We start from the raw sequence: 56,506 nt of genomic DNA, 5'->3' as shown, positions 1-56,506 counted from the left end.
CCTCTGGACGAACATGTTCACTGCACAGGGAAGCGAATATGCACGAAAACACCGAAACACGTCGAGTGGGCAATACACTAGAAGTATCAAAAAATATCGGGAGCGCATCCGGCAAAACCCGGCCGCGCTACATTGTAGTGCCGGCTGGCGTAGGTTTTTTCCATATCACGGAGTCTGCCACGGGCCGGGTGAAAGGCTTTCGCCGACATCACGGGGAGGCCTGCGCCCTGGCAAGGACCCTCGAGGCCAGGCCCCGCGCCTACCCGGCCTGACAGGCGTCCAGCCCCTGCCCATCGAACTGTGCCAGCCAGGCGGCGCGACAGGCGTGTGCCTCGTCACGGCTGGCGAACGCGGTGCCTCTGCGCTCACCGTTGACCAGCACCACCCAGCACACGCGCATGCCCACCGAACGCAGCGAAATGGGAACGCCACTGCCGATCATCACCGCCACATCGACCTTGCACTGCATGATTCCCTCCGGAATTTAATTAGCAGCCTAACGATGAGGCGATGATAAACCCCTGCCCCTTGCGGGAAAAAGCTATCCCCGGCATAGCTGTTTTGCATCAAGCGCAACAAATCCGGCTCAGGAAATCACGCTGTGCTGGGGTCGATAGCCCAGGCGCAAGCCACCCCAGTGGCGCCCCTGTACCTGGATCGGCACCGACAGGTCATGCATCAGCTCGCCCGTGTCACGGGTATAGGTCTGCAGCAGCACCGGTTGCTGATGGCTGCCGCAACGGATACCGGTGCGGTCGTCGAACTTGCGCTTGCTGCGGTTGTGCGCGGTATCGGTCGCCTCGTCGCCGGTCAATGGCTGGCTGAAGGCGCTGTTGTGGGTCGGCACATAGCCCTGCTGAGTACAGGCAATGGCGAACACCAGGCCTTCATGCTGGGCCAGCAGCGGCTCCTGGATCGCGGGCAGTACCTGGTCGGTGTAGTCGTCAAAACGCGTGCGGTAACGGGCGGGGCGGGTACCGGGCAGCAACTGATACTGGCGATCGAACAGAGCATCGACGCTGATGCGCCCCTGGGCGATGTCGGCCTCGAAGCGTTCGGCGATTTTCTGGGCCCCCTGGCGGGCAAGGTCGTATACGCGCTGGTGGTAGTCATCCAGCCCCACCTCGGCCAGTCGCTCGCTGATACGCTCGGCCTGACCTTCCATCTGCACGGCTGCCTGGGCCAGGCGCTGGGTCTGCTGGTCGCTCACCACCAGGTCGCTGCGCATCTGCGCCACGGCCTGGAACAGGCTGTCGAGCTGAGTACGGTTGGTCTCGGTACCGGCAGCGATCGCATCGATCTGCTGCTCGACGCCAGCGGCGAGCCCGGCGATGGCGTCCAGTTGCTCGCCGGTGTGCTCGACCTGGTCCACCCCCTGGTGCAGGTCATCGGACAACTCACGGATCTGCTCCACCACCTGGGCGGTACGCTGCTGGATATCGGCCACCATCAGGCCGACCTCCTCGGTGGCACTGGCGGTACGTCCGGCCAGGCCACGCACCTCATCGGCCACCACGGCAAAGCCACGACCATGTTCGCCGGCGCGCGCGGCCTCGATGGCCGCGTTCAATGCAAGCAGGTTGGTCTGGCTGGCGATGGTCTGGATCACCAGGGTAACCCGGGCAATGTCTTCGCTGCGCTGGTGCAGCGCCTCGATCAGTTCGCGGCTGTCGTTGGCACGGGCGCTGAGCTGGTGCATGCGCTGGATCGACTCGGCCAGCACCGTTCTGCCGGCAGCACTGCTGTGGTGGGCCTCGCGGGCCGCGCCCAGGGCCTGCTGGCTGAGCTGCGAAGTGGCTTTCTCGGTACCGATCATGACTTCGGCACTGCTGACGATCTGCGCCGCCGAAACCAGTTGCGATTGCAGCTTGTCGGCCAGTTGCTGCACCGCATGGGCAACGCCAGCGGCAGACAGCGCGTTGTGGCTGGTGGCCTGGGCCAGGTCTCGGGTCAGGTCGCCCAGCGGGTCCTGCTCGCTCACCACCTCGGCCGGCCGCTTGCGCATCAACGGCAGCCACAGGGCCAGCAAGGCCAATGGCAGACACAGGTAGAAGGACACATCGGCAAACGCCATGGCACTGAGCAACACCACCAGCACCAGGCTTTGCAGCGCCGTGCCCGACCAGCGCCGGGCGCCAGTGGACGTACCTTGCAGCGGCACCAGCGTGCCAGGCAGAGATCCTTCTCGCATCATAACAATGGTTCCCGCAGTGTCGTTATTGTGCCCCCATTAAACGCCACTACAAGGCCATTATCCATGCTTCGTTGGATGTAAGACCCTCCTGCTTGATGCAAGGCAAAGAAACGCAAAAGCCCCGGGCTGTGAACCCGGGGCTTGCTGGTACGACAGCGGGCGTCAGGCCTGACGCTGGTGCTTGTCGAGCTGCTCGTGGCGCTCTTGCGCCTCGATGCAGTACTTGGTGGTGGGGCTGATCAGCAGGCGCTTGAGGCCGATCGGCTCGCCGCTGTCTTCACACCAGCCGAAGCTGTCGTCCTTGATGCGGCCCAGGGCAATTTCCAGCTGGGGCAGCAGGCGCTGGTCGCGGTCGATGGTGTTGACCAGCCAGTGACGCTCTTCTTCGACCGAGGCGGCGTCGGCAGGATCAGCAGGGGTGTCCAGGCTTTCGATGGCTACACGACTTTTCTCGATGCGCTCATGGATCTCCACTTTCATCGACTGCAACAGCTCGGTGAAAAAGGCATGCTGCTCAGCGTTCATGTAGTCATCGGCCGGCATGGCCAGCAACTTTTCCTTTGTCATTGATTTCTCTATAAAAAATACGTGCATTTAGGCGATCGGGTGCTACCGGCGAACAGCTCGCCGGCGGCGCAATTCTTCAAGCACCATCCGGCACTCAATTTACAGGGGGCGGCAGTCTAAGGCCGAGTTTCGCAAGGGGCAATACAAATGAAGGTGGTTTTGTCCGAAATGCCCCTCGAACGAGCGTCAACGCTCCCCTGAGGGCGGCCTTTATAGCAAAAAAACTCGTCCGCGGGGGTAGTCTCGCTGTTTATCGCACGCCCGCCTCGCCCAGCAGCTGGCTCAGCACCGCACGCAGCTTGCCCGGCTTGACCGGCTTGTTGAGCAATGGCGCGCCCAGGCGCTGCATCGCACGGCGGCTCTGGTCGCTGCGATCGGCGGTGATCATCACGGCGGGTATAGTCACCGCGAAATGCTCACGCAGGTCGCGCACCACTTCGCAGCCGGTCACCCCGTGGTCCAGGTGAAAGTCCGCCAGCACCAGTTCCGGCGCGCGCCCCTGCAACACCTGAAATGCCGTCTCGCGGTCGGTCGCGGTCAGCACCTCGCACCCCCACTGGGCCAGCAGGGCGGCCATGCTCTGCAGGATGCTCAGTTCGTTGTCCAGCACCAGCAGGCGGCGCCCCGGCAGCGGGTCGCCGACGCTCGGCAGCGGTGCTGGCGCCAGCACCGGCGGGCAACGACGTTCGGTGGAGAGCGGCACATCGATGCTGAACACCGAACCGCGCCCCGGCCAGGAGCGCACCCGTACCGGGTAATCGAGGATCCGCGCAATGCGCTCGACGATCGCCAGGCCCAGGCCCACCCCCTTGCGATCGGCGGCGCGGCCCACATCGAGCTGGTTGAATTCGAGAAAGATCGATTGCAGGCGCTGCGCAGCAATGCCGCGCCCGGTATCCCAGACCTCCAGGCGCAGGCAGTCGCCACGCCGCCGCGCCCCCAGCAGGATGCGCCCCTGTTCGGTGTAGCGGCAGGCGTTGCTGAGGAAGTTGCGCAGGATCCGCGTCAGCAGCCGCACATCGGTGCGGATCACCTGGTGCCCGCTGCGCAAACGCAGGCCCAGGCCCTCGGCAGCCGCCACCGGCTGGAACTCCGAGGCCAGCGGCGCCAGCACATCGTCCAGCAGGTACAGGTCAAGGTCAGGCTTGATTGCCGCCTGGTCGAGCCGGGAAATATCCAGCAGATCGCTCAACAGGTCTTCGGCGCCTTCCAGCGCCTGGTGCGCGCGCTCCACCAGCAATTGCTCGGCCTGCGGCAACTGGCGCTCGCGCAGGGTCGAAATCAACAGGCGTGCAGCGTTGAGCGGTTGCAGCAGGTCGTGGCTGGCGGCGGCCAGGTACTTGTCCTTGCTGCGGTTGGCCGCCTGGGCCGCATCGCGTGCCTCCATCAGCTGGCGGGTACGCTCGGCCACGCGCTGCTCCAGCTCGTCGTTGAGTTGCTGCAGACGCTCCTGCGCCAGCTTGCGCTCGGTGATGTCGGCGACGAACCCCTCGACCACGCCCTCCTCGTCCGGGCGCAGCAACAGGTTCATCAGCACATCGATGCTGCTGCCGTCCTTGCGTCGCAGCTGGGTTTCGTAACCCAGCAGGGCCTGCTCGCGCTGCAGCACCTGGGCAATGTCCTGCAACTCGGCCTGGCCGCCCACGAACAGGTGGCTGGCCAGGTCACGCCGGGAAAACAGCACCGCCTGGGGGTCGGCATACCCCAGCATGCGCGCCAGCGCCGGGTTGGCGGCGCGCAGGCCATCGTCGAGGCTGGCCTGGAAGATGCCGTGCACCGCATGCTCGAACAGCCACGAATAGCGCTTGCGCTCGGTTTCCAGCTCGTCCAGGCGCGCCGCCAGTTCCGGGTAGTGGCTTTTGCGAACAGTGTGGTTGCTCAGCCCCAGCAGCCCGGCCAGCGCATTCGCGCCAGGCTCAGAGGGCCTCGCCATACACCACCTCGACATCACGCTGGCTCGAGGTCCGCGGGTTGGTGAGGATGCACGGGTCGTCCATCGCATGCTGCGACAGGAACGGAATGTCGCTGCTGCCCACCCCGTGCAAGGCCAGGGTTTCGTGAAAGCCCACGGCGTGCTTGAGCGCGATCAGGTGCTCGACCAGGCGCTGGCGGACCTGATTGTGGTTCAGCCCGCGGCAATCGATACCCAGGGTCTGCGCGATCAACTTGAAGCGATCGGGGGCGGCGCTGTAGTTGAAGGCCACCACATGCTCGACCAGCACCGCATTGCACAGACCGTGGGGCAGGTCGAGAAACCCGCCCAGGCTGTGGGACATGGCGTGCACCGCCCCGAGGATGGCATTGGAGAAGGCCAGCCCGGCCTGCATGCTGCCGAGCATGATCTTCTCGCGCAGGGCGATGTCCTGCGGGTTGGCGATCATCTGCACCAGGTTGCCGTTGATCAGGCGCATTGCCTCCAGGGCATGGGGGTCGGTCAGCGGTCCATGACCGGTGGACACGAACGCCTCGATGGCATGCACCAGCGCGTCGATGCCGGTACAGGCCGAGAGGAACGGGTCCATGCTCAGGGTGGTTTCAGGGTCGATCAGCGACACATCGGGTACCACCGCCTTGCTGACGATGGAGAACTTCATGCGTTCCTGCTGGTTGGAGATGATCACGAACTGCGACACGTCGGCCGAGGTGCCGGCGGTGGTCGGGATCAGGATCAGCGGCGGGCTCGGCACTCGGATGGTGTCGACCCCTTCGAACTCCAGGATGTGCCGGCCGTGGGCCGCCACGATGCCGATGCCCTTGGCGCAGTCCATCGGGCTGCCGCCGCCAACGGCCACGATCACGTCGCACTGTTCGCTGCGATAGCGCTCGGCGCCGGCCATGACCTCTTCGACCCGCGGGTTGGGCGACACGTCGCTGTACAGGCAGTAATCGATGCCCTGCGCCTGCAGGCTGGCCTCGATGTCGCCGACCCAGCCGGCGGCGATCACGCCAGGGTCACTGACCAGCAGTACCTTGCGCGCGCCGAAGGTCCTGGCGTAATTGGCCACATGGTGCCGACAGCCGGCACCGAAGATGATTTCCGGAGAGACGAATTTACGCAACTGGCTCAGGTTCGGGCTCATGCGACGCCTTCTTGTTCTTTTAAGGTAGCGCCAGCCTAAAGCATCAGGAGGGTTTTGCAATCAGACGATAGGGGGGATGCACAAGGCAGCGCCGGTGCCTTGGGGCACCGGCGCAAGAGGGATCAACGGCTGGCGAAGTACATGGTCACTTCAAAGCCGATACGCAGATCAGTGAACGCGGGTTTTTTCCACATAGGTCCATCCTCTTCTGGCACCACAGGATTGCGGTGCGTCTATTAATACACCGTTGCCGGCGCAGGTCGAATGCTACTTTGGAACAGATTTTCCCACAGCCATCGGGCGTCAGAAGAAGCCCAGCGGATTGATGTCGTAGCTCACCAGCAAGTTCTTGGTCTGCTGGTAGTGGTCGAGCATCATCTTGTGGGTTTCACGACCCACGCCGGACTTCTTGTACCCGCCGAACGCGGCGTGCGCCGGGTACAGGTGGTAGCAGTTGGTCCACACGCGCCCGGCCTTGATGCCACGGCCCATGCGGTAGGCACGGTTGATGTCGCGGGTCCACAGCCCGGCGCCCAGGCCGAACTCGGTGTCGTTGGCGATTGCCAGGGCCTCGGCCTCGTCCTTGAAGGTGGTCACGCCCACCACCGGGCCGAAGATCTCTTCCTGGAACACGCGCATCTTGTTGTGGCCCTTGAGCAGGGTCGGCTGGATGTAGTAACCGGTCGACAGGTCGCCGGCCAGGCGCTCGCTGGCGCCACCGGTCAGTACCTGCGCGCCCTCTTCGCGGGCGATGTCCAGGTACGAGAGGATCTTGTCGTACTGCTGCTCGGACGCCTGGGCGCCAACCATGGTTTCGGTGTCCAGCGGGTTGCCACGCTTGATCTGGGCGATCTTCTTCATCACCACGGCCATGAACGGCTCGTAGATCGATTCCTGTATCACCGCACGCGATGGGCAGGTGCACACTTCGCCCTGGTTGAAGAACGCCAGCACCAGACCTTCGGCGGCTTTCTCGATGAAACTCGGCTCGGCCTGCATGATGTCTTCGAAGAAGATGTTCGGCGACTTGCCGCCCAGTTCCACGGTGCTGGGGATGATGTTCTCGGCAGCGCACTTCATGATGTGCGAGCCCACCGGGGTGGACCCGGTGAAGGCGATCTTGGCGATGCGCTTGCTGGTGGCCAGCGCTTCACCGGCCTCGCGCCCGAAGCCCTGCACGATGTTGAGCACGCCCGGCGGCAGCAGGTCGCCCACCAGCTCGGCGAACACGGTGATCGACAGTGGGGTCTGTTCAGCCGGCTTGAGCACCACGCAGTTGCCGGCGGCCAGGGCCGGGGCGAGCTTCCAGGCGGCCATCAGCAGCGGGAAGTTCCATGGAATGATCTGCCCGACCACACCCAGCGGTTCATGGAAGTGGTAGGCGGCGGTGTTTTCGTTGATCTCGGCGGCGCTGCCTTCCTGGGCACGGATGCAGCCGGCGAAGTAACGGAAATGGTCGGCGGCCAGCGGCACGTCGGCATTCAGGGTTTCGCGAATGGCCTTGCCGTTGTCCCAGGTTTCGGCAATGGCCAGCACTTCGAGGTTCTGCTCGATACGGTCGGCAATCTTGAGCAGGATGCGCGAGCGGTCCTGCACGCTGGTACGGCCCCAGGCATCGGCAGCGGCATGGGCGGCGTCCAGGGCGCGCTCGACGTCTTCGGCGCTGGAACGTGGAAATTCGGCGATGACCTGGGCGTTCACCGGCGAGCTGTTGGTGAAGTACTGGCCGTTCAGCGGGGCAACGAACTCGCCGCCGATGTAGTTGCCGTAACGCGGTTTGAAGTTGACAAGGGCGCCTTCGGTGCCGGGAGCTGCATAGATCATGTTCGGGCCTCTGTTGATCCGGGCCTGTCATGACGACAGGCGGTGTACGGATCTTAGGCAGCCCGGGGCGGCTGACGAATCGCCCTTTGGCAGAGGACAACTCGTCATTTGGTAGTAGGCGCGGGCGCCGCTACAGGTCCAGGAACAGCGCCCGGGCCGAGCGGCTGTCGATCTGGCTGCGGTAGATCTGGATCACGCGCTCATTGTCGGCGTCTGCCGGCAACTGGTACTGCCCCCCCTCGAACCGCTGTGCGGCGGTTTTCAGATGCGCCGCGGTGTACAGCCCAGGCTCTGCGTCCAGGGTCGCGTAATGAAAGTGCGCCACCCACAGCAACTGCCCCGCCTTGTCGTGGATTTCGTACTCCTGAAGGAAATCCTGGGCATGGCCCTTGCGTTTTCGCGTGGGCTTGCGCGGCTGGAGCCTGTGCAGGCTGACCTCGCCCTGGGCCTTGAGGTAGGCCACCCGACTGACCGTCGGCAACTGTGCCAGGGTCATCTGCACACGCAGACGCCGCCCTTCATCACGCAGATGCTTGGCCTGCTCGAGCAGGGCCTTGGCTTGCAGCGCCGCATCCTGGCCGGCAGCCGACCGGTCGGTGTCGTTGCCGGCAGTCAATGCCTGTTCGATCTGCCGGGCCAGCTCGTCAAGCGGGCGCGCCTGCTGCGTCAGGATTTCTTCCATCTCCACCGGAAGCATGGCGGTCCTGGCCTGGGCGACGGCGCGCCTGAGCTGCTGCGCCGAGTCGTTCAGCAACCGCGTGGAGCGCTCCAGCAAGCCCGGCAACTGCGCCTGGGTGGCGCGCGCAGGTGCTGGGCGGGGGCGCTCCACCGGCTGCCAGATACCGGCCTCGGCGGTTTCCTCGTAGCGGGCCAGCTCGCGCTGTTCCACCGGGTCGATCACCACCACCACGTCGCTGTCGGCCCCTGCCAGCCGACGCTGCTGGCCCACCACCACGCCGCGGTTGCGGGTGCGTATCAACGTGCGCGAGCGGCTGCCTGAGGCCGGTGGCGCCGAAGGTTGGCGTGGCAGGTCGCGAATCAGCCCGGCCAGTCTCTTCTGGGCAGCATCATGCAGGGCCAGCAGCACCTGCTGGTACTCTTCCACCTGTGCCGCCCCCTGCAAAACCGCGCTGGAGGCCTTGTACAGCTGGGTGCCCTGCAGTGCACTGGCATAGTGGCGCACACTGCTGTCGAGCATCTGCACCCGTTCCTGATCGGTGAACGCCCCGCCCATCTCGAGCTCCAGTTGCAAGCCCAATCGGGCAGACAACACCGTCTCGTAGATACCCTCGCCTCCGGCGTGCCCGCGGTCTGCCTGCAGCACCAACACCCCCAGCATGTTGATCTGGGACGAACGCCAGGCCTGGACTGACAGCTCTTCACCGCGCATCGCCTCGATCCTGCTTGCCTGGGCCGGGCCGCCGGGCAGGATCTGGCGCAGTTGCCCGGTCAGGCGATCGAGGGCCTGATAGCAGTCGATGATCTGCTCGGTCAGGGTCTTGGCCCCTTCGAGCAGCACCACCAGTTGCCGATAGGTGGGCGAAGTGCCTTCCAGCACCAGTTCGCGCAGACGGTCCTGACCCTGGCCGCCGCGAAGGTTGTTTATGCCGTCCTTGTTATGCATGAACAGGCTTCGCAAGGCGTACAGCAACTGCACGGTAATGCTGGACTCCTCGAACAGGTAGTTGCCCTGCTGGGCGCGAAAGTTTGCCAGGGTTTTAAGCTGGTTCAGTTGCGCATGGCTTTCCCGCGCCTTGGCCAGCCCCTGCCCGTGCCGTCGCAGGTCATCCACATAGCGCTGCAATCGCTCGGCCGAGGGCTGCGGCTCCTGTTTCACCACCTCGTCCAGATCGCGCTTGAGCTGCAAGGCGCTGGCCTGGCGCACCGGCTGGTAGTCGTCCAGTTCCTTCTGCAGAACCTCCACGCGAGCCTGGTTGGCCAGGCGCAACTGCTGGATGCGCCGATTCAGCGGCATGCCGCCACGCAAGCGCAAGCCCAGGTCGAACTGCCAGCTGCCATCGGCGGCGTGCCGCAGCCAGGGCCCGGGACGCTGTTGCGCGTCGCGGATTCGCAGCCCGGCATCCTCCTCCACCACGGGGTAGACCTGCCCGCTGACACCCACCCACAGACGGTCCTCATGCAGGTACAACCCCTGCCAGGGCCCGTGGCTGATCGGTGCTCCCAGCCCCTCGCGGCCCTGCACGCGCTGCAGGGGCACCAGCCGCGCGCGCTGTTCGCCGCTCAGTCGGTCCGCCGCCGCTGCCCAGCTGAAATCCAGGCTGTCCAGCGCCTGGCCCGAGGGCGAAGCAAGGGCATGGCCGAACTCGGGCTCCAGCACCTGGGCCAGCGGCGACTCGCCCCTCTGCGCAGGGGTTGAGAGCTTGAGCCGGGTGGTGTCGGTCCTGCTCGCCAGCAACGTCAGCGCCAGGTTGAACAACCATCCCGCCAGCTGCCCGTCACCCTCGCTCTGGTGTTGCTGCAAGGTATCGCGCAGGCCTGCCGTCAGTTGCACCAGCCAGCCGGCCACCGCAACCGGGCCATTGCACAGTGGCAACAGCGTGTTGAACATCAGCCAGCCCAGTTCGGCATAGGCCGCCCAGCGCTGTTCGCTGGATGACTGCGAGCCGGCCCGGGCACGGGCCACCAGTTCCTGGGCGCAGCTACGGTACAGATGCACCAGCGGGTCGCCGTCGATCAGCGCGTCGCTGAACGACGCCGGGGCCGGCACCTGAAGGGGAGCGAAGTCCGAGCCGGGCAGAAAGCGCACCGTATGCGGCTGCTCCAGCCCGCCACGCGCGTACACCGGCTGTGCCTTGGCAGGCAGCCGCGCCAGCAGATCGTCGTGCAGCGCGCCGGGCTCGCACAACCGCTCGAACAGGGCCTGGCGCGAGCTGAACTCCTGCAGCGGCTCGCGGTGCAGTGGGCGATACAGCAGGCACGGCCCCTGGCGCGGGTCGCGACCCTCGACCAGGTACGCATTGAGCGCGACATCAGGGTGTGCACCCGCCTCGCGCAACAGGCCCAACGGACGCAGCACCGCGTCGGTTTCCTCGCCACGGCACAGTGCCGTGACCCGCCGGGCACTCAGTGCACTGACCCCTTCGCGTTGACGCAGGCAGTACTCCAGCACCAGCATCGGCAGTTGTTCGCGCAACTGATCGACGAACAGCTGCTGGCGACTGGCCGACTGCACAGGGTCATCCAGCAGGCTGTGCTGCAACAGGTCCGGGTAGGTCTGGCCCACGTCCAGGTGGGTGACCTGGGCCTTGATGAATGCAAGATCCAGCCATGTCGGCAGCACTGCGCCGCTGCGGCTGCGCAAGGTGACGCTGCCTGCCCTGAGCCGCCCCAGGTTGCCCACCGCCAGTTGGGCCAGGTTCAGCGTCACCTCGCGAATGCTGCCCGCCGGGGCAAAATCCCCCCCACTGCCGCCGGCGCCGGCAATCACCTGGCGGTTGACCAGCTCGACATCCTCCAGCTCGGCACGGGTAAAGCCCGGGTGCCCGGCACGCACCGCCGCCTGCCACTGGGCCCAGGCGTACTCCGGCATGCCGGGCAGGTCATGCAGGAACGACTGCCCGCCACTGCGCTGCTGCGCCCGCGCCAGGCGCACCAGCATCTCGGTGTACTGCAGGCGCGGCGCCTCGTCAGCGTCGCGCAACCACGTCGGCAACAGCCCGCGCAGGCTGGCCAGGGTCTGGCGCTCGCTCACATCGCACACCTGCACCAGCGAGGTGGCTTCGTCCAGGCGCGCGACCAGCGTCTGCACCGGGTCGACCTGCGAATCGAGAGGTGCTGCGGCGATGGCATCGATCAGGCGCAATTGCTGTTCGAACAACAACCGCGCCTGGGCCTGGAAAATCGACAGTTCGGTCTGGTACAGGTTGAGCTTGAAGGTGCCCGAAGCCTGCGCGCCCCAGCCCCTGGCCAATGCCTCCAGCAGTGCCTGGCGCGAATCGAAGCGATACAGCCCACCCGCCAGGGTGTAGAGCACCACGACAGTGCGCAACTGGCCGAGCACCTGGCGCTCGATCAGCACCGCGCTGGCCAGTTCAGGGTCCAGCCCGCCACCGGGTTCGGCATCCAGGCACAGCAGCGACACGCGTACATCCGCGCCGTTGCCGAACTGCGCGCGCTGCGTCGCCCGTGGATAGATGCCGACCATCGTCGCCGTGGCCAGCTCCAGCCCGTCCAGCACGCCAGCCCCTCGGGCCAGTTCGCAGGCACTGGAAAAACGGCTTTTGAGGTAATCGGCCAGCCAGTCCCAGCGCGCGGTCTGGCCCGGCTCGGCCTGGCCCCAGTAACGGCTGAGCACACGCTTGTATTCATCGAGCAGCAACGGCCCGCATTCATTGAGCAGGGTTTCGACCGCGTGCAGGTCGACATCAGCGGCCTGCGGATACTCGGCGCCGCGCTGCAGGGTGAGGTAGTCCAGCCCGCTGGCCAGGTTGAGGCAGGTGCGTTCGCAATAGCGCCGTATCAGGGCATCGGCCAGCGAATCGAGCCGCGCGCCCTGCCCCGGCCGCCCCCTGACCAGGGTCAAGGCCGATGGCGCCGGGCCCTTGATCCCGCGCACCTGCCATTGCTGCGCGCACACCTGCGCAGCCACGGCGTGCAACGAGGGCCGGGTGACCATCTGGCGGCCGATGGGGCCGCACAGCGAAGCGTGTGTGGCCAACTGCCCGAAAAGCGTATCTGCTGCATCCATGATGCGACTTCCTTGTGAGTAAAGAAGCCGCAGTACAGCGTCACGCCCTGCCGGGCAGGTGGTAGATGTTGCTCAGCGGTCCTTGAACTGGGCCTCGCGCTTGGCGATGAACGCCGCCATGCCTTCCTTCTGGTCTTCGGTGGCAAACGCGGCATGGAACACCCGGCGCTCGAAGCGCACACCTTCGGACAGGCTCACCTCGAAAGCACGGTTGATGCTCTCCTTGACCATCATCGCCACCGGCACCGACTTGCTGGCGATCTGTGCCGCCACCTTGAGGGCCTCCTCGAGCAGCTGCTCCTTGGGCACGATACGCGCCACCACGCCGGCACGCTCGGCCTCCTCGGCCCCCATCATGCGCCCGCTCAGGCACAGCTCCATGGCCTTGGCCTTGCCCACCGCGCGGGTCAGGCGCTGGGTGCCGCCCATGCCCGGCAACACGCCCAGGTTGATTTCAGGCTGACCGAACTTGGCATTGTCGGCGGCCAGGATGAAGTCGCACATCAGTGCCAGCTCGCAGCCACCGCCCAGGGCGAAGCCGGACACCGCGGCGATGATCGGCTTGCGGCGGTTGGCGATGCGGTCGCTGTCGCTGAACAGGTCGTCGATGTAGATCTGCGGGTAGCTCAGCTCGGCCATTTCCTTGATATCGGCACCGGCGGCGAAGGCTTTCTCCGAACCGGTCAGCACCACGCAGCCGATGTTCGGGTCGGCTTCGAGCTGGTCCAGCGCCTGGTTCAGCTCGCGCACGATCTGCGCGTTGAGGGCGTTGAGCGCCTGGGGCCGGTTGAGGGTGATCAGGCCGACCTTGCCACGGATGTCCAACAGAATGGTTTCGAAACTCATGCAAGCTGCTCCCTTCAAAGATTGCGCGCAATGACCATGCGCTGAATGTCGCTGGTGCCTTCGTAGATCTGGCAAACCCGCACGTCACGGTAGATCCGCTCCAGCGGGAAGTCGCTCAGATAGCCATAACCGCCCAGGGTCTGCAAGGCATCGGAACAGACCTTTTCGGCCATTTCCGAAGCAAACAGCTTGGCCATCGAGGCCTCCACCAGCGCCGGGCGCCCGGCATCACGCAAGGCGGCGGCATGATGCACCATCTGCCGGGCCACGGCGATGCGCGTGGCCATGTCGGCCAGGCGAAACGCCACCGCCTGGTGTTCGATCAGGGGCTTGCCGAAGCTCTCGCGTTCGCGCGCATAGTCACGTGCCACCTCGAACGCGGCCCGCGCCATGCCCACCGATTGCGCGGCAATACCGATGCGCCCGCCTTCCAGGTTGGCCAGGGCGATCCGGTACCCCTCGCCCTCCTCGCCCAGGCGATTGGCCAGCGGCACACGCACGTTCTCGAAGACGATCTGGCAGGTATCGGAGGCATGCTGGCCGAGCTTGTCCTCCACCCGCGCCACCTGGTAGCCAGGCGAGTCGGTGGGCACGATAAAGGCACTGATGCCGCGCTTGCCGGCTGCCGGGTCGGTCACCGCGAACACGATCACCACGCCGGCATTCTGCCCCGAGGTGATGAACTGCTTGCAGCCGTTGAGCACATAGTGATCGCCCTCGAGGCGCGCACGGGTTTTCAGGCTGCTGGCATCGGAGCCCGCCTGGGGCTCGGTCAGGGCAAAGGCACCGAGCATCGCGCCCGTGGCCAGCGGCGTCAGAAACTGCTGCTTCTGCTGCTCGCTGCCGAACTTGAGGATCGGCACGCAGCCCACCGAGTTGTGCACGCTCATGATGGTCGAGCAGGCACCATCGCCGGCGGCGATTTCCTCCAGGGCCATGGCGTAGGCGACATAGCCGGTGTCGCTGCCGCCCCACTGCTCCGGCACCAGCATGCCGAACAGGCCCAGCTCGGCCATCTGCTCGATAGCCTCCCGTGGGAAACGGTGCTCGCGGTCCCACTGCTCGGCAAACGGCCGCAGGCGCTCCTGGGCAAACTGGCGAACGGCGTCGCTGATCTGCTGTTGTTCATCGTTGACTAGCATGGCGCACCTCAGTCCAGACACTCGACAGCCATGGCCGTGGCTTCGCCACCGCCGATGCAGATGGCCGCGATGCCGCGGCGCAGGCCCTTCTGGCGCAGCGCGGCAAGCAGGGTCACCAGAATACGTGCGCCCGATGCACCGATGGGGTGGCCCAGGGCGCAGGCGCCGCCGTGGATGTTGACCTTGTCGTGGGGCAGGTCCAGCTGCTTCATCGCCGCCAGGGTGACCACCGCGAACGCCTCGTTGATTTCGAACAGGTCGACCTCGGCCAGGCTCCAGCCGGTGCGCTTGAGCAGCGCATCGATGGCGCCGATCGGCGCGGTGGGGAACAGTGCAGGCTCGTCGGCGAACGCCGCATGCCCGTGGATCACCGCCAGTGGCTTGAGGCCGCGCTGCTCGGCCTGGGACCTGCGCATCAGCACCAGCGCCGCCGCACCGTCGGAAATCGAGCTGGAGTTGGCTGCCGTGACCGTACCGCCTTCGCGAAACGCCGGCCTGAGCTGCGCGATCTTGTCCAGGCGGGCCTTGGGCGGCTGTTCGTCGAGGCTGACCAGGCGGGTCTGCCTGCCCTCGGTCACCTCCACCGGCACGATCTCGGCGGCAAAGCTGCCGTTCTCGATCGCCTGTTGCGCACGGGTCAGCGAGGCAATCGCAAAGTCGTCCTGAGCCTGGCGGCTGAAGCCCTGGGCCTGGGCGCAGTCCTCGGCAAAGGTGCCCATCAGGCGACCCTTGTCGTAGGCATCTTCCAGACCGTCGAAAAACATGTGGTCGATGACCTTGCCGTGCCCCATGCGGTAGCCGCTGCGCGCCTTGTCCAGCAGGTACGGGGCGTTGGACATGCTCTCCATGCCGCCGGCCACCACCACCTCGGCAGTACCGGCCAGCAGCAGGTCATGGGCCATGATCGCGGCTTGCATGCCCGAGCCGCACATCTTGTTCAGGGTGGTGCAGGTGGTGCCCTTGTCCAGGCCGGCCCCCAGGGCCGCCTGGCGTGCCGGGGCCTGGCCGAGACCGGCCGGCAGCACGCAGCCGAACAGCACCTGGTCGACGCTGTCGGCAGCCACGCCCGCACGCTCGACGGCTGCGCGAATGGCGGCAGCGCCCAGTTGCGGTGCAGTCAGGCTTTTGAGATCGCCCTGCAGGCCGCCCATGGGCGTGCGCACGGCGCTGACGATTACGATGGGATCATGGGACATGCTCATGCGGTTCTCCTGAATTACTTGGCAGCCATGCGCAAGGCACCGTCGAGGCGGATCACCTCGCCGTTGAGCATGCTGTTTTCAATGATGTGACGCGCCAGCGCCGCGTACTCCTGCGGGCGGCCCAGACGCGGCGGGAACGGCACGCCGGCCGCCAGCGAGTCGCGTACTTCCTGGGTCATGCCGGCCATCATCGGGGTTTCGAAGATGCCCGGCGCGATGGTCATCACGCGGATACCGAAGCGCGCCAGTTCGCGGGCGGCCGGCAGGGTCAGGCTGGCAATCGCGCCCTTGGAGGCAGCGTAGGCCGCCTGGCCGATCTGCCCGTCATAGGCGGCGATGGAGGCGGTATTGATGATCACCCCGCGCTCGCCGTCGGCGTCGGCACCGCCTTCGGCCATGGCCGCTGCCACCAGGCGCATCAGGTTGAAGCTGCCGATCAGGTTGACGTTGATCACCCGGCTGAAGCTGTCCAGGCCGTGCGGCCCCTGCCTGCCCAGGACCTTCTCGGCGCCGACGATGCCGGCACAGTTCACCAGCCCGTGGAGGCTGCCAAAGGCGCTGACGGCTGCGTCCACGGCGGCCTTGGCCGGGGCCTCCTGACTGATGTCGGCCACGGCGAAACGGGCCTTGTCACCCAGGGCTTGCGCCTTGGCTGCAACGGCCTCGCCGTTAAGGTCCACCAGCATCACCTGGGCACCGGCGCCGATCAGCATCTCGGCGGTGGCGGCGCCCAGCCCGGAGGCGGCGCCGCTGACGATGAAGTTCTTGTTGGCAATTTGCATAAGGGGTCCTCAGGCGCTGGCGACGGGCGCCGGCGCGGTGTGTTGTTTGGCTATTTCCTGATTGCGCAGGATGAAACGCTGCAGCTTGCCGCTCGGGGTCTTGGGCAGCTCGCCGACAAATTCGATTTCGCGCGGGTAGGCATGTGCATAAAGGCGCTGGCGCACATGCTGGCGCAGGTTTTCGGCCAGCTCCGGCGTGCCCTCCACGCCGCTGGCCAGCACCACGAACGCCTTGATCAGTTCGGTGCGCTCCGGGTCCGGCTTGCCGACCACGGCGGCCTCGATCACCGCCGGATGCTCGATCAGCGCGCTTTCCACATCGAACGGCCCGACCCGATACCCGGAGGTGGTGATCACGTCGTCGCTGCGCCCGACAAAGCTGATGCTGCCGTCCTGGTTCAGCTCCACCGTGTCGCCGCTGAGGTAGTACTTGCCGACGAAGGCCTTGGTCTGGACCCCGTGGTAGCCACCGAACCAGCACAGCGGTGACTGCTCGCGGTCCACCGCGAGGATGCCGGGCTGGCCCGGCGGCAGTTCGTGCTGCTGTTCATCAAGCACAACGATGCGATGACCCGGGATGGCAAAGCCGGCCGAGCCCAGGTGCACCGGGTGACGCAGGCCGTGGTGGTTGCACAGCACCATGCCCAGTTCGGTCTGGCCATAGTGATCGTGGATGGGCACCTGCAGGTGTTCGGCGAACCAGCGGATCACCTCCGGGTTGAGCGGTTCGCCGGCGCTGCTGACCACCCGCAGGCGGCCCTTGATCGGCTCGGCGAAGGCCTGGCCGGCAGCGATCAGCATGCGATAGGCCGTGGGCGACCCGGCCAGGTTGGTGATGGCGTACTTGTCGATCACCCGGCAGGTACTTTCGACACTGAACGGGCCGTCGAAGAAGGTGGTGGCCTGGCCCAGCGCCAGCGGCCCGGTGACGGCGTAGTACAGGCCGTAGGCCCAGCCGGGGTCGGCCAGGTTCCAGAAGTTGTCTTCGGGGCGCAGGTCGATGGCGTCGCGCATGTAGCCCTGAAACGCCACGATGGCCCGCAACGGCACCTCCAGCGGCTTGGCCGGGCCAGTGGTACCGGAGGTGAACATCAGCAGGAAGGGGGCCTCCCCGGACAACAGCACAGGCGCGCAGTCGGCGCTGGCAGCGTCGAGGGCAGTGTGAAAATCCAGGTCGCCGCTGCCGGCCTGGGCATCGACGGTAATGATCCGCGCACAGCCCTCGACCTCGTCGAGCTTCGGGCGGTTGGTGCGGTCGGTGACCACCACGCGGGCGCCGGAACTGTGCAGGCGGTGCTCGATGGCCTTGGGCCCGAAGGCAGTGAACAGCGGCTGGTAGACTGCCCCCAGGCGCCAGGTGGCGAGCACCGTGACCAGCAGCTCGACGGTGCGCGGCAGCAGCCCCGCCACCCGGTCGCCCGGCCCCACGCCCTGCGCCTTGAGCACATTGGCCAGGCGTGCGGCGCGCTGCTGCAGGTCGGCAAAGGTGTACTGCGCGCAGGCCCCGTCGTGGCGCTCCCAGTACAAGGCCACGCCGCCCTCGGCGGCGTGCCGGTCGCAACACTCGACGCAGGCGTTGAGCGCACCCAGGTTGCCCGCCAGCACGGCATCGGCAGTGTGCAGGTAATCGAAAGCACGCTGCGCGTCGTGGTAATCACGCATTGCCAGACTCCTCGTTTCTTATTGTTGGAATAGAACGAATGATCTGACGATAGTCGCGCCACCAGCGCGCAGCGACAATGGCCAAAGCTGTCAATCTGGATGACTGGTTTGGCCACTGCCTGCACAGCCCCCAGCGCTAGCCCGCAGGCGGCGCGGCAGCCTCCAGCGCCGCCTGGGTCAGGCGCAATGCCAGCGCCTGCACTGCCGCCTCGCGTTCGCTGCGCAATGCGTTCATTCGCGTCAGGTACACCCCTTCCTGCAGCGTGCCCTGTTGCGCGGCCAGCACCTCGAGTCGATCCCAGAACGGTTGTTCGACCTGCTCGAACTCGCCTTCGTGAGCCTGGCGCAGGTAGGCCAGCCAGAAATCCCGGCCGCTGATGAACGTTGCCAGCTGGTCGGTCTGCTCGGCAGCCAGCACGACCCGCTGGGCCTCGTGTATCTGTGCCGGGGCCACGGCGGCCACTTCGGCGAACTGCATGTTGCGCGGTTGCCCGGGCAGGTCCAGTGCAGCGGCCAGACGGGTGCGATAGGCCAGGCTCACCTCGACCTCGTCCACCCCACGCGCCTCCTGCGTCCTGGCCTGGATGTCGGCACGCGCGAACTGTTCGACCTGTTCAAGACGAAACAGACGCCGCGCAAAGGCGAGCAACGCTTCGCCCTGCTGCTCGTTCGGGCTGTCCGCGCGCACGGTCTGAAACAGCAAATACCGCACTTCGAGCGCACTGTAGGTGGACGACACGCTGTCCACGCACGTGGTCGGGCTGGCCGCCAGCTCGAACAGTTCCTCGCGCAGCGCCGTGTGCTGCGCCATCGCCTCGAGCATGCGCCACACGCGCTGGTCCAGTTCGGCCCGGGTATGCTGGAAATCCGCCGACCCGGTCAGTTCGGTCAGCAACTGGAAGAAGTCTGCGGCGCCAGGCTCTGCAATCAGGCTGTCCCAGTAACGGCTGCGCGCATCCAGCTGCGCCTCGTTCGCCAGCTCCAGCCATAGTGCGCGGGCTTGCGCAGTCGTTTCAGCACGTACCATGACACCGGCCGCAGCCTCCACCACGGGCAGCAACTGCTGCAGATCGTTGATGCGGTCCCAGGTGGCTTGCGGCAGGGGGTTACGCTGGAGCAGGTAGATGTTCAGCGACTCGGGCACGAAGAACGTCTCCGGCAACTGGGTGATGAGGTTGTCGCGCAAGTCGACCACATCCAGAAACGGGCATTCGAGCAACCCGGTCGGGAACAGCTGCAGGCGCGTACTGCGCAACCACACGTGGCGCAAGTTGTACATGCCGGCCATGTTCGGCAGGATCTCGATGGGATTGTTGTCCAGGTTCAGCACTTCAAGCCGATGCAGGGACGCAAGGGTATTGACCCCGGTGTTGCGCAGGTTGATCTGGTTGAGGTTCAGGTTCACCTCACGCAACCAGTTCATGCCGTTCAAGGCAGGCGGTATGCGCCCGAAGCGGTTGTTGGCCAGGTTGAGCCAGCGCACGCCGACAAAGCGTTGCAGGAAGCTGTTCGACAGCTCGGTCAGGCCCATGCCCACCAGGCTCAGGTCTATCACGTGGGAAAAATCGATACCGGCCCCCAGCGGCGGCAGATGCCCCACCGGCATCGCCACCAGGTTCAGGCGATAGCCGATCAGCGTGCCACCCCCATTGGTCACGCGATCGGTCTGTCGTCGCCAGCACCGGCGCAGCTCATCGGCCACCAGGCGTCGCCACTCGCGGGACTGGCCAAAGACCTCCCGACACCACAGCTGCAGGCTCGCATCGAGGCGCTGGTACTGGTCCAGCAGGCGCATCAGTGCCGTCATCGGTTCAACCGAGCCCCCCTGCAGTTCGGTCAGAAGCACATCGATCTGGAGTTGGTCATAGCCCGGGAACAGCACACGCACCACACTGACCAGGGACCGTTGTGTCGCACTGCCCCGGCCACTGAGCGGATACCCGATGCGACCGTCGGGCAAGCGTTGGGGCGGGCTGAAGCGCCCGGCCGAGCGCGCCTGCCCGATCAGTTGCGCGGCCTCGGAGGGATTGGCCAGGGCCCGCGCAGCCAGGGCCTCGCGCATTTGTGCCGCGCTGTCATGACGCGTCCAGCCCAGGGCGCGACGCTGCTCGCGCGTCAGGCAGCAGGCAATCGCCTCGAACATCCCCTGGGGCGCCGGGATCTCGTCGTCGAGCTCGTAGCCTTCAGTGTCGTACACCGAAAACTGCCCGTCGCGACGCACCAGCACGCGGGTCTGGCGGGTATCGCTGAGTGACAACTGGCGCTCGATCACCCGCCCGCTGGACGAACCTTCGCGCAGCTCCAGGTTCAGCCCGTCGGGCCAGGCCGGCATGCGTCGCAGCAAGCCGAAGGCCAGGCCCACGCTGTCGTCACTGTGCACGTTCTGCAGGCACAACCCCTCCAGCGCCCTGCTCAATCGCGCCTCACGCAAGGTGTGGCGTGCCTGCTCGGCGACCGCCAGGGGAATGCGGCGAGTCTGATCCATCATCTGGCGCTGCGTGGCATCGGCCTGCTCTGCCAGCGCCTGGGCATAGCGTCGCGCCAGCCCGGGGAAGTCACGTTGCAACAGGCTCACACGGCTATCGGCAGCGGTCAGCGTGGCCGCCTCAAGGTGCTCGAACAGTTCGAAGCGCAAGCGCGGCATCTGCTCCCAGATGTGATCGAGCTCCGAGTCCTGCCCCGCGTCTTCGACACCCTGCAGATGCTCCCTGCAGAAGGCATGGAGCACAGGGTCCAGGCCCTGGGCATCGGTTTGCCGGTGCAGACGCTCGAAGAATGTCGAGATGCGCGTATCGATACCGAAGCGGACCAGGGTATCGCGCAGGCGAACCGGCATGCCCCGGTTCTCCACGTGCAGGCCGCGCAGGCGCGCCTCGTCCATACCGGCAATGACCATGACCTGGTCGATCTGCGCATCGCTCAGCCCTTCGGCCAGCGGGCCCAGGCGCCGCATCAGCAGGGCATCGCCCGCCCACTGCAGCGCATGCTCGCCAGGCAGGCGCCAGGCGCCTTCGCCATTGGTTTCCAGGCCGGGCGAGTAGGCTTCGGCACGCTGCGGGTGCACCATAACCCAGCGCCCATTGCGCTGCTGAACCTGATAGGTCTGCCCTTCATGCCTGAGCCACAGCGCGCCTGCATCCTCATACAAGCCATCGCTGCGCGGCACCAGGGTTTCAGGCAAAGGGTGGGCATGACGGTAGCTTGCCAGGTCTTCGTTCCACAGCCTGTATTGGTCCGTGCTGCGCACTATCGGCATGAGGCCGTCGACGAAGGCCGACCGTTTGGCCACCGCCACCAGGCCCGCCACACCCGCCCCTGTTGCAACGCTGGCCAGCACGTTTTCGGCCGCGCCGGTCAGATGCGCCAGGGCCTCCTTGCGCTGGCCCTTGCTCCAGTCGACGGCGCCCTCATAGACCTCGCCCAGCAACTGCCCGACGCTACTGAGCAGCATGATCTGGTCAACCCCGGGGACGAACGAGGCCGCTATGCCGAGCAGGGTTTCACCTGCGGCCAGGTAGGCCTCGCGACGTGCTTCGGCCAGCGCATCGTCGACCCTGGCCGTAGGCACGGCAAGCACCGCTGCGTCGGCCTTGAGCCGGGCGATACGCCATTGCGCAAGGCTGGCGAACAACTCTCCGGCCAGTGGGTAATCGAGCAGTTCCAGGTCCGGGCGCGCCGCGTCTCGCTGCGCCTGCCACGCCGCGCCGAAAGCTGCACGCTCCTGCAGGCTGATCAGGCCCTGGAAATAGCTCAGGTAATCAGCCGATTTCAAGGCCAGGCCCAGATCGGTTGCACAGGCATACCAGGTCGGATACTGACGCAGCGGGCGCTGCGGATCGCCAGGCAGAAACACCACCACCTGGCGCACCAGGCCGGCCTCGGTCCAGCGTATCGCCCCCTCCAGGGGTTCGCCACGGGCCAGAAAGGCGACCGCGCCCTGTACCTGCTGCCCCAGCACCTCGATGCTGCGCACCCTTACCGGGTGCTCGGCGTAAGTCACCTGGCTCGCCCCGTCGACCACCTGGCGCAGCATGCGGTAGGCCACCTCGTCGATGTCCTTTTTCAGGTAGCCGACCTGGGCGGCCACATCCAGCTGATCGCGCTGTTCGCGGGCCAGCAGCGCATGGCGCTGGCGCTTGAGTGCGTCATCCGGCGGGTCGAGCACACTGTCCAGATGAGCCTGATACTTCTGGCCCAGGTCCAGCGTGCGGCACAGGCCGGCAAACCGCTCGGGCGCGACGCCCAGTGCCTGACCCGCAGACACGATCGCCGTGCCGCGAAAGAATCCCCAGTAGCCGCCGGCAGTCTCGCTGAAGTTCTGCAGGGCACGCTGCAACAGCGGGCTCTGGATCTCGATCGCCTCCAGATAAGGCATGGGCGTGACCGAAAGCCCCGGGCGGTACTGACGCAGGCGCACTTCCTTCCAGTGCGCCGCACGCGTGTCCAGTTGCAGCCCCAGGGTGTCGCGCAAGGCCTTGTCCAGCAGGGGCGCAGCGAACACGTCGGGCGACTGCAGGAGCTGGAACAACTCGGTCAACGCTTCAAGCGACGCCTGATGCCGGATCAATGCAGCGCTCACTGCGCGCGCCTGTTCCCTGGATGCCGTGCGCAGCCAACCCGGCAGGCGTTCGGCGATGAATTGATCGAGGATGGTGGGATCGTCTGTGGTGCCGGTGGTTTTGCGGGTGCTCGAGGTCGGGCTCATGGCGCCTGCTCCATCAAGGGGTGGGCACCCAGACTAGGAACAGCCCCGCCGGCAAGGGAGCGGGAAGGCTTGCCTCGCGGCCTCAGCCCGAACCCAGCACGAGGCTGCGGTAATGCCCGGGGTTGCACCCCGACCACTTGCGAAAGGCCTTGTAGAACGAACTGGTGTCGGCAAACCCCAGGCGTTCGGCGATCTCCACGTAGCTGACCTGCGCATCGGCCAGCCAGCCGATGGCCAGCTCGCGGCGCACGCTGTCCTTGAGGGCCTGGTAGGTCTGGCCCTGCTCGGCCAGGCGTCGACGCAGGGTGGAGGCCGACAGGCACAGCTGCTGGGCCAGTGCCTCGGCATCCGGCCACTGGCTGGCGGGCAACTGGCGCAGGTCGTCGCGGATCCGCCGCGCCAGGCTGGTGGGGTCGCGGTACTTCACCAGAATGTTGGCCGGCGCCTCGGCCAGAAAACGCTGCAGCTCTTCGGGTGTGCGCCTGAGCGGCAGGTCCAGGCAATCGGCAGCGAAAATCAGCCGCGTGCGTGGGCGCTCGAACTGCAGGTTCTGTGAAAACATCACGCGGTAGTCATCGCAGTAGTCCGGCTCGGCGCAGCGCAATTCGATGGCCAGAATCGGAATGCGCCGACCCGCCAGCCAGCAGGCCACACCATGCACGATCATCCAGAAGGTGAAATAGGTGAAGGGTCGGCGCGGCGCCTCGGCGGGTTCGCCGATCACGATTTCAGCCAGGCTCTGCTGGCGCACCAGCACCGGGTGCAGGTGCTCGAGCATCAGCGACAGAAACCCCAGCGCGCACTCCAGGCCCGCGCCCAGGGTCGGCTGGGCCATGGACGAGCGGCAGATGAACGCCAGGCTGCCGCTGCGCAGCCCACGCGGGTCCATGCAGAAGAACTCGTCGTTGCAGCGCCGCGCCAGCAGCCGCCACAGCCGGGCATAGGCACTGGCCGGCACGCGGGCCTGGGGCTGCTCCAGTTGCTGCGGGTCGATCCCCACCCGCTGCAGCAACGCCGCAGCCGCCGCGCCGGGTGCGCTGCTTTGCAACAGGGCCTCGCGCACCAGTTGCATGGAGATGGTGTCTTTCTCCTTCATCGACCCTCACTCGTGTTGCAGGTGGTGTGTGCCGGCCATCTTAGGGGGCCGACGGCAAAACGCCAACGCCGTGTCATGCCGATGACGCCAGCCCGAGAAAGGCCTGGATCAGGCGCAACTCGCGGCGCCGCTCCAGGCAACCGAGCATGTGCTGGTTGACCAGCCCTGGCCCCTCTATGGGCCGGGCCACCACCCGCGGATCGTGGCTGGTCTCCATCGAAGAGACGATACCCAGCCCCAGCTGCGCGGCCACCGCCTCGGTCACCGCTTCGCGGCTGTCGAGCTCCAGCAGCACCCGTGGCTGCACCCCGGCCCGGGCACAGGCCTGGTCGAAGGTGCGCCGGGTGATCGAGCCGGGTTCGCGCAGCACCATGATCTGCTGGTCCAGTTCGGCAAGGGGCAACTCGGGGCGGATGGCCCAGCGATGGCCGGCCGGTAGCAAGGCACAGATACGCGACGGGCCCAGGGCCTGCAGGTGCAGGCCCTTGCGCGGTTCGACCTCGGTCAGCACGGCCACGTCGGCATGCTCGGACAGCAGCGCCGCCAGGGTTTCCTGGGCATTGCCCAGGCGCAGGTTGACCGTGATGCCGGGGTAGCGCACGCGCAGCTGGGCCAGCATCGGCATGACCTGGTGTGGCCCGTCGGCGGCAACTTCCAGGCGCCCGGTAAGCAACTGGCGGTTGGCTTCGAGCATTACCTGCGCCTCCTCGGCCAGGCCGAACATCGCGCGGGTGATGGCGGCCAGGCGGGTGCCCTCCTCGGTCAGCTCCACACGCCGCGCAGTGCGCCGCAGCAGGGTGATCTGGTAATGCTCCTCGAGTGCCTTGATGTGCCCGGTAACCGCTGGCTGGCTGATGAACAGGCGCGCGGCAGCGCGAGTAAAGCTGCCCTCGCGGGCCACCGCATCGAAAGCGCGAAGCTGGAACAGGTTCATATCTATCGGCCTGACTTATGGTTGGCATAACGACAAACAATTTGATTGATGAAGCGCGCAATTGCAACGTAGGCACCGTAGTTTCAGCCCACCGCTTGCGAGGAGCATCGCCATGACCCACCCCCCCGTCCTGCTGACGCCAGGCCCCCTGACCACCTCGGCACGCACGCGGCAGGCGATGATGCTCGACTGGGGCTCATGGGACCGCGAATTCAACACCTTGACCGCCAACCTGTGCCAGCAGTTGCTGAGCATCGTCAATGGCCACGCCAGCCACCATTGCGTGCCCCTGCAAGGCAGCGGCACCTTCGCCGTGGAGGCGGCCATCGGCACGCTGGTGCCCCGTGACGGCAAGGTGCTGGTGCTGGTCAACGGCGCCTATGGGCAGCGCCTGGCCAGGATCTGCCAGGTGCTGGGCCGCGCATTCACCACCTTCGAGACCGCCGAAGACCAGCCCACTACTGCCGCCGATGTCCAACGCCTGATCCGCGCCGATGCCAGCATTACCCACGTGGCGCTGATTCACTGTGAAACCAGTACCGGCATCCTCAACCCGCTGGCGCAGATCGCCCAGGTCGTCGCCGATCATGGCAAGCGCCTGATCATCGACGCCATGAGCTCGTTCGGCGCCCTGCCGATCGACGCGGCCCAAGTGCCTTTCGACGCCCTGATCGCGGCGTCCGGCAAGTGCCTCGAAGGCGTACCGGGCATGGGCTTCGTGTTCACCGACAAGGCCGCACTGGCTGGCGCCGAGGGCAACTCGCCGTCGCTGGCCTTGGACCTGCATGACCAGCATGCCTACATGGCCCGCACCGGCCAGTGGCGCTTCACCCCGCCCACCCACGTGGTGGCGGCGCTGCACGAGGCGCTGCTGCAGTACCACGAGCAAGGCGGCCTGGCGGCGCGCCACCAGCGCTATGCAAGCAACTGCAAGACCCTGCTCGACGGCATGGCGGCCATCGGCTTGCGCAGCTTTCTGCCCGCTGCCATCCAGGCCCCGATCATCGTCACCTTCCACGCCCCGCGTGACCCGCGCTACCAGTTCGCGGACTTCTACGAACGGGTCAAGGCCAAGGGGTTCATCCTCTATCCCGGCAAGCTGACCCAGGTCGAGACATTCCGCGTGGGCTGCATCGGCTGCGTCGGCCCCCACGAGATGCGCGCCGCGGTCCAGGCCGTGGCCGATGCGCTGCGGGAAATGGAAGTGCTGCACATCTGATTCCGTTTTATCCCCCTTTTCTGCGGTATACCGAACAAGGAACGCAATGATGAACTACAGCAACCCCACAAAACTGCAAGCGGCCATTCTCGACTGGGCCGGAACCGTGGTCGACTTTGGCTCGTTCGCCCCCACGCAGATCTTCGTCGAGGCCTTTGCCGAATTCGATGTACAGGTGTCCATCGAGGAGGCCCGCGGCCCCATGGGCATGGGCAAGTGGGACCATATCCGCACGCTGTGCGACCAGCCGCAGATTGCCGAGCGCTATCGCGCGGTGTTCGGCCGCGTGCCGAGCGATGATGACGTGACGGCGCTCTACAACCGCTTCATGCCGCTGCAGATCGAAAAGATCGCCACCCATTCGGCGCTGATCCCCGGCGCACTGCAGACCATCAGCGCCCTGCGCCGGCAGGGCCTGAAGATCGGTTCGTGCTCCGGCTATCCGAAGGTGGTGATGGACAAGGTAGTGGAACTGGCTGGGCACAATGGCTATGTGGCCGACCATGTGGTGGCCACCGACCAGACCCCCAACGGTCGCCCGTGGCCGGCCCAGGCGCTGGCCAACGTGATTGCGCTGGGTATCGACGATGTGGCGGCGTGCGTGAAGGTGGACGACACCGTACCGGGCATTCTGGAAGGGCGTCGTGCCGGCATGTGGACCGTGGCGCTGGTGTGCTCGGGCAACGCGCTGGGGCTGACCCATGAAGGTTACCTGGCACTGGATGCCAAGCAACTGGCCAGCGAGCGTGCGCGCATTCATGCGCTGTTCGAAGGGTCACGCCCGCACTACCTGATCGACACCATCAATGACCTGCCGCAGGTGGTGGAGGATATCAATCGGCGTTTGGCGCAGGGTGAGATGCCGCAGGGGGTGTAGACCGCGTTGGGGCTTTCGCCGGCAATGCCGGCTCCTACAGCCGGCAAGGCGGCTCCTGCAGGCCAGGAGCCGCCCTCGCCAGCCAAGGGCGCGCCTGGGCCCTATGCCAGGTGCCGCGCCACCCACGCCGCATAACTGTCGATGAAGCTCTGCAGAAACGGCCGGGTCTTCTCAGAAAGCTTGCCATGCTCGTCGAACAGCGTCGCCGCCCCACCCACATAGGCCTCTGGCTGCTGCATGCAGGGCACATCGAGAAACACCAGGGACTGGCGCAGGTGGTGGTTGGCACCAAAGCCCCCCACCGCCCCCGGCGACACACTGATCACCGCCCCCGGCTTCTTGCTGAACACACTCTGCCCATACGGGCGCGAGCCGACGTCGATGGCGTTCTTGAGCACCCCGGGCACCGAGCGGTTGTACTCGGGGGTCACGAACAGCACCGCGTCGCTGGCACGCACCTTGTCGCGAAAGGCCTTGTAGGCTGCCGGTGGGTCGGTGTCGATATCCTCGTTGTACAACGCCAGCTCGCCAATTTCGACGATACCCAGCTTGAGGCTGGCCGGTGCCAGCTCTGCAAGCGCCCTGGCGACCTTGCGGTTGATCGACTCCTTGCGCAAGCTGCCTACCAACACCGCAACCGAATAGACCTGGCTCATGACCACGCTCCAACCTGATCGACATAGAGAAGTGGTAGTTATAGACGCTACGGCGCGGCCCACAGGTTTTTTTCCAGGGGGACTAAACTTCCCAGGCAAAACAGTGGTCTATGGCCCATAGAGAACATTTCAGAGGGCACACGCCAAATGACAGCAGTACTGGTCGGACAATTTCATGCTCGGGATGCTGAAGGACGCATCTACCCCGTTCATGAATTTCAGGAAGCCACCCTGCAGGCCGATGGAAGTGCCGACTCCTTGCCGATCACCAGCTATCGCCTGGCCATCGGCGATCGGGTCAACCACCTGGGCGAGGATCGCTTCGAGTTGGTACAGAGCGGCGTGGAGATCACCCGTATCCCCTGATGCACCGCGCGGCCCGAGCAATCCGGCCGCGCCCTTTGCTTCAGGCAAACAAAAAGGGCGACCCTTGCGGGTCGGCCCCTTTTTTTTTTTTCCCCCCCGGGGGGGGGGGGTTTGGGGGGNNCAACTGAGCTATGTGCCTGCTGCGGGGCGCATTCTACTCAGGTTCAAGCCCCCTCGTAAAGCGAAATGTACAAAAAAATCAGCAGCTTTGCCGCGCCCATGAAAACGGCCCAAACGAAAAAGGCGACCCTCTCGGATCGCCTTTTTCGTGTACCGCCAGCAGGGGCGGTGATGTTTGGTAGGCACAATTGGATTCGAACCAACGACCCCCACCATGTCAAGGTGGTGCTCTAACCAACTGAGCTATGTGCCTGCTGTGAGGCGGCATTCTACGCAATCGACGCAGAGTGTCAATACTTTTTTTCACGCTAAGCCACTGAATACTAATATTTTTTACCCCAGCCCGGGTTTGCGCGATTTTTACCGTCTGGCTGGCGGGTGTTTATTATTGTTGATACGATCTGCACAATCGTAAAAAATATAGAACATACAACTACAAACCCTGAGGTGCCCGCACATGGCCAACACCCCCTACCCCCAGTCGTATTACGCCGCATCGGCCAACCCCGTCCCGCAGCGCCCGAGCCTGCAGGAAGAAGTACAGACCGACGTCTGCGTGATCGGTGCGGGTTACACCGGCCTGTCCAGTGCCCTGTTCCTGCTCGAGAACGGTTTCAGCGTCACCGTGCTTGAAGCCGCCAAGGTCGGCTTCGGTGCCTCTGGCCGCAACGGCGGTCAGATCGTCAACAGCTACAGCCGCGACATCGACGTGATCGAACGTACCGTCGGCCCCAAACAGGCACAGCTGCTCGGCCAGATGGCCTTCGAGGGCGGGCGCATCATCCGCGAGCGCGTGGCCAAGTACAACATCCAGTGCGACCTGAAGGACGGTGGCGTGTTCGCCGCCCTGACCAAAAAGCAGATGGGCCACCTGGAATCCCAGCAACGCCTGTGGGAGCGCTACGGCCACACCCAGCTGGAACTGATGGACCAGCGCCGCATCCGTGAAGTGGTCGCCTGCGACAGCTACATCGGCGGCATGCTGGACATGAGCGGCGGCCATATCCACCCGCTCAACCTGGCCCTGGGCGAAGCCGCCGCAGTGGAATCGCTGGGTGGCAAGATTTACGAACAGTCCCCGGCCATCCGCATCGAGCGCGGTGCCAACCCGGTCGTGCATACCCCGCAGGGCAAGGTGCGCGCCAAGTTCATCATCGTGGCGGGCAACGCCTACCTGGGCAACCTGGTACCGGAGCTGGCCGCCAAGTCGATGCCATGCGGTACTCAGGTGATCACCACCGAGCCGCTGAGCGAAGAGCTGGCACGTACCCTGCTGCCGCAGGACTACTGCGTGGAAGACTGCAACTACCTGCTCGACTACTACCGCCTGACCGGCGACAACCGCCTGATCTTCGGCGGTGGCGTGGTATACGGCGCGCGTGACCCGGCCAACATCGAGGCGATCATCCGCCCGAAAATGCTCAAGGCCTTCCCGCAGCTCAAGGACGTGAAGATCGACTACGCCTGGACCGGCAACTTCCTGCTGACCCTGTCGCGCCTGCCGCAGGTAGGTCGTCTGGGCGACAACATCTACTACTCCCAGGGCTGCAGCGGCCACGGCGTCACCTACACCCACCTGGCCGGCAAGGTGCTGGCCGAGGCCCTGCGCGGCCAGGCCGAGCGTTTCGACGCCTTCGCCGAACTGCCGCACTACCCGTTCCCGGGTGGCCAGATGCTGCGCGTACCGTTCAGTGCCCTGGGCGCGTGGTACTACAGCATGCGCGACCGCCTGGGCGTGTAAGCCGGCAACCCCGGGCCGTCACTGCCCCACGGCATTGACGGCCTGGCGGGCCGCCTGCTCCTGGCCTGCCTGGGCCAGTTCATTGGCGGCCTTGAGCCAGCGCTGGCGGTCCACCTGGGCCGGCAGTTGGCCGGGCGGCTGCACCAGCAGCGCCCAGTTCCCCTCCTTCTTCCAGGCTGCGGCGAAATCGTCGAAGTCCATCAGCAACCGCCGATTGTTGCCCGCACGCAGCAGTACCCGCGACTTGTAGCGGTCATAGCCCACCAGCAGGGCATAGCGCGGCTCGCTCCAGAACGCCGAACCTTCCTGATAGCGCAACAGCACCGGATTGCCCGCGGCCACCTGGGTCAGCAACGCCGGCAGGGTGCCGTCGAGCGGGTACACCACCATGCCGTACTGGCGTGCCACAGTCGCTACCGAGGCCTGCAGCCTGTCGACACCTTGTGGCAGTTGCAAGGGCCCTTCGAGCAGGCCGGGGGTGATGCGCACCCCCTGCTGCGAGAGGATCGCGGCCAGCGCCATCGGCGCGCTCTGGTTGGCGTTACCACGGTAGAACGGTACCGCGCCCAGTTCCACGCGCTGGGGCAGGCTGTTGAGCTGGGATGAAGGCTGGCTGGCGCAACCGGCCAGGCTGGCGGCCAGCAGGCAAGCCAGCAGCAGACGGTGGGACACGCGACGTTTGGGGGCGGTGGGCAACATGGACACTCGCTTGTGCTGATGCCGGGCAGACGACGCCCGGCCCTGGCTTGCGATCATAGGCTGGCGCAGGCCTGCGGTATAGCCCGCGGCACGCTTAGAGCGAACTGAACCAAGGCGCTGGACCACTGGTCAACCGTCTGTCACAGACGATGGGCTAGACTGAGCTTGTGTCCGAATGGCGAGTGCAGCTTGCCCAGTCGAAGGAGGCACGCAATGAGTCTGACGATGGGAATCTTTCTGTTGATAGGCACGTGGCTGGTGGTAGCCGCAGCCATGCTCTGGGGGGTGTTGCGCATCGCGCGCCGCCACCATCTGCACCACCCGCAGCCGACCAGGACTGCATCCGAGGCACAGCGGCACGCTCGCCGCCACGCCAACGCGCACTGACGCGACACTGCATAACCACCTTCGCCGACAACGCCGGCGTCTGCAGGTGCGTCCTGCAGAGCCGACGTCGCTGGCGAAGCGGTCAGTCAGGTTTCGCTTGCAGCGCCTCGCGCCGCTCGCGAGCCCGGCGCGACATGATGTTGAGCACCTCGATCGCGGTGGAGAACGCCATCGCCGCATACACATAACCCTTGGGCACATGGGCACCGAAGCCTTCGGCGATCAGGGTCATGCCGATCATGATCAGGAAGCCCAGGGCCAGCATCACCACGGTAGGGTTGTCGTTGATGAACCGGGCCAGCGGGTCGGCGGCCACCAGCATCACGATCACCGCACTGATCACCGCGATGATCATGATCGGCAAGTGCTCGGTCATGCCCACGGCCGTGATGATGCTGTCGATCGAGAACACGATGTCCAGTACCAGGATCTGCCCGATCGCCGCGGCAAAGCCCAGGGTCACGGTAGACGACGCCTTGGTCTCTTCCTTGGCACGCGGGTCGACGCTGTGGTGAATCTCGGACGTCGCCTTCCACAGCAGGAACAGGCCACCGGCGATCAGGATCATGTCCTTCCACGAGAAGGCATGGCCGAACACGTCCACCACCGGCTCGGTAAGCTGCACGATCCAGGCCACGGTGCTGAGCAGGCCCAGGCGCATCACCAGCGCCATGCTGATACCGATGCGCCGTGCCTTGGAGCGGAACTGCTCAGGCAGCTTGTTGGTGAGAATCGAGATGAAGATCAGGTTGTCGATGCCCAGCACGATCTCCATGGCCACCAGGGTAGCCAGGGCCACCCAGGCGGTCGGGCTTGCAGCAAGTTCCAACAGGTATTCCATGAATCAATCCTGAATCAGTGTGGGTAAAAAATCAGATTTCCCGGGCGCTGTCGTCGCGCTCGGGTTTGTCCTGGGCCTCATCGGGCTTTTTCGCCAGGGGCGAACCGGTCGCGTCGCTGAGCGCCTGCTGGGCGGCATCGTTGGTCTTGTCGATCGCTTCCTTGGCCGACTGGGCAGCCTGGTTGAGCATCTGCTGGGCAGATTTTTCCGCCTGCTCGCAACCGCTCATGGCCAGCAGCGCCAGCGCCATCACCAGGGGTGTGCCAATCGATTTGAAATACAGCATGGGTTCCTCTCTGAAGGTCTTGCCTTGATAGCGACGCATTCTAAAGAGACTGAAACATCCGGAAAATTCGTATTTTCAGCAGTTATACTTCGGTTTTTACGAATCGGAGATGCACATGCTCAACTACCGACAACTGCATTACTTCTGGGTCGTGGCCAAGACCGGCAGCATCGTGCGTGCCGGCGAGCAGCTCAATCTCACCCCGCAGACCATCAGCGGGCAGATCAGCCTGCTTGAGCATAGCTACGGTATCGAATTGTTTCGCCGTGTGGGACGCCAGCTCGAACTGACCGAGACCGGGCGCCAGGCCCTGTCCTACGCCGAGCAGATGTTCCAGATTGGCGGCGAACTGGAAGCAGTGCTGCGCGCCCAGCCCGATGAGCAGCAGATTCTGTTTCGCGTGGGGGTGGCCGACGTGGTGCCCAAGTCGATCGTGTACCGGCTGCTGGCGCCGACCATGGAGCTGCCCGACCCGCTGCGCCTGACCTGCCGCGAGGACAAGCTCGAGCGCCTGCTGGCAGATTTGGCAGTACAGCGCCTGGACATGGTGATCTCCGACAGCCCGATGCCCAGCCATCTCGACATCAAGGGCTACAGCCAGAAGCTCGGGGAGTGCGGCATCAGTTTCTTCGCCACCCCGGCACTGGCTGCCCTGCATCCGGCGCCCTTTCCTGTCGGCCTGCAGCATGCACCGATGCTCATTCCCGGCCAGGAGACGGTGGTGCGCAGCCGGCTGCTGCGCTGGTTCGCCGAGCAACAGTTGCAGCCGCGCATCGTCGGCGAATTCGATGACAGTGCGCTGATGCAGGCATTCGGGCAGTCGGGCAGCGGCATCTTCATCGCCCCCAGCGTGATCGCCGACGAGGTCTGCCGCCAGTACGGGGTGGAGTTGATCGGCCAGACCGATGCCGTCACCGAGTCGTTCTATGCCATTTCGGTAGAGCGCAAGGTCAAGCACCCGGGTATCGTCGCGATCACCGAAGGTGCCCGCCGCGAGCTGTTCAACTGGCCTGCGCCCTGAGAGACACACGGCACCGACATCACATCCCGGGCCTAAACATTCCACGGCCCGAACCGTCGATAGAAGGACGCGCCGACGCATCGCGACAACACGCCCCACCTACCGCCAGGCAGTGTGCTGCGGTCAGGGCCCGCGTGCTGTGCTAAAGTCCCGCCCCTTTCGCCGCAGGGCTAGCCCGCGGCATGCCTTTGCTACGCTATCCGGGCCTCCCGGACCTTGCACAAGAACGAGAAACACCTGTCATGACCCCACTTCTGAACCTGTTGAACCGTACCAGTCTGGTACTGCAGATCGTGATCGGCCTGGTGGCCGGCATTGCCGTGGCGCTGCTCTGGCCAGCCGCCGCGCTGAACCTGGCATTTATCGGCAAGGTATTTGTCAGTGCACTCAAGGCGGTGGCACCCATTCTGGTGTTCATCCTGGTGATGGCTTCCATCGCCAACCACAGGCACGGCCAGGAAACCCATATCCGCCCTATTCTGGTGCTCTACCTTTTCGGCACCTTTTCCGCAGCGGTAGTGGCGGTGGTCGCCAGCATGCTGTTCCCATCCCAGCTGGTGCTGGCCACTCATGATGTGGCGATGAGCCCGCCTGGTGGCATCAGCGAAGTGCTGCAAGGCCTGCTGCTGAGCGTGGTGGCCAACCCGGTGACTGCGCTGATGGAGGCCAACTTCATCGGCATCCTGGCCTGGGCGATCGCCCTGGGCGTGGCTATCCGACATGCCGGTGAAACCACCCGCACCGTGGTCGACGACCTGTCCAAGGGCGTAACGCTGATCGTGCGCATGGTCATCCGTTTCGCGCCTCTGGGGATCTTCGGCCTGGTGGCGGCGACCCTGGCCGAATCCGGCCTGGGGGCCCTGCTGGGCTACCTGCACCTGCTGGCGGTGCTGATCGGCTGCATGCTGTTCGTGGCGCTGGTGATGAACCCGCTGATCGTGTACTGGAAAATCCGTCGCAACCCATTCCCGCTGACGCTGCTGTGCCTGCGCGAAAGCGGCATCACCGCGTTCTTCACCCGCAGCTCGGCCGCCAACATTCCGGTCAACCTGGCCCTGAGCGAAAAGCTCGGGCTGCATGAAGACACCTACTCGGTGTCGATCCCGCTGGGTGCGACCATCAACATGGCCGGCGCGGCCATCACCATCACCGTGCTGACCCTGGCGGCGGTGCATACCCTGGGCATCAGCGTCGACCTGCCCACGGCCATCCTGCTCAGCGTGGTCGCCGCCGTGTGCGCATGCGGCGCCTCGGGGGTGGCGGGCGGCTCGCTGCTGCTGATTCCGCTGGCGTGCGGCCTGTTCGGCATTCCCAGCGAGGTGGCCATGCAGGTGGTGGCGGTAGGCTTCATCATCGGCATCCTGCAGGACTCGGCCGAAACGGCGCTCAATTCGTCCACCGACGTGCTGTTCACGGCCGCCGCGTGCGAGGCCGAGGAACGCCAGGCGAGCTGATCCTGGCAGGCATGAAAAAGCCCGGCAAGGCGTTGACCTTGCCGGGCTTTTTTCATGCCTGGGTAATCAGAACGCGCCCATGTAGTCGCGCTTGCCGATTTCCACGCCATTGTGGCGCAGGATGGCGTAGGCCGTGGTCACGTGGAAGAAGAACTGCGGCAGGCCGTAGGTCAGCAGGTAGCTCTGGCCGGTGAAGCGTTTTTCTTTCGGCGTACCCGGGCGGGTGATGATCTCGATGCCTTCCTTGCCGTCGATCTGCTTCGCCTCGATCTGCTCGACAAAGGCCAACACCTTGGCGATCAGCGCCTGCAGCTCGGCAAAGGTGGTTTCAGTGTCGTCGTACTTGGGCAGTTCGACCTCGGCCAGGCGGGCCGAAACCCCCTTGGCGAAGTCCACCGCAATCTGCACCTGGCGAACCAGCGGGAACATGTCGGGGTACAGGCGCGCCTGCAGGAAGACATTGGCGTCGATATTCTTCGCCTCGGCGTGCGCCTGGGCCTTGCCCAGCACATCGCTCAGGGCATTGAGCATCTGCTTGAAAACGGGAACAGAGGCGGCGTACAGGGAAATGGTCATGACAGTCTCGCTGGGTGATGGATTGAGCGTGGCCGATTATAGACACGCTTGGCGGCGCCCGGCGGCTTGTCTTTTATTCTGCAAGGATTAGGCTAGTTGCCTTCCACAGCATAGGGAACGCGCGATGAGCACTGAGTTGGACACCCCCGTTGACGAGCAGCGCCTCGACAGCACGCAAATCCGTATCCTCGGCGCCTTGATCGAAAAGCAGGCCACCAGCCCCGAAACCTACCCCCTCACCCTCAACGCCGTGGTGCTGGCCTGCAACCAGAAGACCAGCCGCGAGCCGGTGATGAACCTGACCCAGGGCCAGGTCGGCCAAAGCCTGCGTGCCCTCGAAAGCCAGGGCCTGGCGCGCCTGCAGATGGGCAGCCGGGCCGACCGCTGGGAGCACCGCGTCGACAAGGCGCTGGAGCTGGTACCAGCGCAACAGGTACTGCTGGGGCTGATGTTCCTGCGCGGGCCGCAGACGGTCAGTGAGCTGCTGACGCGCAGCAACCGCATGCATGAATTCGAGGATGCCGAACAGGTTCTGCATCAGCTGGAGCGCCTGGTAGCCCGGGGCTTTGCCCTGCACCTGCCGCGCCAGCCCGGCCAGCGCGAAGACCGCTACACCCATGCCTTCGGCGACCCGGCCGACATCGAAGCGATTCTGGCGGCACGCCAGCAAGGCGCGGAACGCCCTGTCGGCGGCGTGTCGGCCGAGCGCATCGAGGCACTGGAGGCGCGTATCGCGGCGCTGGAAGAACGCCTGGCGCAGCTGGAGTAGCCAGCTCGGCACAGGGTCGAGCAATGCTTTGCGGGAGCACGTTCAGCCGCTCCCGCTCACTGCTTGGCGCGAACCTGCCTGCAAGGCTCAATCGCCCCGCGCAAACGCCACCGCTTCGGCGATCTGCCGTGAATCGGGGCGCACCCCGGTATACAGCACGAACTGCTCCAGCGCCTGCAACGCAATCACCTCCAGCCCGGTAACCACTGGTTTGCCAGCAGCCTGGGCGGCCACGATCAAGGGCGTCTGCGCCGGCATCGCCACCACGTCGAACACCGCCTGCGCCGCCTCGATCTGCTCGTGCTCGAAGGCCAGTTGCTGCGCCTCGGCCCCGCCCGCCATGCCGATCGGCGTCACGTTCACCAGCAACCGGGCCCGCACACCGTGTGGCTCGGCCTGCCAGCGATAGCCACAGGTGCGGGCCAGCCGCTCGCCAGCCTCGCGATTGCGCGCAACGATCGTGCCGTCGCTGAAACCGGCATCGCGCAGCGCGCACGCCACCGCCTTGGCCATGCCGCCGCTGCCGCGCAGCGCCACGCTCCATGCAGGGTCCAGGCGATGCTGGTGGATCAGTTGACGCACCGCCAGGTAGTCTGTGTTGAAGCCCTTGAGATGCCCCTGGGTGTTGACCAGCGTGTTCACCGAATCGATGGCCGCCGCCGACGGGTCCAGCTCATCGAGCAACGCAATGCAGGCCTCCTTGAACGGCATCGACACACCGCACCCACGCACACCCAGCGCGCGAATGCCGGCCACGGCGGCCGGCAGGTCGGTGGTGGTCATGGCCTTGTAGTAGTAATCCAGCCCCAGCTGCTGGTACAGATGGTTATGAAAGCGCACGCCGAAGGTACCGGGGCGCCCGGCCAGGGACATGCACAAAACGGTGTCTTTGCTGGGGGTCATCGATTGGCTCCTGAAAACGGCTGGGGCACCAGTATGCACTCACTGCCCACCGAACCGTTGATCGGGGCTTACACAACCTTTACTCAACGCCCGTGCCATTTTTCCGGGGGCTGCGGTCTTATGGGTATCCCCGCGCCACGTCTTGGGTGTCTCGACAGCACCAGCGCCGGGGCTGCAAACCGAGGAGTCTTCATGAACCGTCACATCCCGAGAATCGCCCTGCTGGTTGGCGCCCTGGCCGTCTGCGGGCAAGCGGCCGCCCACGGTGGTGGCGGCGGCTGGCACGGCGGTGCCGGCCCGGTGCTTGGCGCGGCCGTCGTCGGTGCCGTGGTGGGTGCGGTGGTGTCCGGCAACCACGACCGTACCGTCTACGTCGAGCGCCAGCCGGCCTACTACGGTCCCCCGCCGGTGTATGTCCAGGCCCCGCCGCCGGTGTACTACCAGCCGTACCCGCCGTATCCGGTTGTGGAGCGCTACGTACCGGTGCCGCCGCCGTATTACCGCGAGCGCTACTACGGCCCGCCACCGGTGTACTACGGACCGCCCCGCTGGTAGCACCGGCCCTGCGCCCTGTCTGCGGGCAGGGCGCAGGCTGTCGGGGAAACCGCCCGCATTGGCTTGATCGCCGTTCAGGCCTAGGCTGGCATACCCTCACAGCCTGAACCCAGGAGTTCGCATGACCGCTGAAAAAGGATTTCCAGCCCCGCTCGACCCAGCCCAACACCCCCTTGCCGCCGCTCAGCAGATGACCCTGGCGATCATCCTCAGCGGCCAGTACAAGCTGCCGCAGACGCCCGCCAAGGCGGCCGAGGCAGGTCACGAGCTGCTCAAGGCCGTCACCGCCGGCTACCTCAAGTCACGCTAAGGTCCCGCTCGGCTGGTTCGTCACGCCGATCCAGCCGCTGCAAACGAAGCCCAAGGTTAAATAAATTTCATAGTTCGCCCAATGTTTACGGGGCAATCGACACAGACTCGACCATACTCCTAGAATGTAACGGCTTGTAATAAAAAACCCGTGCACAGCCAACGACATACCTACATTTAGTGAGCACCAACGTGAAAACCTCCCTGTCTATTCTCAGCCTGCTGCTGATGCTCACTGGCACTGCCAGCGTCACGTCGAACGCTGTTGCCCAACCGGCCCCCCAGGTCCAGCGCGACCCTGCCAAGCTGCACCTGGCCTCGGGCAGTGCACTGCTGATCGACCTGCAGACCAACAAGGTGCTCTATGCGAGCAACCCGGACCGTGTGGTGCCGATCGCCTCGGTCACCAAACTGATGACCGCGATGGTGGTGCTCGATGCCAAGCAGGCCATGGACGAACCCCTGACCATCACCATCGCCCAGACCAAGGAAATGAAGGGCGTGTACTCGCGGGTTCGCCTGGGTAGCGAGCTGAACCGTCGCGACACCCTGCTGATTACCCTGATGTCCTCGGAAAACCGGGCCGCCGCGACCCTTGCGCACCACTACCCCGGTGGCTACGCCGCCTTCATCAAGGCCATGAACGCCAAGGCCAAGGCCCTGGGCATGAGTCATACCCGCTATGTGGAACCCACCGGCCTGTCGACCAGCAACGTGTCCACCGCTCGCGACCTGAGCAAGCTGCTGCTGGCCGCGCGCAGCTACCCGCTGCTGAGCGAGCTGAGCACCACCCGCGAAAAGACCGTTGCCTTCAAGAAACCCAACTACACCCTGGGCTTTCGCAACACCGACCACCTGGTCAACAAGAGCAACTGGGACATCAAGCTGACCAAGACCGGCTTCACCAACGAGGCCGGCCATTGCCTGGTGCTGCTGACGCGGATGGACAATCGCCCGGTGGCCATGGTGATACTCGACGCCTTCGGCAAGTACACCCATTTCGCCGATGCCAGCCGCATGCGCCAATGGCTGGAAACCGGCGACGCCAAACCCGCCCCGGCCGTCGCGATCCGCTACAAGGCCGAACGCAGCCAGAACCGCCCTGCGGTCGACTGACCCGCCGAGGCTGCCGCGCCTTGCGCGGCAGCCTTCGGGCTTCACTGCTAAGCCCCACTCCCCTGCTGCGCTTCAATGTGCGAGAACTTCAACTGGCCGACCGCCTGTGCATGCCGAAGAGGTCGAGTAAATTCTGGCTCTGACAGCTCGTTCTATCGGTGTATTTGCGCAGGATTCGGGGCGCGCGCCACACACGCCCCCCACTCGACCCTCCAAGGAATCGCACCCATGAGCCAGACTGCATCATCCGAAACAATCCACGACCTGATCGGCGTCGGCTTCGGCCCCTCCAACCTGGCCCTGGCCATCGCCCTGGAAGAACTCGCCCAGACCAACGGCCATGCCCTCGATGCGCTGTTCATCGACAAGCAGAGCGACTACCGCTGGCACGGCAACACCCTGGCCACCCAGAGCGAACTGCAGATTTCCTTCCTCAAGGACCTGGTGTCCCTGCGCAACCCCACCAGCCCCTACAGCTTCGTCAACTACCTGCACCAGAAGAAGCGCCTGGCCGACTTCATCAACCTGGGCACCTTCTACCCCTGCCGCCTGGAGTACAACGACTACCTGCGCTGGGCCGCCGAGCACTTCGCCACCCAGGCGGTGTATGGCGAGGAGATCCTGCGCGTGGAACCTGAACTGCTGGACGGGCGTATCGACCACCTGCGCGTGATCTCCCGCAGCGCCCAGGGCCATGAACGCCTGCGCCGGGCACGCTCGGTGGTGGTGGGCAGCGGCGGCACGCCGAAGATCCCGCCGGTATTCGCGCCCTTCAAGGACGATCCGCGCGTGTTCCACCACTCCCAGTACCTGAACAGCCTGGAACAACTGCCGTGCACCCAGGGCAAGCCCATGCGCATCGCGATCATCGGCTCGGGGCAAAGCGCCGCCGAGGCCCTGATCGACCTGAACGACAGCTACCCATCGGTCAAGGCCGACATGATCCTGCGCGGCTCGGCACTCAAGCCGGCCGATGACAGCCCGTTCGTCAACGAGGTCTTCACCCCCGACTACACCGACCTGGTGTTCAACCAGCCCCAGGCCGAGCGTGCCAAGCTGATCTCCGAATACCACAACACCAACTACTCGGTAGTGGACATCGACCTGATCGAACGCATCTACGGCATGCTCTACCGTCAGAAAGTCGCCCATCAGTACCGTCACGCCGTTCTGTGCCGACGCAACATCGAGGCCGCCGTCAGCACCGACAAGGGTATCGAGCTGACCCTGCGCGACCTGGCCACCGGCATCCAGCAGACCCACGTGTACGACGCGGTGATTCTTGCCACCGGCTATGAGCGCCGCTCCCATCGCGAGCTGCTGGCGCCGCTGCAACAGCACCTCAAGGACTTCGAAGTGGACCGCGACTATCGCGTGCTGGCCAGCCCTGAGCTCAACGCGGCGGTCTACCTGCAGGGCTTCTGCGAAGCGTCACACGGCCTGAGCGATACCCTGCTGTCGGTACTGCCGGTGCGCGCAGCCGAGATCGGCCAGTCGCTGTACCAGAGCCTGGGCCAGCGCGCCAGCAACGCCCGCGCCAGCGCGACCCTGGCCAGCGCCTGAGCCTGCCCCGTGCTATCAGCGCTGCATGCAGCGCCGATAGCGCTCATCCACCCGTTTGGCAAACCATGCCGTGGTCAGCTTTCGGGTGATCTTGGGGCTCTTGAGTTCGATGCCTGGCAACTGCGCCCGCGGCAACGGCTTGCCCGCAGCCGCCTCGGCCAGTGCATACACCCGCTGATACAGCCGCGTGCGCTCGAATGCCAGGCTGTCCCCCTCCTCCAGCTGACTGCGAATGGTCGGGTTGCGCAGGCCGAGCCTGTCACCCAGGCGCCGTACCGCCTGTTCAGTGGCACCCGGAAAAATCGCCCCTGGCGCGATCAGGTCGCCATCCAGCGCCAGTTCCACGCCCGACGCCTGGCTGACCGCATGCTGGAACGCCGCGTTGCGGCTTGCGTACCAGCCTGCATTGAAGTCGGCAAACCGATACAGCGGCTGCTCGTAGCTGGCTGGGTAACCCAGCAGATGGGCGATGCCGAAATACAGCCCGCCGCGCCGAGTGAACACTTCCTGGCGCAGGGTGCCGCTGTAGGCATAGGGGTAGTCCTGGGCGTGGCGTTCGGCGAACGCGATGCTGACCTGCATCGGCCCCCCGGTGCGCACCGGGTTCAGGTCGCCGAGCAAGGTACGCCCAAGCGGCAGCGAACCGATCAGGTCGTCGAACAGTGCACTCAGCTGCTTCTCGCTGCGCACCGCCGCCAGTCGCTGGCTGTAGGTTCTGCCATCGGGCGAGTGGGTTTGCAGCGCGGCCTCCACCAGCCGCTGCGGTACATGCAGACGCGCCGCACGCCGGTCGATCTCGACGCGGGCAATGCGCCCCAGGCCGGGCACCTGCGGGTCGGCCTGGTAGGTCGACTCCTGCTCGGTCACCGCCAGCACCGCGCACAGGTTGCTGCGGCTGGGGTCGAGCTTCTGTGCGGCAAACGCCGTCTGAATGTCCGCCGCCCACCCTTCACGGTCGCCAGTGGCGGCTGGCATCAGTGCAACCACCGTGGCGCGCACCTGGGCCGGCGTGGCCTGTTGCGCTCCACGCTGGCCGGCGCACCCCTGCAACAGCAGCGCCAGCGTGGCCAGCACCATCCATCCGCGTAAAGGCATACAGCCCCCGGCTATCGGTCGAGGGCCCCACAGTACACAGCCGGGGCCGGCCCGTGCAAACCGTCAGCAGCCCGGCTTGGTCAACTCGGTGCCGATGGTGACCGCATTGACCTTGACCTTGTCGAAGCTGGCCTGCGCCACTTCATCGAAGGTGCGCTCGCAGTTGAAGCGGGTGTCCACCACAAAGTCGTCACCCTTGGCCTTCTGCATGGCCTCGCTCCAGTGACCGGCCGCCGCGCTGGCCTCATCATCCACCAGCACCACCTCCAGCAGCACTTCGGTAAACCCCACTGCCCGCGGTCCTTGCCAGAGCGCGTACACCGACGGGTCGGCGGCATTGCCGCACATGCTCAGGCAACTGGCGTAGAACTCCAGCCCGCCTCCCGAAGACCTGGCCATTGCACCGAACGTCAGGGGCTGCGCGGCCGGCGGCGCAAAGTCGCCGATGAACGTGCTCAGGTCTGCCTTGCAGGTGGGCGAGAGCTCCATGCGCAGCTCGCTGACCGTGCCGCCGCCGGCCGTGGCGGTGATTTCGCAGCCTTGCACCTTGTAAGTATGGGTGTCGCCGAACGAGGTACGCGCAACACCGGCTACCGACTCGAAGAAACGCAGGTTGGTGCCCAGCATCTCGCCATTGAACACCTGGGCCACCGTGGCCTGGGCCAGGGCCAGATTCGGCAGAGCGCTGAGGGTGAGTGCGCAGCAGAAGCCAGACAGTGCACGTGAACGCATCGGAACATCCTGTAAGGGCAGAAAATGAAGCGCGTACTGTAATCCAGGCTAACGGCAAATAGCCATCAAGCTCGCCCATCAGCCCAGCACGATGTAGTCGCTGCGCTGCACCAGCGGGGCATGCTCGCCTGCAATCAGGCGCACGTATCGGCCACCGAGCTGGTCGATGGCGATGCAGTCATCCACGTCCATCACTGCATCGGTGTGCGCCTGGCTCCAGTGACGTGCCATGCGTTGCTTGCCGATGGCCTTGGCCTGGGCCTTGCTGGTGGCCACCACCAACAGGTACTGGTGCGCCTCGCCGAACGCACCGGGCTCGTAGCCGCCCAGGTTGATGAAATACAGGCGTGGCTCGCCGGCAGCCGGCTGCATGTCCGACCAGTGCAGCTTGTAGCCGTCGACCCCGTCGACCTCCAGCCAGGAATCGATGTGCACGCCCCTGGCGCTGCCGAACCATTGCTCGCGCAATTGCGGGTAGGCCGCTTCGAGGGTCGGGGCCACCACGAACACCACATCGTGCACTTCGATGCGGGCCCGGGGGTGTTTGCCCCCCAGCATCACCACGAACAACATGATCCGCCCACCCTCAAGGTTGCTCGCCGACCAGGAAGGTCTTGCTGATGTGGCGAAATTTCTCGTGGCCGGCGCTGCCCAGCAGCTCGAACAGCACCATCTCGCGAGTCACGATCTGCGCGCCGGCATCACGCATGCGCTGCAGGCCGGCGCTCTTGCTGAGCAGGCTGCGGCTGTCGCAGGCGTCCTCCACCACGAACACCTGCCTGCCCAGCGCCAGCAGGCCGAGCACTGTCTGCAGCACGCACACGTGGGTTTCCATGCCGCACACAATCACCTGGTGGCGGGCCAGCAGGCTGGCGGGCAGGCAGTCGGCAGCCACGCAGGAAAAGTGCACCTTTTCCACCACCTCGGCAGCGGGCGCCGCCTCGAGCAGCGCACCGACGGTGTGCCCGAGGCCCTTGGGATATTGTTCGGAAATCACCGTGGGCAACCCCAGTTCGGCCGTCGCCGCCAGCAACCAGCGGGTGCGGGCCAGCGTGCCGGCAGGGTCGCTGACCGCGCCGATGAGTTTTTCCTGAACGTCGATGACCAGCAGCGTGGCCTGGGTAGGGTCGATCAGCATTGCGTGCGCTCCATGGCGGGCGCCGGGGCGATGGGTGTCACCGCCAGGCGGCTTGCGGACAGAAACCCGGGCAGCGCGATGGCTGCCCGGGCCCGGTCGGATGCTACCACGCGAGGCTCATGCGGTCAGGCGGTGCGGCTCCAGGGCCTGGCTGAGCACGCCCAGCACCTGCTCTTCATGCTCATGGATGAAGAAGTGCCCGCCGGGGAAGAGCGCCAGCGAGAAATCACCCTGGCTCTCCTGACGCCAGGCCAGCAACTGTTCCTGGGTCGCGCGATCCTCCTCGCCCCCGAGCACATGCAGCGGGCAACGCAGTGCCGGGCGCTGCCGATAGGCGTAGCGTCCGCACAACAGAAAGTCTGCGCGCAACACCGGCAGGGTCAGGCTCATCAGTTCCTCATTGCCCAGCACTTCCTCCGAAGTACCGCCCAGGGTGCGCAACTCTTCGATCAGTTGCGGGTCGCTCTTGGGTTCGCGCCAGCTTTCGTCGTCGTAGCCTTCACGACGGGTCGGCGCCGCCGTACCGCTGGCAAACAACGCCACCGGTGGCGGGCAGCCCAGCGCCTGCAGCTCGTGCACCAGCTCGAACGCCAGCAGCGCCCCCAGGCTGTGCCCCAGCACCGCGTAGGGCTGGTGGGCGACAAGGCTCTGTTCGGCGGCCAGTTGCCGGGCCAGGGCCTGCATGTCGGTGTACAACGGCTCGCCAAGGCGTGCACCCCGCCCTGGCAGCTCCACCGGGCGCACGTTCAACCAGGCGGGCACCTTGCGCCGCCAGCGGCTGAAGACCATGGCGCTGGCACCCGAGTACGGCAGGCACAACAGGGTCAGTGACGACACGTGCCGCCCCTCACTGCGCCGCAGCGGTTTCGGCCATCTTCTGGCGCAGGCTCAGCGGGCGCATGTCGGTCCATACCTCATCGATGTACGCCAGGCACTCAGCCTTCAAACCGCTCTTGCCGACGGTGCGCCAGCCGTTGGGGATAGCCTTGTAGTCCGGCCAGATGGAGTACTGTTCCTCGTGGTTGACCACAACCTGGAACACGATATCGTCGCGATCGAATACGGAAGTCATTGCCTGTCTCCTTGGTTGAATGAGGCTCGTGGCGCGGGAGGCGTACGGGCGCTACTGGAGGAGACGAAGCGGCGTGCGGATAAATTAGCGACGCTGGGAAAATCCCGCGGCACCTGCCGGCGCTAGCAGTTGAAGGTCAGGTTGTAATGCACCGAGCGGTGGTCCGATGCCCCCGGCGCAGAGACGTTCCCCGGCGCCGGCACCTGCGAGGTGCCATTGGTCACCGCATAGTCCAGCATGTTGCTCGGCGCCACGCTGGGGTGGGTACTGCCGCCCGCCAGCTCGATACGGGCGATGTCTTCGGGCGACACCCAGTTGCCACGCGTCGGCACCGAGGGAGTGGTCGGTCGCGGATCGCGGTTGAAATCCCCCAGCAGCGCGAACGGCGTATCGGTGTGCCAACTGATCTCCCTCAACATGCGCGCGGCGTTGACGCCCCCGCCGGAAATGGCATGCAGGTTGAAGATCGCCAGCTCCGGCGTGTTGCCCGCCAGCGCTCGTCGCCTCACACGCACCCCCATGGCCGGGCGGTAAAGGGGCGGGCCTGCCACCGGCAATTGCCCGTCCGAGATGATGGCCAGTTGGCTGACCCTGAACTCGCCGGGGTCAGGCATCACGATCGCCAGGTTCACCCGCAGCCGCTGCACATCGAGGAAGTAGATCAGGTAGCGCTCGGGCCGGCTGCGGGTGCCGGCCTGCCAGCTGTAGACATGGATGTCGTGGTGACTGCCGAACTGGTCGGCCACCCGTTCGGTGCGGCTGAACACCGCAGAATGCGGGGCAACGCCGACCTCCTGCAGAACCACCACATCGTTGCTGCGCAGCAGCGGCAAGACCCCGGTCAACCATTTGCTCTCGGTGCTGACCGATGCGCCCTGCAGGTTCCAGGTGGCCACCCGTATCGGCACCTCAGTGCGCGCGCTGCGACCTATTTCGATCTGTGCCGAGGGCCCTGCAGTGTTCAATCGGCTGTGGTAGTAATCACGAATGCGCCCATGCAGGCGAATGTGCGCATGCCACGGGCCGAAGATGGCCATGACCCCATGCTGGAGCATGCGCAAGGGGTCGCCAGGATCCAGCAGGTGTGGCCCCTGTACGCTCCTTAGGCCATTCATGACCAGGGCATGGTGCACACGGTAGAGTCCGATCATCACGCCATGACGATACAGCCCTGGCGAGGCCTGAAGATGCTGCAGCACCGTGGTGTCGCTGTACCAGCGGCGCAACAGGGTGGTCATGCATGCCCCATAGCCGGCCTGTGCCTCATGGTTGCTGCTGCGTATCAGGCGTGCCGAAACGATGTAGTTCAGGTAGACCAGGGTATGCACGCAGTCCCGGGGCCTGGCGGCGGCGAGCAGCGCCACCGCGTCCATGAACACCACGTCGACCTGCTCTTCGAACGCAACGGCCGGCATGTCGGGCACCAGGTTGTTGTCGATGTACAGGCCAATGACACGGTCAACGGGCATGGGAACACCTCCACCGGGTCAAGCCTTCTGGAACAGCGCAAACAGCTCGCCATCGAGCACGCCCAGCCCCACCCGCTCGGTAGCGGCCAGGTTGCTGCTGACCGTTGCCGGGCTGAGGGCATTGCCGTCATAGGCGTATTGATAGAGCGCGCGACCGTTGGCATTGGCAATGCTGCGGGTGAAGGCGAGTTTGAGCAGCCCCGCGTGAACCGTCACACCCGGCATGAACGGGTAGGCCTGCTCGATGAACACCCGTGGCTCGGTCCAGGCCTGCTTGCCGTCGTACTTCACCAACAGGGTCCGACCATCGCCATCCTTGTAGAACAGGTGGATCAGGCCCTGGTAGACAATGGCGATCGGGTCGTCGGGGGTGGTCACCGCTACCCCCCTGGCCCTGAGCACCGGGCCATTGCCCCAGTTTTCCAGGTCTTCACTGCTCAGGCACTCGATCTGCCTCGTGTGGCCGTGCCGATAGAAGGCGTGCAACCGCCCTTGAAACTCCACCAGCGACGGCGAGCCGTGCATGGGCTGACTCAACGTCATGGGCTCGAACCCCATGAGCGTGTCGTTGTAGGAGGCCAGGGTGTATTCACCCTGGTCATCGCTTCGAAACGCATGGACCTTGTCCTTGAACACAAAAAGCGCCAGTGACCTGCTCGGGGTCACCATCAGTGGCAGCACCGCCGGCGTCGTCCATACGTCGATGCCACTCACTTTCGCGACGAATTCGGCCACGTTGCCGTCGGCGTTGTAGGCGCAATAGAGCACGCCCCGGTGTACGACTACCCGGCAACCGCCAGCCACAGGCTGCGACTCGGTAGGGAAAGCACGGTTGAAGATGCCGTGCATGTTGGCTGCGTAACAAAGTTGCATCGCCTGCTCCAGAGGTACAAAGAGCCCCCAGTAGAACAGCGCAGCCCGGCCGGATCAGCCGGGCAAAGCCCAGCGTGTACGTGAGAAACCGGAAGTTGCACGGGCCCGGGCGTGACCTGCCGGGCTGGCAGCAGGCGCACATCGCTGTGCGATTGTTCGGGCCAGATGCACAACACGGGGTTCGCACCGGCGCAGCGCAGGCGTATCGTATGCACTCGAATCCTGATAGGTAACACGGAGTTTCCCCATGCTTGGCGTAACGGACTACGGTGCCTTCGTGATTGCCTTCCTGGTGCTGCTGGCGATCCCGGGGCCGGGCAATTTCGCGCTGATCACTGCCACCGGCAAGGGCGGCATCAAAGGCGGCCTGGGCGCCACCTTCGGCGTCATCCTGGGTGACCAGGTGCTGTTGTGGCTGGCCGTGGCCGGTGTGGCAGCGCTGCTCACCACCTACCCGGCAGCGTTCCATACCGTGCAATGGCTGGGTGCAGCGTACCTGGCCTACCTGGGCCTGCGCATGGCCCTGGCCAAACCCGGCAGCACGCCGGTACGGCCGATGAAGTCCAAGCACTACCTGCGCCAGACCATGATGATCACCCTGCTCAACCCCAAGGCGATCATGTTCTACATGGCGTTCTTTCCGCTGTTCGTCGACCCGGTCCGGCATCAGGGCTTCGTGACGTTCGGCTTCATGGCGGTGACCATTGCCGTGCTGACCTTCCTGTATGGCCTGGTGGCCGTGCTGCTGACCCACAACCTGGCCGCCCGCCTGCGCGCCAACCCCAAGGTCTCGAACCTGCTCGAACGCCTGGCCGGCATGTGCCTGGTGGGCTTCAGCATCAAGTTGGCAGTACTGCGCTAAACCCCTGGCGCGGGTCTACTACACTTGCCTGACCTTGAAGCGGCGCGGCAAGTGAGACGACATGAAGCGACTGACACAATTGATCGGCGGCGCCCTGCTGGCACTGGGCCTAGCCTCCCAGAGCCTGGCGGCGCCCGCTGCGGCCCCCATCCACTTTGGCGACATCACCTGGGAAAGCGGCAGCCTGACCACGCAACTGCTGCGCTTTATCGTCGAGAAAGGCTACGGCTACCCCACCGACACCCTGCCCGGCAGCACCGTGAGCATGGAGGTGGCGCTGGCGCGCAACGACATCCAGGTGATCGCCGAGGAGTGGGCTGGCCGCAGCCCGGCCTGGACCAGGGCCGAGCAGGCCGGCCAGGTGTTCAGCATCGGGGACACGGTCAAGGGCGCCGACGAAGGCTGGTACGTGCCCGCCTACGTGATCAAGGGCGATGAACAGCGCGGCCTCAAGGCACTGGCCCCGGACTTGCGTTCCGTCCAGGACCTCAAGCGCCATGCCCCACTGTTCAAGGACCCCGAGTCACCCGACAAGGGCCGCTTTCTCAACAGCCCCAGCGGCTGGACCTCCGAGACCGTCAACAGCCAGAAGCTCAAGGCCTACGGGCTGGACGGGCAGTACGTGAACTTTCGCAGCGGCTCGGGCGCGGCGCTGGACGCCGAAATCACCTCCGCCATCCGCCGTGGCAAGCCGGTGCTGTTCTACTACTGGTCGCCCACCCCGCTGATGGGCCGCTACGAGCTGGTGCGCCTTGAAGAGCCGCCATTCGACGCCCAGGCCTGGGCCACCCTCACCGACCCGGGCAACACCGAGCCCAAAGGCACCCGCTCGCTGCCGGCCAGGCTGTCGATCGGCGTATCGGCGCCGTTTCGCCAGCAGTACCCGGAGCTGGTGGCATTCTTCGCCAAGGTCGATCTGCCGATCGCCACCCTCAACAGCGCCCTGGCAACGATGAGCGAGCAGCGCCAGGCGCCGGACGCTGCAGCGCAGGCCTTTCTCAAGGCGAACCCGAGCATCTGGAAGGCCTGGCTGCCCGCCGAGGTGGCGACCAGGGTCGAGTCGGCCCTGTGAGTACGGGCTTTCCCGAGGCGCTGCACGTTTCGTTCGCAGACAGCGTCAATCGCTTCGTCGACTGGCTGGTGCTGGCCTACGGCGACCAGCTTCGGGCGGTCTCGGACGGCCTGCTGCAACTGCTGGTAGGGTTGGAAAACCTGCTGCGCGCCACGCCGTGGTGGTTGCTGCTGGCGCTGGTGGCACTGCTGACCTGGCATGCCACGCGCAGTGTACGGCGGGCGCTGCTGCTGAGCGGCCTGCTGTTTCTGATCGGGGTGGTCGGCCTGTGGGACAAGCTGCTGCAGACCTGCGCACTGGTGCTGGTGAGTACCGGCCTGTGCCTCCTGATCGGCATTCCGTTCGGCATTTTGCTGGCCAGCCGGCCACTGGCGCGCCGGTTGCTGATGCCGGTGCTGGACGTGATGCAGACCCTGCCCAGTTTCGTGTACCTGATCCCGGTGCTGATGCTGTTCGGGCTGGGCAAGGTGCCGGCGATCTTCGCCACCCTGGTGTATGCCCTGCCGCCGCTGGTACGCCTCACCGAACTGGGCCTGTCGCAGGTGGACCCGTCACTGACCCAGGCCGCCCAGGGGCTGGGCGCCAACCGCTGGCAGCGCTTGCGCCGGGTGGCGTTGCCGTTGGCGCTGCCGAGCATCCTGGCCGGCCTGAACCAGTCGGTGATGATGGCGCTGTCGATGGTGGTGGTGGCCTCGATGATCGGCGCGCGCGGCCTGGGTGAGGACGTGCTGGCCGGCATCCAGACACTGAACGTGGGCAAGGGGGTCGAGGCCGGGCTGGCCATCGTTGCGCTGGCGATCGTGATCGACCGCATCACCCAGGCGTATGGCAAGCCGCGGTGAAGCCTTCCTGGTGCAACAGCGTTGACCTGCACCGCCCTTTCAAAGTACTCGTTGCCGGATAGACCAAAGGGGCCGTTCAGCCCGCGCGCACTAAACGCAACTCGTCTACGCTGCTCAAAAGCCTGCCGGCACACTGAAAGGGAGTTCGAGCGTGCGAGCCTACCGTATCCTGTCCGCCGCAACACTGTGCCTGGTCAGTGCATCGGCCAGCGCTTTCCAACTGTCACCCTACGGCAAGGTGAACAATGGTGCCTACACTCGTGTCTTCAGCGAGGCGGTACACGAAAACCTGACCCTGGCATCGATCAGGCAGGCAGCGATTCCCGATGCCCTTAAAGCGGATCAGAACTTCATCGAAAGCCTCATCGCGGGCGCACGCTGGAACGATGATCCGCTGGGTTTCATGAAGACGGGTGTTCCAGTGGATTTCTACCTTTCGTTCAAAGACTCGTGCAAGCGTTCAACACAGATCAATCCCACCTGGGACCTCATGTATCGCACCCACTGCGGCGACATGCAGTACCTTCACGCCATGGCCTCAAGCGCTCTGGAAACCACGACACAAACACGCGCCAGAATCATGATGTGGGCCGAATTCACATTCCGTGTTTCCACCGGAGAAATCCCCAAGAACCGCTACTTTCGCAGCGTGCCGCAACTGATGAGCCCCGAAGGTGGCGAGCAGTTCAGCCAGTCGCTCACCCACAGCAACACCCGACGGCTGCTATGGCAGCCCGAAGACCTTTTCAGCAGGAACTGCACGCGTATGCCCGCACTCAAGGCAATGCTGCGAGGACACGGCTGGACAGAGTCGCGCTGTGACGATTCGCACAATGAGCATGCTGCCAGCACCATCCAGAACCTGGCGTTGGGCTCGTTGCTGCACATGCTGCAGGACTCCTTCTCCGACAGCCATGTACGGCGCTTCCCACTGCATGATGAGCACGTCTCTCGGCTGGCAGGGGTGCAGGGCGTCGAACAGTTCGGCAACTATGCCAAACAGGACTCGAGCCGCCACAAGGTGGCAGACAGGCTGCCGGAAACGGCCAATGACGCCCAGCCACTTGATCTGAAGCACCTCAGTGCACAGCTGATCGCACTCTCGGTAACAGGGCGCGACGGTACGGGCGCCGCGCAATGGGAGCAAGCCAGGCCGCTACTCGAACACGCCTTCGATATCAGCCGGGCACAACCCGTCTCGGGCGCGATAGGCTATGAAAAACTCGACCGGTAATGGCACTGGAGGGCCTTTACCGACTGCCGCTATCCCCTTAGACTACAGGCCTTTTCCCGCATCCCGAGGTATTCGTCCAATGCGCCATTGATGCCACCGTCGTTTCAGACGGCCCGTCTTCAGCCCCGTCACCGGGGGAAGCACCAGGCATCCTTGGAGGTTCGCATGACGAACACGTCATCCCTGACGCTGGACAGCGTCACCTATGCACTGCCAGACGGCAGGCTGCTGTTTTCCAACCTCACCGAACGTTTCGACCAGCGCCGCACCGGCCTGGTGGGGCGCAACGGCGTGGGCAAATCCATACTCGCACGCCTGATGGCCGGTCAGCTCGAGCCCAGCGATGGCCGCTGCCTGCGCCAGGGGCGCGTGCACTACCTCGCTCAACAGCCGATCACCTCCCGCACCACGGTCGCCGACCTGGCCCAGGTACGCCAGGTGATAGAAGCGCTCCAACGCATCGAGGCTGGCAGTACCGCCGCGAGCGACTTCGAGACCGTCGGCGAACGCTGGAACATACGCGAGCAACTGCACAGCCACCTGGCCCGCGAGCAGCTCGGCATGCTGCGCTGGGATCGCCCCGCCGAAACGCTGAGCGGCGGCCAGGCCATGCGCGTGGCACTGCTGGGTGCGTTTCTCGGCGACGCCGACTACCTGATTCTCGACGAGCCCACCAACCACCTGGACGCCCCCAGCCGCGCCGCGCTGATGATCATGCTCGAACGCTGGAACAAGGGGCTGCTGGTCATCAGCCACGACCGCATGCTGCTCGCCAGCATGCAGCGCATCGTCGAGCTGTCGCCCTCGGGCCTGCACAGCTACGGGGGCGACTACAGCGCATTCACCGCTTGCAAGGCCCGCGACACCGAACTGGCCGAGCGCAATCTCGAGCGTCTGAAGCTCGAACGCCAGCGCCAGGCCCGCGACCTGCAGCGTCAACACGAGCGCCTCGAACGCCACCAGGCCAGGGCCGGCCACGAGGCCAGGCACAGCAACCAGGCGAAGATCCTGCTCGACCGTCAACAGCAACGCAGCGAGGCCACCGCAGGCAGGCAGCAGCGCAACCACCTGGCCACGCGCCAGGCCATGGACGCCCAGGTGCGTGAAGCCGCTCAACGCCTGGACCCACAGCAGCCGGTGGTACTGCACGCGCCGGCACGTCAGTTGCCGCCAGGCAGCCAGATCGCCTGGCTGCGTGACCTTGAGCTACCCCACATCGAGCATCCGCACGCGCTCGACCTGGTGCTGTACGTCGGCCAGCGCCTTGCCCTCACCGGCGCCAACGGCAGCGGCAAATCCACGTTGCTCAAGGTGCTGGCCGGGCAACTGCCGCCTAGAAAGGGTGAATGCGAGACCCGCGCCAGCGTGGCGTACCTGGACCAGCAGTGCAGCCTGCTCGACCCGAGCGTATGCGTGCTGGAGCATGTGCGCGAGGCGTGCCGTGAACTCGACCAGAGCAGCGTGCGCACCCGATTGGCGCAACTGGGCCTGGATGCAGACCGCATCACCCTGCCCAGCGGCCTGCTCAGTGGCGGCGAACGGCTCAAGGCAGCGCTGGCCGCGGTACTCTACAGCGACCAGCCAGCGCAATTGCTGTTGCTCGACGAACCCAGCAACCACCTCGACCTGCCATCGTTGCAGGCCCTGGAACAGATGCTCTGCCAGTATCAGGGGACCCTGCTGGTGGCGTCCCATGACCTGGTGTTCCTGCAACACCTGCAGTTGCAGGGGCAGCTGTGCATGCCGCAATCAGAACTGCACGGCTTCGGTGACGCACAAGGTGGCGAAGCCACTGCCCAGGGTGAGGTTGTGATGGGCGACGATGGCCTCGGCGCCTAGGCCGGGGGTATCCATGCAGGTGTGCGCGTCGCTGACCAGTACCGGGCGCACGCCCAGCTCGGCAGCAACGCGGCAATTGGTATCGACGCAGTACTGGGTTTTCATGCCGACCACCACCAGCTCTTCAACGCCCGCCTGCTGCAGCCACTCACGCAGCGGCGTGTTCCAGAAGGCACTGGGCCGGAACTTGTCGAACACGCGGTCGTATTGCTCGTCTACCTCCAGCGCCGGGAGCAGTTGCCAGGGTGTGCTGCCGGCCTCGATCGGCGAACCCTGCGGGCCGGTGTGGCGCGCGACGAATATCGGCGCCCGGGCCGCCCGTGCGGTGCCGATCAGGCGGTTGATGTTGGCCAGTATCCGCTCGCCCTGCCAGGGCTGTTCGGGTCCATGGAACAGGCCGACCTGCATATCCAGAATCAGTAACGCGCGCCGTACGGGCATGGTGTCTCTCCTTAAGATGCCAGCCGGACGCGCCAACCAAAAGGCCCCGTCCATTGCTGGCGGGGCCTTGGGTGACCTGCTGCGTTCGCTTTACACAGCCACCCATCGCCCGCCGATGGCGGTCGTGGTGGTGCGGGTCGAGGTCAACAGGTCGATATTCATGTCACGCACAATGCTCCACGAGCCCTGCGTCGGTCAAGCCCATGGCGGCGCGACGACTCACGCTCGGTCACGCCGGACCTGAAGCGCTGGCGGCCGGGCACCGGCGCAATCGGCATCTGCCCGTTTCCGATCTGCACGGGATGTATTATCGTGGCTGCTTGCGCAATATGCGTGGCCTGACCATACAGGCATTTGCCAACCGATCGAGGGTGCCATGAGTAACGAGAGCATTAACTGGGACAAGCTGGGCTTTGACTACATCAAGACCGACAAGCGCTACCTTTCCTACTTCCGTGATGGCGAGTGGGACAAGGGCACCCTGACCGAAGACAACGTACTGCACATCAGCGAAGGCTCCACCGCGCTGCACTACGGCCAGCAATGCTTCGAAGGCATGAAGGCCTACCGCTGCAAGGATGGCTCGATCAACCTGTTCCGCCCCGACCAGAACGCCCTGCGCATGCAGCGCAGCTGCGATCGCCTGCTGATGCCGCGGGTGCCGACCGAACAGTTCATCGAGGCCTGCAAGCAGGTGGTCCAGGCCAACGAACGCTTCGTACCGCCGCACGGCAAGGGTGCCCTGTACCTGCGTCCGTTCGTGATCGGCGTGGGTGACAACATCGGCGTACGCACCGCGCCGGAGTTCATCTTCTCGATCTTCGCCATCCCGGTTGGCTCGTACTTCAAGGGCGGCATGACCCCGCACAAGTTCCTGATCTCCGATTTCGACCGTGCCGCGCCCCAGGGCACCGGCGCCGCCAAGGTCGGTGGCAACTACGCAGCCAGCCTGCAACCAGGCTATGAGGCCAAGAAGGCCGGCTTTGCCGACTGCATCTACCTCGACCCGCTGACCCACAGCAAGATCGAGGAAGTGGGTTCGGCCAACTTCTTCGGCATCACCGCCAACAACGAGTTCGTGACCCCGAAATCCGCCTCGGTGCTGCCGGGCATCACCCGCCTGTCGCTGATGCAACTGGCCGAATCGCGCCTGGGCCTGAAGGTGATCGAGGGCGACGTGCTGATCAACCAGCTGGACCGCTTCATCGAAGCCGGTGCCTGCGGCACCGCTGCGGTGATCACCCCGATCGGTGGCATCCAGTACAACGGCAAGCTGCACGTGTTCCACAGCGAGACCGAAGTCGGTCCGGTGACCCAGAAGCTCTACGCCGAGCTGACCGGTATCCAGAGCGGTGACGTCGAAGCGCCGGCGGGCTGGATCGTCAAGGTCGCCTGAATGCATCGCGGGTCAAGCCCGCTCCCACAGGTTCATCGCAACCCTGTGGGAGCGGGCTCGACCCGTGACTGGCTGCGCAGCAGCCCTTTTTCAAGATGAATTTTTCTTTAACCCGGGCACCGCCTATTCTTTGGCACAATCGAGTCTCCACACGCCGCCCAGGTAAGAGCATGCCCCGCGTACTGACTATCGAAGACGATGCCGTCACCGGCCAGGAAATCGTCGCCGAACTCTCCAGCCACGGCCTTGAGGTCGACTGGGCCGACAACGGTCGTGAAGGCCTGGCCAAGGCAATCGCCGGCGGCTACGACCTGATCACCCTCGACCGCATGCTGCCCGAAGTCGACGGCCTGACCATCGTCACCACCCTGCGCAACCTCAAGATCGCCACGCCGATCCTGATGATCAGCGCCCTCTCCGATGTCGACGAACGCGTGCGCGGCCTGCGCGCCGGTGGTGACGACTACCTGACCAAGCCGTTTGCCTCCGACGAGATGGCGGCGCGCGTGGAAGTGCTGCTGCGCCGCAACAGCGTGCCGATGGCCCAGACCCGCCTGCAGGTCGCCGACCTGGAGCTGGACCTGATAAGCCACGAGGCCCGGCGCGGCGAGCAGACCCTCAACCTGCTGCCCACCGAGTACAAGCTGCTGGAATTCCTGATGCGCCACGCCGGCCAGGTCATCACCCGCATGATGATCTTCGAGGAAGTCTGGGGGTACCACTTCGACCCCGGCACCAACCTGATCGACGTACACATCGGGCGTCTGCGCAAAAAGATCGACGCCGCTGGGCAAACCCCGCTGATTCGCACCGTGCGGGGCTCCGGCTATGCCATTGCCGAACCCGTCTAAGGGCTGGAGTTCGTCCACCAGCCGCCTGCTGGCGCTGTACAGCTTTCTGTTCGTGGCCTGGAGCAGCATCCTCATGGGGGTGCTGTACTTCGAGGTGTCCGGTTACCTGAACAAGCTCACCCGCCATTCCCTGTTGCAGCGCCAGCACCTGTTCGCACACATGAGCGGCAAGCAGCTCGACGACGCCCTGATCGCCAGCCAGGCCTTCGACGAACGCAGCTTCGATGCCTACGGGCTGTTCGACGCGCAGTTCAACCCACTGGGCGGGCAGATCCGCCAGATCCCGCCCGAGCTGGGCCTGGATGGCAGGATCCACGAGCTCAGCCGCTGCCTGGACGCCGACGACCCGCGCATGCCAAAAGACAGCTGTGATGCCGTGGCGCTCAAGGTGCGCGATGGCCGCTGGCTGGTGCTGGTACGCGACAACGGTTCGCTGTTCGTGGTCACGCGGATCATTCTGCATGCCTTGCTGTGGGGACTGTCGCTGACCATCATTCCCGGCATCGCCGGCTGGTACCTGCTGCGTCGCCGCCCGCTCAAGCGCATAAGGGCGATCCAGGCCAGTGCCGAGCTGATCGTGGCCGGCGACCTCACCCACCGTCTGCCGCTGTCGTCGCGCCGTGACGAACTGGACATGCTGGCAGCCATCGTCAACGCCATGCTCGACCGCATCGAGCGGCTGATGCATGAGGTCAAAGGCGTGTGCGACAACATTGCCCACGACCTGCGCACCCCGCTGACGCGCCTGCGGGCCCAGCTGTACCGGATCCGCCAGCAGGTCGGCGACGACTCGATCCAGGCCGACCAGATGGACCAGGCCATCAGCGAAACCGACACCCTGATGGCGCGTTTTCGCGGGTTGCTGCGCATCAGCGAACTGGAAGACCGCCAGCGCCGTGCCGGCTTCGTCGAGCTGGACCCGCGTGCCCTGCTGGTAGAGCTGCATGACTTCTACCTGCCGCTGGCCGAGGACGGCGAAATTCGCCTGACCCTGGTGCTGCCCGACCAGTTGCCGGCGCTCAAGGGCGACCGCGAGCTGCTGTTCGAGGCCCTGGCCAACCTGCTGGGCAATGCCATCAAGTTCACCCCGGCCGGTGGTCAGGTGCGGATGCGAGCCCGTGAAGACGCCCAGGGCTTGCTGATCGAGGTGGAGGACAGCGGGCCGGGGATTCCGGCGGACGAGCGCGAGGCCGTGCTCAAGCGGTTCTACCGCAGCGAGGAAGGTCATCGGCACAACGGGTTCGGGCTGGGGCTTTCGATCGTTGCAGCGATCGTCGACCTGCATGGGTTTGAGCTGGAGGTAGGAGACAGCGAATTGGGCGGGGCGCGGCTGGTGTTGCAGTGTCGGCCGAAGGTGGCCAGTTAGGGCCTCATCGCGGGTCGAGCCCGC

51 protein-coding genes and 1 tRNA gene are annotated in these 56,506 nt (G+C 65.3%); 20 read left to right on the top strand and 32 right to left on the bottom strand.

The genetic code is table 11. The features are described from left to right. Window positions 1-259: 259 nt before the first annotated feature. From B4I46_RS24125 to B4I46_RS24050, 16 genes are all read right to left on the bottom strand, one after another. Window positions 260-469 (bottom strand): hypothetical protein, encoded by a 210-nt coding sequence (locus B4I46_RS24125; protein ID WP_054915725.1) that lies wholly within the window; start codon window positions 467-469, stop codon window positions 260-262. A gap of 117 nt (window positions 470-586) precedes the next feature. Then, window positions 587-1,816, bottom strand: coding sequence for a methyl-accepting chemotaxis protein (locus B4I46_RS24120; protein WP_376787186.1), 1,230 nt, complete (start codon window positions 1,814-1,816; stop codon window positions 587-589). A 540-nt stretch (window positions 1,817-2,356) separates the two neighbouring features. Next, a complete protein-coding gene (locus B4I46_RS24115) occupies window positions 2,357-2,761 on the bottom strand; it encodes a TraR/DksA family transcriptional regulator (RefSeq protein ID WP_043860109.1) in 405 nt (134 codons plus the stop codon). A gap of 250 nt (window positions 2,762-3,011) precedes the next feature. Further along, on the bottom strand, window positions 3,012-4,694 hold the full coding sequence (locus tag B4I46_RS24110; RefSeq protein WP_286902198.1) for a hybrid sensor histidine kinase/response regulator: 1,683 nt from the start codon (window positions 4,692-4,694) through the stop codon (window positions 3,012-3,014). Beyond that, window positions 4,678-5,841 carry an alcohol dehydrogenase-like regulatory protein ErcA gene (gene ercA / locus B4I46_RS24105; protein ID WP_043860111.1) on the bottom strand — a complete coding sequence of 388 codons (1,164 nt, stop codon included), beginning with the start codon at window positions 5,839-5,841 and terminating at the stop codon, window positions 4,678-4,680. Before ercA ends, B4I46_RS24110 begins: the two co-directional genes overlap by 17 nt. Before the next feature lie 122 nt (window positions 5,842-5,963). Next, window positions 5,964-6,035 carry a pyrroloquinoline quinone precursor peptide PqqA gene (gene pqqA / locus B4I46_RS24100; protein WP_020289857.1) on the bottom strand — a complete coding sequence of 24 codons (72 nt, stop codon included), beginning with the start codon at window positions 6,033-6,035 and terminating at the stop codon, window positions 5,964-5,966. Window positions 6,036-6,144: 109 nt separating this feature from the next. Beyond that, window positions 6,145-7,665 (bottom strand): aldehyde dehydrogenase family protein, encoded by a 1,521-nt coding sequence (locus B4I46_RS24095; RefSeq protein WP_043860112.1) that lies wholly within the window; start codon window positions 7,663-7,665, stop codon window positions 6,145-6,147. 130 nt (window positions 7,666-7,795) lie between these two features. After that, on the bottom strand, window positions 7,796-12,373 hold the full coding sequence (locus B4I46_RS24090) for a hypothetical protein (RefSeq protein ID WP_286902196.1): 4,578 nt from the start codon (window positions 12,371-12,373) through the stop codon (window positions 7,796-7,798). 72 nt (window positions 12,374-12,445) lie between these two features. Next, a complete protein-coding gene (locus B4I46_RS24085) occupies window positions 12,446-13,219 on the bottom strand; it encodes an enoyl-CoA hydratase (RefSeq protein WP_043860114.1) in 774 nt (257 codons plus the stop codon). A gap of 14 nt (window positions 13,220-13,233) precedes the next feature. Next, window positions 13,234-14,361: an acyl-CoA dehydrogenase gene (locus B4I46_RS24080; protein ID WP_043860115.1), complete on the bottom strand. Its 1,128-nt coding sequence runs from the start codon at window positions 14,359-14,361 to the stop codon at window positions 13,234-13,236. Window positions 14,362-14,369: 8 nt separating this feature from the next. Beyond that, the gene (locus B4I46_RS24075) at window positions 14,370-15,563 is read right to left on the bottom strand and encodes an acetyl-CoA C-acyltransferase (RefSeq protein WP_286902194.1); all 1,194 of its coding nucleotides are present in this window, start codon (window positions 15,561-15,563) and stop codon (window positions 14,370-14,372) included. Between the two features lie 14 nt (window positions 15,564-15,577). Continuing rightward, window positions 15,578-16,345: an SDR family NAD(P)-dependent oxidoreductase gene (locus B4I46_RS24070; RefSeq protein ID WP_236176384.1), complete on the bottom strand. Its 768-nt coding sequence runs from the start codon at window positions 16,343-16,345 to the stop codon at window positions 15,578-15,580. A gap of 9 nt (window positions 16,346-16,354) precedes the next feature. Beyond that, entirely contained in the window at window positions 16,355-18,007 is a 1,653-nt protein-coding gene (locus B4I46_RS24065) for an AMP-binding protein (protein WP_054915718.1), read from the bottom strand. Between the two features lie 136 nt (window positions 18,008-18,143). Beyond that, window positions 18,144-22,712: an NEL-type E3 ubiquitin ligase domain-containing protein gene (locus B4I46_RS24060; protein ID WP_286902192.1), complete on the bottom strand. Its 4,569-nt coding sequence runs from the start codon at window positions 22,710-22,712 to the stop codon at window positions 18,144-18,146. Window positions 22,713-22,794: 82 nt separating this feature from the next. After that, window positions 22,795-23,808 (bottom strand): AraC family transcriptional regulator, encoded by a 1,014-nt coding sequence (locus B4I46_RS24055; RefSeq protein ID WP_043859675.1) that lies wholly within the window; start codon window positions 23,806-23,808, stop codon window positions 22,795-22,797. 73 nt (window positions 23,809-23,881) lie between these two features. Beyond that, the gene (locus B4I46_RS24050) at window positions 23,882-24,742 is read right to left on the bottom strand and encodes a LysR substrate-binding domain-containing protein (RefSeq protein WP_286902191.1); all 861 of its coding nucleotides are present in this window, start codon (window positions 24,740-24,742) and stop codon (window positions 23,882-23,884) included. Window positions 24,743-24,854: 112 nt separating this feature from the next. Here B4I46_RS24050 and B4I46_RS24045 point away from each other — a divergent pair, with 112 nt between their 5' ends. Continuing rightward, window positions 24,855-25,961, top strand: coding sequence for a 2-aminoethylphosphonate--pyruvate transaminase (locus tag B4I46_RS24045; protein ID WP_286902190.1), 1,107 nt, complete (start codon window positions 24,855-24,857; stop codon window positions 25,959-25,961). A gap of 49 nt (window positions 25,962-26,010) precedes the next feature. Then, window positions 26,011-26,838 carry a phosphonoacetaldehyde hydrolase gene (phnX, locus tag B4I46_RS24040; protein ID WP_286902189.1) on the top strand — a complete coding sequence of 276 codons (828 nt, stop codon included), beginning with the start codon at window positions 26,011-26,013 and terminating at the stop codon, window positions 26,836-26,838. A gap of 101 nt (window positions 26,839-26,939) precedes the next feature. Here phnX and B4I46_RS24035 read toward each other — a convergent pair whose 3' ends face one another. After that, window positions 26,940-27,494, bottom strand: coding sequence for an NADPH-dependent FMN reductase (locus tag B4I46_RS24035; RefSeq protein ID WP_043859679.1), 555 nt, complete (start codon window positions 27,492-27,494; stop codon window positions 26,940-26,942). A 147-nt stretch (window positions 27,495-27,641) separates the two neighbouring features. Here B4I46_RS24035 and B4I46_RS24030 point away from each other — a divergent pair, with 147 nt between their 5' ends. Further along, on the top strand, window positions 27,642-27,860 hold the full coding sequence (locus B4I46_RS24030) for a hypothetical protein (RefSeq protein WP_043859680.1): 219 nt from the start codon (window positions 27,642-27,644) through the stop codon (window positions 27,858-27,860). Window positions 27,861-28,156: 296 nt separating this feature from the next. On the opposite strand, the gene B4I46_RS24025 is transcribed toward B4I46_RS24030, so the two are convergent. After that, window positions 28,157-28,233: transfer RNA gene (locus tag B4I46_RS24025), tRNA-Val, on the bottom strand. Window positions 28,234-28,437: 204 nt separating this feature from the next. Between B4I46_RS24025 and B4I46_RS24020 the strand changes: the two genes are divergently transcribed. Further along, the gene (locus B4I46_RS24020) at window positions 28,438-29,721 is read left to right on the top strand and encodes an NAD(P)/FAD-dependent oxidoreductase (RefSeq protein WP_286902188.1); all 1,284 of its coding nucleotides are present in this window, start codon (window positions 28,438-28,440) and stop codon (window positions 29,719-29,721) included. A gap of 18 nt (window positions 29,722-29,739) precedes the next feature. Here the strand turns inward: B4I46_RS24020 and B4I46_RS24015 are convergent, their stop codons facing one another. Beyond that, window positions 29,740-30,477, bottom strand: a complete 738-nt coding sequence (locus B4I46_RS24015) for a peptidase C39 family protein (RefSeq protein ID WP_286902187.1) — start codon at window positions 30,475-30,477, stop codon at window positions 29,740-29,742. A 156-nt stretch (window positions 30,478-30,633) separates the two neighbouring features. Here B4I46_RS24015 and B4I46_RS24010 point away from each other — a divergent pair, with 156 nt between their 5' ends. Then, window positions 30,634-30,807: a hypothetical protein gene (locus B4I46_RS24010; protein ID WP_173925043.1), complete on the top strand. Its 174-nt coding sequence runs from the start codon at window positions 30,634-30,636 to the stop codon at window positions 30,805-30,807. A gap of 82 nt (window positions 30,808-30,889) precedes the next feature. Here the strand turns inward: B4I46_RS24010 and B4I46_RS24005 are convergent, their stop codons facing one another. Continuing rightward, entirely contained in the window at window positions 30,890-31,648 is a 759-nt protein-coding gene (locus B4I46_RS24005; protein ID WP_043863034.1) for a TerC family protein, read from the bottom strand. Window positions 31,649-31,679: 31 nt separating this feature from the next. Further along, window positions 31,680-31,934 carry a hypothetical protein gene (locus tag B4I46_RS24000; RefSeq protein ID WP_043863035.1) on the bottom strand — a complete coding sequence of 85 codons (255 nt, stop codon included), beginning with the start codon at window positions 31,932-31,934 and terminating at the stop codon, window positions 31,680-31,682. A 115-nt stretch (window positions 31,935-32,049) separates the two neighbouring features. On the opposite strand from B4I46_RS24000, the gene nhaR reads away from it, so the two are divergent. Next, window positions 32,050-32,955: a transcriptional activator NhaR gene (gene nhaR / locus B4I46_RS23995; RefSeq protein WP_043863167.1), complete on the top strand. Its 906-nt coding sequence runs from the start codon at window positions 32,050-32,052 to the stop codon at window positions 32,953-32,955. Window positions 32,956-33,197: 242 nt separating this feature from the next. Then, window positions 33,198-34,409: a serine/threonine transporter SstT gene (gene sstT / locus B4I46_RS23990; RefSeq protein WP_043863036.1), complete on the top strand. Its 1,212-nt coding sequence runs from the start codon at window positions 33,198-33,200 to the stop codon at window positions 34,407-34,409. A 66-nt stretch (window positions 34,410-34,475) separates the two neighbouring features. Here the strand turns inward: sstT and B4I46_RS23985 are convergent, their stop codons facing one another. Continuing rightward, the gene (locus tag B4I46_RS23985; protein ID WP_043863037.1) at window positions 34,476-34,985 is read right to left on the bottom strand and encodes a DUF1993 domain-containing protein; all 510 of its coding nucleotides are present in this window, start codon (window positions 34,983-34,985) and stop codon (window positions 34,476-34,478) included. A 124-nt stretch (window positions 34,986-35,109) separates the two neighbouring features. On the opposite strand from B4I46_RS23985, the gene B4I46_RS23980 reads away from it, so the two are divergent. Continuing rightward, window positions 35,110-35,754 carry a YceH family protein gene (locus B4I46_RS23980; RefSeq protein ID WP_043863038.1) on the top strand — a complete coding sequence of 215 codons (645 nt, stop codon included), beginning with the start codon at window positions 35,110-35,112 and terminating at the stop codon, window positions 35,752-35,754. 87 nt (window positions 35,755-35,841) lie between these two features. Here B4I46_RS23980 and B4I46_RS23975 read toward each other — a convergent pair whose 3' ends face one another. Continuing rightward, complete coding sequence (locus B4I46_RS23975) at window positions 35,842-36,657, bottom strand: shikimate 5-dehydrogenase (protein ID WP_043863039.1); 816 nt, start codon at window positions 36,655-36,657, stop codon at window positions 35,842-35,844. Between the two features lie 192 nt (window positions 36,658-36,849). Between B4I46_RS23975 and B4I46_RS23970 the strand changes: the two genes are divergently transcribed. From B4I46_RS23970 to B4I46_RS23955, 4 genes are all read left to right on the top strand, one after another. Then, entirely contained in the window at window positions 36,850-37,212 is a 363-nt protein-coding gene (locus tag B4I46_RS23970) for a hypothetical protein (protein WP_253087344.1), read from the top strand. Window positions 37,213-37,333: 121 nt separating this feature from the next. Then, the gene (locus B4I46_RS23965; RefSeq protein ID WP_043863041.1) at window positions 37,334-37,522 is read left to right on the top strand and encodes a hypothetical protein; all 189 of its coding nucleotides are present in this window, start codon (window positions 37,334-37,336) and stop codon (window positions 37,520-37,522) included. A 191-nt stretch (window positions 37,523-37,713) separates the two neighbouring features. Then, window positions 37,714-38,637, top strand: a complete 924-nt coding sequence (pbpG, locus tag B4I46_RS23960; RefSeq protein WP_043863168.1) for a D-alanyl-D-alanine endopeptidase — start codon at window positions 37,714-37,716, stop codon at window positions 38,635-38,637. A gap of 228 nt (window positions 38,638-38,865) precedes the next feature. Further along, window positions 38,866-40,200 (top strand): lysine N(6)-hydroxylase/L-ornithine N(5)-oxygenase family protein, encoded by a 1,335-nt coding sequence (locus B4I46_RS23955; RefSeq protein WP_043863042.1) that lies wholly within the window; start codon window positions 38,866-38,868, stop codon window positions 40,198-40,200. Between the two features lie 15 nt (window positions 40,201-40,215). On the opposite strand, the gene B4I46_RS23950 is transcribed toward B4I46_RS23955, so the two are convergent. From B4I46_RS23950 to B4I46_RS23915, 8 genes are all read right to left on the bottom strand, one after another. Beyond that, window positions 40,216-41,295, bottom strand: coding sequence for a DUF1615 domain-containing protein (locus B4I46_RS23950; RefSeq protein ID WP_286902183.1), 1,080 nt, complete (start codon window positions 41,293-41,295; stop codon window positions 40,216-40,218). A gap of 63 nt (window positions 41,296-41,358) precedes the next feature. Further along, window positions 41,359-42,027 (bottom strand): hypothetical protein, encoded by a 669-nt coding sequence (locus tag B4I46_RS23945; protein WP_196932967.1) that lies wholly within the window; start codon window positions 42,025-42,027, stop codon window positions 41,359-41,361. 78 nt (window positions 42,028-42,105) lie between these two features. Further along, the gene (locus B4I46_RS23940) at window positions 42,106-42,600 is read right to left on the bottom strand and encodes a DUF1543 domain-containing protein (protein WP_043863045.1); all 495 of its coding nucleotides are present in this window, start codon (window positions 42,598-42,600) and stop codon (window positions 42,106-42,108) included. 13 nt (window positions 42,601-42,613) lie between these two features. Further along, window positions 42,614-43,165: a hydrolase gene (locus tag B4I46_RS23935; RefSeq protein WP_043863046.1), complete on the bottom strand. Its 552-nt coding sequence runs from the start codon at window positions 43,163-43,165 to the stop codon at window positions 42,614-42,616. Between the two features lie 117 nt (window positions 43,166-43,282). Further along, window positions 43,283-44,002, bottom strand: coding sequence for a thioesterase II family protein (locus B4I46_RS23930; RefSeq protein ID WP_043863047.1), 720 nt, complete (start codon window positions 44,000-44,002; stop codon window positions 43,283-43,285). A 10-nt stretch (window positions 44,003-44,012) separates the two neighbouring features. Further along, the gene (locus tag B4I46_RS23925; protein WP_043863048.1) at window positions 44,013-44,237 is read right to left on the bottom strand and encodes an MbtH family protein; all 225 of its coding nucleotides are present in this window, start codon (window positions 44,235-44,237) and stop codon (window positions 44,013-44,015) included. A 122-nt stretch (window positions 44,238-44,359) separates the two neighbouring features. Then, entirely contained in the window at window positions 44,360-45,706 is a 1,347-nt protein-coding gene (locus B4I46_RS23920; protein ID WP_286902181.1) for an endonuclease/exonuclease/phosphatase family protein, read from the bottom strand. A gap of 18 nt (window positions 45,707-45,724) precedes the next feature. After that, window positions 45,725-46,579, bottom strand: a complete 855-nt coding sequence (locus tag B4I46_RS23915; protein WP_253087348.1) for a hypothetical protein — start codon at window positions 46,577-46,579, stop codon at window positions 45,725-45,727. Between the two features lie 247 nt (window positions 46,580-46,826). On the opposite strand from B4I46_RS23915, the gene B4I46_RS23910 reads away from it, so the two are divergent. From B4I46_RS23910 to B4I46_RS23890, 5 genes are all read left to right on the top strand, one after another. Next, window positions 46,827-47,441, top strand: a complete 615-nt coding sequence (locus B4I46_RS23910) for a LysE family transporter (protein WP_043863051.1) — start codon at window positions 46,827-46,829, stop codon at window positions 47,439-47,441. A 61-nt stretch (window positions 47,442-47,502) separates the two neighbouring features. Then, on the top strand, window positions 47,503-48,513 hold the full coding sequence (locus tag B4I46_RS23905; protein ID WP_123752233.1) for an ABC transporter substrate-binding protein: 1,011 nt from the start codon (window positions 47,503-47,505) through the stop codon (window positions 48,511-48,513). After that, complete coding sequence (locus tag B4I46_RS23900; RefSeq protein ID WP_043863053.1) at window positions 48,510-49,355, top strand: ABC transporter permease; 846 nt, start codon at window positions 48,510-48,512, stop codon at window positions 49,353-49,355. The genes B4I46_RS23905 and B4I46_RS23900 overlap by 4 nt, the downstream gene beginning before the upstream one ends. 151 nt (window positions 49,356-49,506) lie before the next feature. After that, window positions 49,507-50,589, top strand: a complete 1,083-nt coding sequence (locus tag B4I46_RS23895) for a hypothetical protein (RefSeq protein WP_286902180.1) — start codon at window positions 49,507-49,509, stop codon at window positions 50,587-50,589. 165 nt (window positions 50,590-50,754) lie between these two features. Beyond that, window positions 50,755-52,428 (top strand): ABC-F family ATP-binding cassette domain-containing protein, encoded by a 1,674-nt coding sequence (locus B4I46_RS23890; RefSeq protein WP_286902178.1) that lies wholly within the window; start codon window positions 50,755-50,757, stop codon window positions 52,426-52,428. Here the strand turns inward: B4I46_RS23890 and B4I46_RS23885 are convergent. Beyond that, a complete protein-coding gene (locus B4I46_RS23885; RefSeq protein ID WP_043863055.1) occupies window positions 52,339-52,869 on the bottom strand; it encodes a cysteine hydrolase family protein in 531 nt (176 codons plus the stop codon). The genes B4I46_RS23890 and B4I46_RS23885 overlap by 90 nt on opposite strands. A gap of 376 nt (window positions 52,870-53,245) precedes the next feature. Between B4I46_RS23885 and B4I46_RS23880 the strand changes: the two genes are divergently transcribed. The 3 genes from B4I46_RS23880 (at window position 53,246) to B4I46_RS23870 (ending at window position 56,482) form a co-directional block, all read left to right on the top strand. Continuing rightward, window positions 53,246-54,265, top strand: a complete 1,020-nt coding sequence (locus tag B4I46_RS23880; RefSeq protein ID WP_043863056.1) for a branched-chain amino acid aminotransferase — start codon at window positions 53,246-53,248, stop codon at window positions 54,263-54,265. A 170-nt stretch (window positions 54,266-54,435) separates the two neighbouring features. Further along, the gene (locus B4I46_RS23875; RefSeq protein ID WP_043863057.1) at window positions 54,436-55,116 is read left to right on the top strand and encodes a response regulator transcription factor; all 681 of its coding nucleotides are present in this window, start codon (window positions 54,436-54,438) and stop codon (window positions 55,114-55,116) included. Further along, window positions 55,094-56,482 carry a sensor histidine kinase gene (locus B4I46_RS23870; RefSeq protein ID WP_286902176.1) on the top strand — a complete coding sequence of 463 codons (1,389 nt, stop codon included), beginning with the start codon at window positions 55,094-55,096 and terminating at the stop codon, window positions 56,480-56,482. The genes B4I46_RS23875 and B4I46_RS23870 overlap by 23 nt, the downstream gene beginning before the upstream one ends. Window positions 56,483-56,506 lie beyond the last annotated feature (24 nt).

Source organism: Pseudomonas sp. UBA7500 (assembly GCF_002478435.1).
Lineage (GTDB): Bacteria > Pseudomonadota > Gammaproteobacteria > Pseudomonadales > Pseudomonadaceae > Aquipseudomonas > Aquipseudomonas palmensis.
This window is presented reverse-complemented; position numbering and strand designations above follow the sequence as displayed.

Excerpts from the sequence above, each read along its gene's own strand:
- B4I46_RS24125 (WP_054915725.1), bottom strand. The coding sequence starts at position 469 with ATGCAGTGCAAGGTCGATGTGGCGGTGATGATCGGCAGTGGCGTTCCC.
- B4I46_RS24120 (WP_376787186.1), bottom strand. The coding sequence starts at position 1,816 with ATGATCGGTACCGAGAAAGCCACTTCGCAGCTCAGCCAGCAGGCCCTG.
- B4I46_RS24115 (WP_043860109.1), bottom strand. The coding sequence starts at position 2,761 with ATGACAAAGGAAAAGTTGCTGGCCATGCCGGCCGATGACTACATGAAC.
- B4I46_RS24110 (WP_286902198.1), bottom strand. The coding sequence starts at position 4,694 with ATGGCGAGGCCCTCTGAGCCTGGCGCGAATGCGCTGGCCGGGCTGCTG.
- ercA (WP_043860111.1), bottom strand. The coding sequence starts at position 5,841 with ATGAGCCCGAACCTGAGCCAGTTGCGTAAATTCGTCTCTCCGGAAATC.
- B4I46_RS24095 (WP_043860112.1), bottom strand. The coding sequence starts at position 7,665 with ATGATCTATGCAGCTCCCGGCACCGAAGGCGCCCTTGTCAACTTCAAA.
- B4I46_RS24090 (WP_286902196.1), bottom strand. The coding sequence starts at position 12,373 with ATGGATGCAGCAGATACGCTTTTCGGGCAGTTGGCCACACACGCTTCG.
- B4I46_RS24085 (WP_043860114.1), bottom strand. The coding sequence starts at position 13,219 with ATGAGTTTCGAAACCATTCTGTTGGACATCCGTGGCAAGGTCGGCCTG.
- B4I46_RS24080 (WP_043860115.1), bottom strand. The coding sequence starts at position 14,361 with ATGCTAGTCAACGATGAACAACAGCAGATCAGCGACGCCGTTCGCCAG.
- B4I46_RS24075 (WP_286902194.1), bottom strand. The coding sequence starts at position 15,563 with ATGAGCATGTCCCATGATCCCATCGTAATCGTCAGCGCCGTGCGCACG.
- B4I46_RS24070 (WP_236176384.1), bottom strand. The coding sequence starts at position 16,345 with ATGCAAATTGCCAACAAGAACTTCATCGTCAGCGGCGCCGCCTCCGGG.
- B4I46_RS24065 (WP_054915718.1), bottom strand. The coding sequence starts at position 18,007 with ATGCGTGATTACCACGACGCGCAGCGTGCTTTCGATTACCTGCACACT.
- B4I46_RS24060 (WP_286902192.1), bottom strand. The coding sequence starts at position 22,712 with ATGAGCCCGACCTCGAGCACCCGCAAAACCACCGGCACCACAGACGAT.
- B4I46_RS24055 (WP_043859675.1), bottom strand. The coding sequence starts at position 23,808 with ATGAAGGAGAAAGACACCATCTCCATGCAACTGGTGCGCGAGGCCCTG.
- B4I46_RS24050 (WP_286902191.1), bottom strand. The coding sequence starts at position 24,742 with ATGAACCTGTTCCAGCTTCGCGCTTTCGATGCGGTGGCCCGCGAGGGC.
- B4I46_RS24045 (WP_286902190.1), top strand. The coding sequence starts at position 24,855 with ATGACCCACCCCCCCGTCCTGCTGACGCCAGGCCCCCTGACCACCTCG.
- phnX (WP_286902189.1), top strand. The coding sequence starts at position 26,011 with ATGAACTACAGCAACCCCACAAAACTGCAAGCGGCCATTCTCGACTGG.
- B4I46_RS24035 (WP_043859679.1), bottom strand. The coding sequence starts at position 27,494 with ATGAGCCAGGTCTATTCGGTTGCGGTGTTGGTAGGCAGCTTGCGCAAG.
- B4I46_RS24030 (WP_043859680.1), top strand. The coding sequence starts at position 27,642 with ATGACAGCAGTACTGGTCGGACAATTTCATGCTCGGGATGCTGAAGGA.
- B4I46_RS24020 (WP_286902188.1), top strand. The coding sequence starts at position 28,438 with ATGGCCAACACCCCCTACCCCCAGTCGTATTACGCCGCATCGGCCAAC.
- B4I46_RS24015 (WP_286902187.1), bottom strand. The coding sequence starts at position 30,477 with ATGATCGCAAGCCAGGGCCGGGCGTCGTCTGCCCGGCATCAGCACAAG.
- B4I46_RS24010 (WP_173925043.1), top strand. The coding sequence starts at position 30,634 with ATGAGTCTGACGATGGGAATCTTTCTGTTGATAGGCACGTGGCTGGTG.
- B4I46_RS24005 (WP_043863034.1), bottom strand. The coding sequence starts at position 31,648 with ATGGAATACCTGTTGGAACTTGCTGCAAGCCCGACCGCCTGGGTGGCC.
- B4I46_RS24000 (WP_043863035.1), bottom strand. The coding sequence starts at position 31,934 with ATGCTGTATTTCAAATCGATTGGCACACCCCTGGTGATGGCGCTGGCG.
- nhaR (WP_043863167.1), top strand. The coding sequence starts at position 32,050 with ATGCTCAACTACCGACAACTGCATTACTTCTGGGTCGTGGCCAAGACC.
- sstT (WP_043863036.1), top strand. The coding sequence starts at position 33,198 with ATGACCCCACTTCTGAACCTGTTGAACCGTACCAGTCTGGTACTGCAG.
- B4I46_RS23985 (WP_043863037.1), bottom strand. The coding sequence starts at position 34,985 with ATGACCATTTCCCTGTACGCCGCCTCTGTTCCCGTTTTCAAGCAGATG.
- B4I46_RS23980 (WP_043863038.1), top strand. The coding sequence starts at position 35,110 with ATGAGCACTGAGTTGGACACCCCCGTTGACGAGCAGCGCCTCGACAGC.
- B4I46_RS23975 (WP_043863039.1), bottom strand. The coding sequence starts at position 36,657 with ATGACCCCCAGCAAAGACACCGTTTTGTGCATGTCCCTGGCCGGGCGC.
- B4I46_RS23970 (WP_253087344.1), top strand. The coding sequence starts at position 36,850 with ATGAACCGTCACATCCCGAGAATCGCCCTGCTGGTTGGCGCCCTGGCC.
- B4I46_RS23965 (WP_043863041.1), top strand. The coding sequence starts at position 37,334 with ATGACCGCTGAAAAAGGATTTCCAGCCCCGCTCGACCCAGCCCAACAC.
- B4I46_RS23955 (WP_043863042.1), top strand. The coding sequence starts at position 38,866 with ATGAGCCAGACTGCATCATCCGAAACAATCCACGACCTGATCGGCGTC.
- B4I46_RS23950 (WP_286902183.1), bottom strand. The coding sequence starts at position 41,295 with ATGCCTTTACGCGGATGGATGGTGCTGGCCACGCTGGCGCTGCTGTTG.
- B4I46_RS23945 (WP_196932967.1), bottom strand. The coding sequence starts at position 42,027 with ATGCGTTCACGTGCACTGTCTGGCTTCTGCTGCGCACTCACCCTCAGC.
- B4I46_RS23940 (WP_043863045.1), bottom strand. The coding sequence starts at position 42,600 with ATGTTGTTCGTGGTGATGCTGGGGGGCAAACACCCCCGGGCCCGCATC.
- B4I46_RS23935 (WP_043863046.1), bottom strand. The coding sequence starts at position 43,165 with ATGCTGATCGACCCTACCCAGGCCACGCTGCTGGTCATCGACGTTCAG.
- B4I46_RS23925 (WP_043863048.1), bottom strand. The coding sequence starts at position 44,237 with ATGACTTCCGTATTCGATCGCGACGATATCGTGTTCCAGGTTGTGGTC.
- B4I46_RS23920 (WP_286902181.1), bottom strand. The coding sequence starts at position 45,706 with ATGCCCGTTGACCGTGTCATTGGCCTGTACATCGACAACAACCTGGTG.
- B4I46_RS23915 (WP_253087348.1), bottom strand. The coding sequence starts at position 46,579 with ATGCAACTTTGTTACGCAGCCAACATGCACGGCATCTTCAACCGTGCT.
- B4I46_RS23910 (WP_043863051.1), top strand. The coding sequence starts at position 46,827 with ATGCTTGGCGTAACGGACTACGGTGCCTTCGTGATTGCCTTCCTGGTG.
- B4I46_RS23905 (WP_123752233.1), top strand. The coding sequence starts at position 47,503 with ATGAAGCGACTGACACAATTGATCGGCGGCGCCCTGCTGGCACTGGGC.
- B4I46_RS23890 (WP_286902178.1), top strand. The coding sequence starts at position 50,755 with ATGACGAACACGTCATCCCTGACGCTGGACAGCGTCACCTATGCACTG.
- B4I46_RS23885 (WP_043863055.1), bottom strand. The coding sequence starts at position 52,869 with ATGCCCGTACGGCGCGCGTTACTGATTCTGGATATGCAGGTCGGCCTG.
- B4I46_RS23880 (WP_043863056.1), top strand. The coding sequence starts at position 53,246 with ATGAGTAACGAGAGCATTAACTGGGACAAGCTGGGCTTTGACTACATC.
- B4I46_RS23875 (WP_043863057.1), top strand. The coding sequence starts at position 54,436 with ATGCCCCGCGTACTGACTATCGAAGACGATGCCGTCACCGGCCAGGAA.
- B4I46_RS23870 (WP_286902176.1), top strand. The coding sequence starts at position 55,094 with ATGCCATTGCCGAACCCGTCTAAGGGCTGGAGTTCGTCCACCAGCCGC.